This is a genomic window from Pseudomonas putida, assembly GCF_028682635.1.
GTDB lineage: Bacteria > Pseudomonadota > Gammaproteobacteria > Pseudomonadales > Pseudomonadaceae > Aquipseudomonas > Aquipseudomonas putida_AE.
In genome coordinates this window covers 223,212-280,882 of the sequence record NZ_JANHLK010000003.1, presented here as the reverse complement: position 1 = coordinate 280,882, position 57,671 = coordinate 223,212, and the positions used below count along the sequence as shown (strand labels likewise).

The 57,671-nt window shown below is 59.2% G+C and carries 51 protein-coding genes and 1 pseudogene (2 of these 52 cut by a window edge); 41 read left to right on the top strand and 11 right to left on the bottom strand.

From position 1 onward, the window contains the following. The 4 genes from fmt to NPS56_RS05550 form a co-directional block, all read left to right on the top strand. Positions 1–495: the 3' portion of a methionyl-tRNA formyltransferase gene (gene fmt / locus NPS56_RS05565; RefSeq protein WP_274073792.1), read on the top strand. 465 nt of this gene lie to the left of the window's left edge; the window shows 495 of its 960 coding nt (coding positions 466–960); its start codon lies beyond the left edge, outside the window; it ends in the stop codon at positions 493–495. Continuing rightward, a complete protein-coding gene (rsmB, locus tag NPS56_RS05560) occupies positions 492–1,802 on the top strand; it encodes a 16S rRNA (cytosine(967)-C(5))-methyltransferase RsmB (protein WP_274073791.1) in 1,311 nt (436 codons plus the stop codon). The genes fmt and rsmB overlap by 4 nt, the downstream gene beginning before the upstream one ends. Positions 1,803–1,824: 22 nt before the next feature. Further along, a complete protein-coding gene (gene trkA, locus NPS56_RS05555; protein WP_046818627.1) occupies positions 1,825–3,198 on the top strand; it encodes a Trk system potassium transporter TrkA in 1,374 nt (457 codons plus the stop codon). 160 nt (positions 3,199–3,358) lie between these two features. Beyond that, positions 3,359–3,673 carry a tetratricopeptide repeat protein gene (locus NPS56_RS05550; RefSeq protein WP_274073790.1) on the top strand — a complete coding sequence of 105 codons (315 nt, stop codon included), beginning with the start codon at positions 3,359–3,361 and terminating at the stop codon, positions 3,671–3,673. A gap of 68 nt (positions 3,674–3,741) precedes the next feature. Here NPS56_RS05550 and NPS56_RS05545 read toward each other — a convergent pair whose 3' ends face one another. Together NPS56_RS05545 and tag are read right to left on the bottom strand one after the other, a co-directional pair. Further along, positions 3,742–4,629: a lysophospholipid acyltransferase gene (locus NPS56_RS05545; protein WP_274073789.1), complete on the bottom strand. Its 888-nt coding sequence runs from the start codon at positions 4,627–4,629 to the stop codon at positions 3,742–3,744. Positions 4,630–4,669: 40 nt separating this feature from the next. Then, positions 4,670–5,227: a DNA-3-methyladenine glycosylase I gene (gene tag / locus NPS56_RS05540; protein WP_274073788.1), complete on the bottom strand. Its 558-nt coding sequence runs from the start codon at positions 5,225–5,227 to the stop codon at positions 4,670–4,672. A gap of 81 nt (positions 5,228–5,308) precedes the next feature. Here tag and glyQ point away from each other — a divergent pair, with 81 nt between their 5' ends. The 4 genes from glyQ to NPS56_RS05520 all read left to right on the top strand — a co-directional run bounded on the left by glyQ (position 5,309) and on the right by NPS56_RS05520 (position 9,700). Then, entirely contained in the window at positions 5,309–6,262 is a 954-nt protein-coding gene (glyQ, locus tag NPS56_RS05535) for a glycine--tRNA ligase subunit alpha (RefSeq protein ID WP_003213601.1), read from the top strand. Then, positions 6,259–8,313: a glycine--tRNA ligase subunit beta gene (gene glyS, locus NPS56_RS05530; protein ID WP_274073787.1), complete on the top strand. Its 2,055-nt coding sequence runs from the start codon at positions 6,259–6,261 to the stop codon at positions 8,311–8,313. The genes glyQ and glyS overlap by 4 nt, the downstream gene beginning before the upstream one ends. Positions 8,314–8,319: 6 nt before the next feature. Then, positions 8,320–8,853: a D-glycero-beta-D-manno-heptose 1,7-bisphosphate 7-phosphatase gene (gmhB, locus tag NPS56_RS05525; protein WP_274073786.1), complete on the top strand. Its 534-nt coding sequence runs from the start codon at positions 8,320–8,322 to the stop codon at positions 8,851–8,853. A 67-nt stretch (positions 8,854–8,920) separates the two neighbouring features. Then, complete coding sequence (locus NPS56_RS05520; protein WP_274073785.1) at positions 8,921–9,700, top strand: lysophospholipid acyltransferase family protein; 780 nt, start codon at positions 8,921–8,923, stop codon at positions 9,698–9,700. Positions 9,701–9,943: 243 nt separating this feature from the next. Here NPS56_RS05520 and gyrB read toward each other — a convergent pair whose 3' ends face one another. From gyrB to dnaA, 4 genes are read right to left on the bottom strand one after another with little or no spacing between them, the layout of a single operon-like run. Beyond that, complete coding sequence (gene gyrB / locus NPS56_RS05515) at positions 9,944–12,361, bottom strand: DNA topoisomerase (ATP-hydrolyzing) subunit B (RefSeq protein WP_077185067.1); 2,418 nt, start codon at positions 12,359–12,361, stop codon at positions 9,944–9,946. A gap of 5 nt (positions 12,362–12,366) precedes the next feature. Next, the gene (gene recF / locus NPS56_RS05510) at positions 12,367–13,470 is read right to left on the bottom strand and encodes a DNA replication/repair protein RecF (protein WP_008064628.1); all 1,104 of its coding nucleotides are present in this window, start codon (positions 13,468–13,470) and stop codon (positions 12,367–12,369) included. A gap of 20 nt (positions 13,471–13,490) precedes the next feature. Beyond that, on the bottom strand, positions 13,491–14,594 hold the full coding sequence (gene dnaN, locus NPS56_RS05505; protein ID WP_274073784.1) for a DNA polymerase III subunit beta: 1,104 nt from the start codon (positions 14,592–14,594) through the stop codon (positions 13,491–13,493). A 38-nt stretch (positions 14,595–14,632) separates the two neighbouring features. Continuing rightward, positions 14,633–16,153 carry a chromosomal replication initiator protein DnaA gene (gene dnaA, locus NPS56_RS05500; RefSeq protein WP_274073783.1) on the bottom strand — a complete coding sequence of 507 codons (1,521 nt, stop codon included), beginning with the start codon at positions 16,151–16,153 and terminating at the stop codon, positions 14,633–14,635. Between the two features lie 567 nt (positions 16,154–16,720). Between dnaA and rpmH the strand changes: the two genes are divergently transcribed. The 26 genes from rpmH to NPS56_RS05370 all read left to right on the top strand — a co-directional run bounded on the left by rpmH (position 16,721) and on the right by NPS56_RS05370 (position 44,313). Beyond that, complete coding sequence (gene rpmH / locus NPS56_RS05495; protein ID WP_003213577.1) at positions 16,721–16,855, top strand: 50S ribosomal protein L34; 135 nt, start codon at positions 16,721–16,723, stop codon at positions 16,853–16,855. Positions 16,856–16,871: 16 nt separating this feature from the next. Beyond that, entirely contained in the window at positions 16,872–17,273 is a 402-nt protein-coding gene (gene rnpA, locus NPS56_RS05490; RefSeq protein ID WP_274073874.1) for a ribonuclease P protein component, read from the top strand. Beyond that, positions 17,266–17,511 carry a membrane protein insertion efficiency factor YidD gene (gene yidD / locus NPS56_RS05485; RefSeq protein ID WP_080725322.1) on the top strand — a complete coding sequence of 82 codons (246 nt, stop codon included), beginning with the start codon at positions 17,266–17,268 and terminating at the stop codon, positions 17,509–17,511. The genes rnpA and yidD overlap by 8 nt, the downstream gene beginning before the upstream one ends. Positions 17,512–17,513: 2 nt before the next feature. Further along, positions 17,514–19,193 carry a membrane protein insertase YidC gene (gene yidC / locus NPS56_RS05480; RefSeq protein WP_274073782.1) on the top strand — a complete coding sequence of 560 codons (1,680 nt, stop codon included), beginning with the start codon at positions 17,514–17,516 and terminating at the stop codon, positions 19,191–19,193. 79 nt (positions 19,194–19,272) lie between these two features. Continuing rightward, positions 19,273–20,643, top strand: a complete 1,371-nt coding sequence (mnmE, locus tag NPS56_RS05475; RefSeq protein WP_274073781.1) for a tRNA uridine-5-carboxymethylaminomethyl(34) synthesis GTPase MnmE — start codon at positions 19,273–19,275, stop codon at positions 20,641–20,643. Between the two features lie 630 nt (positions 20,644–21,273). After that, a complete protein-coding gene (mnmG, locus tag NPS56_RS05470; RefSeq protein ID WP_110748358.1) occupies positions 21,274–23,172 on the top strand; it encodes a tRNA uridine-5-carboxymethylaminomethyl(34) synthesis enzyme MnmG in 1,899 nt (632 codons plus the stop codon). Beyond that, on the top strand, positions 23,169–23,813 hold the full coding sequence (gene rsmG, locus NPS56_RS05465) for a 16S rRNA (guanine(527)-N(7))-methyltransferase RsmG (protein WP_274073780.1): 645 nt from the start codon (positions 23,169–23,171) through the stop codon (positions 23,811–23,813). The genes mnmG and rsmG overlap by 4 nt, the downstream gene beginning before the upstream one ends. A gap of 18 nt (positions 23,814–23,831) precedes the next feature. Next, on the top strand, positions 23,832–24,629 hold the full coding sequence (locus tag NPS56_RS05460; protein WP_008064610.1) for a ParA family protein: 798 nt from the start codon (positions 23,832–23,834) through the stop codon (positions 24,627–24,629). A gap of 9 nt (positions 24,630–24,638) precedes the next feature. Continuing rightward, the gene (locus tag NPS56_RS05455; RefSeq protein ID WP_046818611.1) at positions 24,639–25,511 is read left to right on the top strand and encodes a ParB/RepB/Spo0J family partition protein; all 873 of its coding nucleotides are present in this window, start codon (positions 24,639–24,641) and stop codon (positions 25,509–25,511) included. Positions 25,512–25,659: 148 nt separating this feature from the next. Further along, positions 25,660–26,067: a F0F1 ATP synthase subunit I gene (locus NPS56_RS05450; protein ID WP_007969901.1), complete on the top strand. Its 408-nt coding sequence runs from the start codon at positions 25,660–25,662 to the stop codon at positions 26,065–26,067. A 16-nt stretch (positions 26,068–26,083) separates the two neighbouring features. Further along, positions 26,084–26,953 carry a F0F1 ATP synthase subunit A gene (atpB, locus tag NPS56_RS05445; protein WP_274073779.1) on the top strand — a complete coding sequence of 290 codons (870 nt, stop codon included), beginning with the start codon at positions 26,084–26,086 and terminating at the stop codon, positions 26,951–26,953. Positions 26,954–27,087: 134 nt separating this feature from the next. After that, entirely contained in the window at positions 27,088–27,345 is a 258-nt protein-coding gene (gene atpE / locus NPS56_RS05440; RefSeq protein ID WP_003097235.1) for a F0F1 ATP synthase subunit C, read from the top strand. A 58-nt stretch (positions 27,346–27,403) separates the two neighbouring features. Next, a complete protein-coding gene (locus tag NPS56_RS05435; protein ID WP_274073778.1) occupies positions 27,404–27,874 on the top strand; it encodes a F0F1 ATP synthase subunit B in 471 nt (156 codons plus the stop codon). 12 nt (positions 27,875–27,886) lie between these two features. After that, positions 27,887–28,423 carry a F0F1 ATP synthase subunit delta gene (locus tag NPS56_RS05430; RefSeq protein WP_274073777.1) on the top strand — a complete coding sequence of 179 codons (537 nt, stop codon included), beginning with the start codon at positions 27,887–27,889 and terminating at the stop codon, positions 28,421–28,423. A gap of 21 nt (positions 28,424–28,444) precedes the next feature. Continuing rightward, the gene (gene atpA / locus NPS56_RS05425) at positions 28,445–29,989 is read left to right on the top strand and encodes a F0F1 ATP synthase subunit alpha (RefSeq protein ID WP_274073776.1); all 1,545 of its coding nucleotides are present in this window, start codon (positions 28,445–28,447) and stop codon (positions 29,987–29,989) included. A gap of 50 nt (positions 29,990–30,039) precedes the next feature. After that, positions 30,040–30,900, top strand: a complete 861-nt coding sequence (atpG, locus tag NPS56_RS05420; protein ID WP_008064595.1) for a F0F1 ATP synthase subunit gamma — start codon at positions 30,040–30,042, stop codon at positions 30,898–30,900. 27 nt (positions 30,901–30,927) lie between these two features. Beyond that, positions 30,928–32,307: a F0F1 ATP synthase subunit beta gene (gene atpD / locus NPS56_RS05415; RefSeq protein WP_020797984.1), complete on the top strand. Its 1,380-nt coding sequence runs from the start codon at positions 30,928–30,930 to the stop codon at positions 32,305–32,307. A 45-nt stretch (positions 32,308–32,352) separates the two neighbouring features. Then, positions 32,353–32,778: a F0F1 ATP synthase subunit epsilon gene (locus tag NPS56_RS05410; RefSeq protein ID WP_007969909.1), complete on the top strand. Its 426-nt coding sequence runs from the start codon at positions 32,353–32,355 to the stop codon at positions 32,776–32,778. Between the two features lie 113 nt (positions 32,779–32,891). Continuing rightward, positions 32,892–34,259 carry a bifunctional UDP-N-acetylglucosamine diphosphorylase/glucosamine-1-phosphate N-acetyltransferase GlmU gene (gene glmU / locus NPS56_RS05405; RefSeq protein ID WP_274073775.1) on the top strand — a complete coding sequence of 456 codons (1,368 nt, stop codon included), beginning with the start codon at positions 32,892–32,894 and terminating at the stop codon, positions 34,257–34,259. 191 nt (positions 34,260–34,450) lie between these two features. Further along, positions 34,451–35,230: a DeoR/GlpR family DNA-binding transcription regulator gene (locus NPS56_RS05400; RefSeq protein ID WP_274073873.1), complete on the top strand. Its 780-nt coding sequence runs from the start codon at positions 34,451–34,453 to the stop codon at positions 35,228–35,230. Position 35,231: 1 nt separating this feature from the next. Beyond that, entirely contained in the window at positions 35,232–37,064 is a 1,833-nt protein-coding gene (gene glmS / locus NPS56_RS05395; protein ID WP_274073774.1) for a glutamine--fructose-6-phosphate transaminase (isomerizing), read from the top strand. A 78-nt stretch (positions 37,065–37,142) separates the two neighbouring features. Beyond that, a complete protein-coding gene (locus tag NPS56_RS05390; RefSeq protein WP_274073773.1) occupies positions 37,143–38,045 on the top strand; it encodes a LysR family transcriptional regulator in 903 nt (300 codons plus the stop codon). 128 nt (positions 38,046–38,173) lie between these two features. Then, positions 38,174–38,800 carry a glutathione S-transferase family protein gene (locus NPS56_RS05385; RefSeq protein WP_274073772.1) on the top strand — a complete coding sequence of 209 codons (627 nt, stop codon included), beginning with the start codon at positions 38,174–38,176 and terminating at the stop codon, positions 38,798–38,800. Between the two features lie 62 nt (positions 38,801–38,862). Beyond that, a complete protein-coding gene (locus tag NPS56_RS05380; RefSeq protein WP_274073771.1) occupies positions 38,863–40,893 on the top strand; it encodes a pyridoxamine 5'-phosphate oxidase family protein in 2,031 nt (676 codons plus the stop codon). A gap of 110 nt (positions 40,894–41,003) precedes the next feature. Continuing rightward, a complete protein-coding gene (locus NPS56_RS05375; protein WP_274073770.1) occupies positions 41,004–42,200 on the top strand; it encodes a DUF3142 domain-containing protein in 1,197 nt (398 codons plus the stop codon). After that, a complete protein-coding gene (locus NPS56_RS05370) occupies positions 42,187–44,313 on the top strand; it encodes a hypothetical protein (RefSeq protein ID WP_274073769.1) in 2,127 nt (708 codons plus the stop codon). The genes NPS56_RS05375 and NPS56_RS05370 overlap by 14 nt, the downstream gene beginning before the upstream one ends. A gap of 3 nt (positions 44,314–44,316) precedes the next feature. On the opposite strand, the gene NPS56_RS05365 is transcribed toward NPS56_RS05370, so the two are convergent. Next, positions 44,317–44,946 (bottom strand): LysE family translocator, encoded by a 630-nt coding sequence (locus NPS56_RS05365; protein ID WP_274073768.1) that lies wholly within the window; start codon positions 44,944–44,946, stop codon positions 44,317–44,319. Positions 44,947–45,092: 146 nt separating this feature from the next. On the opposite strand from NPS56_RS05365, the gene NPS56_RS05360 reads away from it, so the two are divergent. After that, the gene (locus NPS56_RS05360; RefSeq protein ID WP_274073767.1) at positions 45,093–45,566 is read left to right on the top strand and encodes an Lrp/AsnC family transcriptional regulator; all 474 of its coding nucleotides are present in this window, start codon (positions 45,093–45,095) and stop codon (positions 45,564–45,566) included. A gap of 135 nt (positions 45,567–45,701) precedes the next feature. Here NPS56_RS05360 and lpdA read toward each other — a convergent pair whose 3' ends face one another. Continuing rightward, positions 45,702–47,102 (bottom strand): dihydrolipoyl dehydrogenase, encoded by a 1,401-nt coding sequence (gene lpdA, locus NPS56_RS05355; RefSeq protein ID WP_274073766.1) that lies wholly within the window; start codon positions 47,100–47,102, stop codon positions 45,702–45,704. 213 nt (positions 47,103–47,315) lie between these two features. Here lpdA and hflK point away from each other — a divergent pair, with 213 nt between their 5' ends. The 5 genes and pseudogenes from hflK (at position 47,316) to cfaB (ending at position 54,107) form a co-directional block, all read left to right on the top strand. Further along, positions 47,316–49,280 (top strand): protease modulator HflK, encoded by a 1,965-nt coding sequence (hflK, locus tag NPS56_RS05350; protein ID WP_274073765.1) that lies wholly within the window; start codon positions 47,316–47,318, stop codon positions 49,278–49,280. Next, a complete protein-coding gene (gene hflC / locus NPS56_RS05345; RefSeq protein WP_274073764.1) occupies positions 49,277–50,314 on the top strand; it encodes a protease modulator HflC in 1,038 nt (345 codons plus the stop codon). Before hflK ends, hflC begins: the two co-directional genes overlap by 4 nt. Then, a pseudogene (locus NPS56_RS31285) lies at positions 50,311–50,845 on the top strand (hypothetical protein). Before hflC ends, NPS56_RS31285 begins: the two are co-directional and overlap by 4 nt. Beyond that, the gene (locus tag NPS56_RS05330; protein WP_274073762.1) at positions 50,842–52,752 is read left to right on the top strand and encodes a heavy metal translocating P-type ATPase; all 1,911 of its coding nucleotides are present in this window, start codon (positions 50,842–50,844) and stop codon (positions 52,750–52,752) included. Before NPS56_RS31285 ends, NPS56_RS05330 begins: the two are co-directional and overlap by 4 nt. A gap of 170 nt (positions 52,753–52,922) precedes the next feature. After that, complete coding sequence (gene cfaB, locus NPS56_RS05325; protein WP_274073761.1) at positions 52,923–54,107, top strand: C17 cyclopropane fatty acid synthase CfaB; 1,185 nt, start codon at positions 52,923–52,925, stop codon at positions 54,105–54,107. On the opposite strand, the gene cls is transcribed toward cfaB, so the two are convergent. Further along, a complete protein-coding gene (gene cls / locus NPS56_RS05320) occupies positions 54,104–55,543 on the bottom strand; it encodes a cardiolipin synthase (RefSeq protein ID WP_274073760.1) in 1,440 nt (479 codons plus the stop codon). The two genes, cfaB and cls, sit on opposite strands and share 4 nt — an antisense overlap. A gap of 132 nt (positions 55,544–55,675) precedes the next feature. On the opposite strand from cls, the gene NPS56_RS05315 reads away from it, so the two are divergent. After that, complete coding sequence (locus NPS56_RS05315; RefSeq protein ID WP_274073759.1) at positions 55,676–56,197, top strand: DUF3617 domain-containing protein; 522 nt, start codon at positions 55,676–55,678, stop codon at positions 56,195–56,197. A gap of 57 nt (positions 56,198–56,254) precedes the next feature. Here the strand turns inward: NPS56_RS05315 and NPS56_RS05310 are convergent, their stop codons facing one another. Both NPS56_RS05310 and folE2 read right to left on the bottom strand, forming a co-directional pair. Beyond that, a complete protein-coding gene (locus NPS56_RS05310) occupies positions 56,255–57,154 on the bottom strand; it encodes a His/Gly/Thr/Pro-type tRNA ligase C-terminal domain-containing protein (protein ID WP_274073758.1) in 900 nt (299 codons plus the stop codon). 193 nt (positions 57,155–57,347) lie between these two features. Next, positions 57,348–57,671, bottom strand: the 3' end of a protein-coding gene (folE2, locus tag NPS56_RS05305; protein ID WP_274073872.1) for a GTP cyclohydrolase FolE2. Its footprint extends 573 nt past the window's final position; the window shows 324 of its 897 coding nt (coding positions 574–897); its start codon lies beyond the right edge, outside the window — the gene reads right to left on this strand; the stop codon is at positions 57,348–57,350.

Here is a 57,671-nt window from a genome sequence, read left to right as displayed (position 1 = left end):
ATCACCCCGATCAGCGCCCAGGACACCGGCGGCAGTCTGCACGACCGCCTGGCCGAAATGGGTCCGCCTGCCGTGGTCCAGGCGATTGCCGGCCTCGCCGCCGGTACGCTCGAAGGTGAAGTGCAGGACGACAGCCTGGCCACCTATGCACACAAGTTGAACAAGGACGAGGCGCGCATCGACTGGACGCGTCCAGCGGTTGAGCTGGAGCGTCTGGTTCGCGCTTTCAACCCTTGGCCGATCACCCACAGCACACTCAACGGCGAAGCGTTGAAGGTGCTGGCGGCAAACCTGGCCGAAGGGCAGGGCGCAGCGGGTGAAATCCTCGGCGCCAGCAAGGACGGGCTGATCGTCGCCTGCGGTGAGCAGGCCCTGTGCCTGACTCGCCTGCAATTGCCCGGTGGCAAGGCGCTGAATTTCAGCGACCTGTTCAACAGCCGTCGTGAGAAATTCGCCATCGGTACCGTCCTCGGTCAAGCGGTGGACGCTCAATGAACCCGCGTCTGGCCGCCGCCAAGGCACTCGCCGCTGTCCTGAACGGAAAAGCCTCGCTCAACAGTTCACTGCCGACGCAACTGGACAAGGTCGAAGACCGTGACCGCGGCTTCACCCAGGACCTGGCGTTCGGCACCGCTCGCTGGCAGCCGCGTTTGTCGGCGCTGGCGGCCAAGCTGCTGCAGAAGCCGTTCAAGGCGGCCGACGCCGACGTCGAGGCACTGTTGCTGGTCGGTCTGTACCAACTGCTCTACACCCGCGTCCCGCCACACGCCGCGATCGGCGAAACCGTGGGTTGCGCCGACAAGCTGAAAAAGCCCTGGGCCAAGGCCTTGCTCAATGCCGTGCTGCGCCGCGCGCAGCGGGAAAGCGAAACCCTGCTGGCCGAGCTGGAACACGACCCGGTGGTGCGTACCGCTCACCCGCGCTGGCTGCAAAAGTCGCTCAAGGCCTTCTGGCCCGAGCAGTGGGAAGCCATTTGCACGGCGAACAATGCGCACCCGCCCATGATCCTGCGGGTCAACCGCCGCCATCACAGCCGTGACGCCTACCTCGGGCTGCTGAGTGAAGCAGGCATTGCCGCCAGTGCCTGCGTCTACAGCCGCGACGGCATCATCCTCGAGGCAGCCGCCGACGTGCGCAGCCTGCCAGGCTTCGCCGAAGGCTGGATCAGCGTGCAGGACGAAGCGGCCCAACTGGCAGCCGACTTGCTCGACCTGGCGCCGGGCCAGCGCGTGCTCGATGCGTGCTGCGCCCCGGGCGGCAAGACCTGCCATATCCTTGAAGCCGAACCGAAACTGGCCGGCGTCGTCGCCGTGGACCTCGAAGCCAAGCGCCTGGTACGGGTCCGCGAGAACCTCGAACGCCTGAAACTGAGCGCCGAACTGATCGCCGCCGACGGCCGCGACACCGCCACCTGGTGGGACGGCAAGCCTTTCCAGCGCATCCTCCTCGATGCCCCGTGCTCGGCCACCGGCGTCATTCGTCGTCACCCGGACATCAAGCTGACGCGCCAGCCCGATGACATCGTCGCGCTCGCAGTGCTGCAAGGCGAGTTGCTCGACGCCATGTGGCATACCCTGGAGGTGGGCGGCATCCTGCTGTACGCCACCTGTTCCACGCTGCCGACCGAAAACACCGAAGTGATCGAGGCCTTCCTCGCTCGCACACCGGGCGCCCGCGAACTGGACCTGGCCACAACGGCCGGGATCAAGCAACCCCATGGGCGGCAACTGCTGGCCCAGGAAGGCGGCCACGACGGGTTCTACTACGCCAAGCTGATCAAGATCGCCGCCGCACGCGGTTAAACGGATTCAACGGAGTGACTGGATGAAAATCATCATCCTCGGAGCAGGGCAGGTCGGCGGTTCGCTGGCGGAGCACCTGGCAAGCGAAGCGAATGACATCACCGTGGTCGACACCGACGGCGAACGCCTGCGTGACCTCGGTGACCGGCTGGACATCCGCACGGTGCAAGGGCGCGGTTCGCTGCCGAGCATCCTGCGCCAGGCTGGCGCCGACGACGCCGACATGCTGGTCGCCGTGACCAGCAGCGATGAAACCAACATGGTGGCCTGCCAGGTTGCCCACACCCTGTTCCACACGCCGACCAAGATCGCCCGCGTCCGTGAAGCGGCGTACCTGACCCGCACCGAACTGTTCGACAACGAAGCGATCCCGGTGGATGTGCTGATCAGCCCCGAGCAGGTAGTCACCAACTACATCAAGCGCCTGATCCAGCATCCGGGCGCCCTGCAGGTGATCGACTTCGCCGAAGGCAAGGCGCAATTGGTTGCGGTGCGGGCCTACTACGGCGGGCCGCTGGTGGGGCAGCAACTGCGCCAGCTGCGCGAGCACATGCCCAACGTCGAAACCCGCGTGGCGGCGATTTTCCGTCGCGACCGGCCGATCCTGCCCCAGGGCGATACGGTGATCGAAGCGGACGACGAAGTGTTTTTCATTGCCGCACGGGCGAACATTCGGGCGGTCATGAGCGAAATGCGCCGTCTCGACGAGACCTACAAGCGCATCGTCATCGCCGGTGGCGGGCAGATCGGCGAGCGTCTGGCCGAGGCCATCGAAAGCCGTTACCAGGTGAAGATCATCGAGATGAACCCGGCGCGCTGCCGTCATCTCTCGGACACCCTCGACAGCACGGTGGTATTGCAGGGCAGCGCCTCCGACCGTGACCTGCTGCTGGAAGAGAACATCGCCGACGCGGACATCTTCCTGGCCCTGACCAACGATGACGAGGCCAACATCATGTCCTCGCTGCTGGCCAAGCGCCTGGGGGCGAAGAAGGTGATGACCATCATCAACAACCCGGCCTACGTCGACCTGATCCAGGGCGGTGACATCGATATCGCCATCAGCCCGCAACTGGCGACCATCGGCACCTTGCTGGCTCATGTGCGTCGCGGCGATATCGTCAGCGTGCACTCACTGCGCCGCGGCGCGGCGGAAGCCATCGAGGCCATTGCCCATGGCGATGCGAAATCGAGCAAGGTGATCGGCAAGGCCATCGAAAACATAGGCTTGCCGCCGGGTACTACGATTGGCGCCATTATTCGCGATGAAGAGGTCATTATCGCGCACGATGACACCGTGATCGCAGCGGGCGACCATGTGATCCTGTTCCTTGTGGATAAAAAGCATATTCGCGATGTGGAGAAACTGTTCCACGTAGGGCTGAGCTTCTTCTGATCCGAGTTTTTTGCTGCCAGCAAGGGCCTCTTCGCGAGCAAGCCCGCTCCCACATTTGATCTTTGGTGAACAAAAAACCAATGTGGGAGCGGGCTTGCTCGCGAAGGCGGCCTCACTAATCCGGATGAACGCCTGACACCCCTAAGATAAGGAATCCACCATGCTCGAATCCCTGGAAAAAATGCTCGCCAAGGGTGTGGATAACTCGCTGCTGCGCTTCGGCCTGGGCAAGGGTTATCTGGATCTGGGGGAGAACGCCAAGGCGGCGGAGCATTTCCAGCGCTGCGTCGAATTCGATCCGAAATATTCGGCAGCCTGGAAATTGCTCGGCAAGGCCCATCTGGCCCTGACCGACTTTGCAGCCGCACGGCAGGCCTGGGAGCAAGGCATCGAGGCCGCCATCGCCCATGGCGACAAGCAAGCCGAGAAGGAAATGACGGTGTTTCTGAAAAAGCTCGACCGTCAGGCGCACTGATCAGAGATAACGCAAGCCAATGCCTTCGGCATACAGTTCACAGTTATCCACAGATCATGCCAATCGACTCAATACCAGCGCTCTTCGCCCGGTGGACGCTTCTTGAAGCGTTTCATGCTCCACATGTACTGGCTCGGATACGCCCCCACGTAACGCTCGACGACCTTGCTCATGGCAGCGCAGGAGGTGGCGGTATCGGTGCTGTACATCTCTTCGGGCGCGGCTTCCAGGATTACTTTGTAGCCTGAACCGTCCGGCAGCCGCAGGGCATGCAGGAACACGCCGACCGCCTTGCCGCCGGCGAGCATGTTCGGTACGAACTTGCTGGTCAGCGCCTGGGTGGCGAAAAACGGCACGAATATCCCGGCGGATTCGGCCGGTTCCGGGTCGGCGGGAATACCCACCGCACCACCTTTGCGCACTTCCTTGATGACGCTGAGGATGCCTTCCTTGGTCGAAGCGGCCACCTTGTTGCCCAGCTGCACCCGTTGCTTTTGCAACAATTCATCCACCGCCTTCAATTTCGGCGGGCGATAGAAAATGATCGGTTTGCACTGGCTGCAATAAAAGTGGTTGAGCACTTCCCAGTTGCCCAGGTGACTGGTGATGCCGACCACGCCCTTGCCGGAGGCGAGGGCGTCCTTCAATACATCGAGGCCTTCCACTTCGCGGACCAGGTCGATGGAACGCTGGGCCGGCCAGATCCAGGCGCAGGCGCTTTCGGTCAGGGACTTGCCGATGTCTTTGAGGCTCTGGCCCACCAGGCGCTCACGCTCGGCGGGGTCCATGTCGGGAAAACACTTGGACAGATTGATCCGTACCACATCGCGGGAACGGTTTGGGGTTTTCCACATGACCCAGCCTATCGCCGAGCCTACGGCCTGAACGGCCCGCCACGGGAGCAGGGCAAACAGCCGCAGAGCGCCTACCAGCAAGGCGCCTTTCAACTTATCCACAGGTCACTCCTGATCTTGTGCTGTGCGCGAGGCGGCTATTCTAACCGCCGTTCGCCAGCAGCGCGTAGCGATCGCAATCCCGGGTGTGGTCCATGACCATGCCCGAGGCCTGCATCAGCGCGTAGCAAATGGTCGGGCCAACGAAGGTGAAACCGGCTTTTTTCAAGCCCTTGCTCATCTCCACCGCCTCGGGCGTGATGGCCGGCACTTCGGAGCGGTCCTTGAAATGATTGATCTTCGGCACGCCGCCGACAAAGGACCAGAGAAACCCCACCGGGTCCTCCAGCGCCATCCAGGCCTGGGCATTGCGCCGGGCCGCGTTGAGCTTGAGGCGATTACGGATGATGCCCGGGTCGAGCATCAATTCATCGATTTCCGTGTCGCTCATCTGCGCCACGCGCTGCACGTCGAAGCCGTACAGCACCTGGCGATAGTGCTCGCGTTTGCGCAGCACAGTGATCCAGGAAAGGCCGGCCTGGAACCCTTCGAGCAAAAGCAACTCGAACAGTCCCTGCGCATCGCGTAGCGGCGTGCCCCACTCCTGATCGTGATAAGCCATGTACAGCGGATCTTCGGAACACCAAAAGCAGCGTGGCATAAGGCTCCAGGGGGCGTGCGCAGCAACGAATCGGGTATACTCCCGCTCTTTAAATCGCAGCCCAAGAAACAGGTGAATTTCGTGAGCCAGCCTACGCCAGCCGTGCGTACCTTCCAAGACTTGATCCTCGCCCTCCAGCAATACTGGGCCGAGCAAGGTTGTGTGGTACTTCAGCCCTACGATATGGAAGTAGGCGCCGGCACTTTCCACACTGCAACATTCCTGCGCGCCATTGGCCCGGAAACCTGGAACGCCGCTTATGTGCAGCCAAGTCGTCGCCCGACTGACGGCCGCTACGGCGAAAACCCGAACCGTCTGCAGCACTACTACCAGTTCCAGGTGGTGCTCAAGCCAAATCCGGACAACTTCCAGGAGCTGTACCTGGGTTCCCTCAAGCATGTCGGCCTGGACCCGTTGGTCCACGACATCCGCTTCGTCGAAGACAACTGGGAATCGCCGACCCTCGGCGCCTGGGGTCTGGGCTGGGAAGTCTGGCTCAACGGCATGGAAGTGACCCAGTTCACCTACTTCCAGCAAGCGGGCGGCATCGAGTGCTACCCGGTGACCGGCGAGATCACTTACGGCCTCGAACGTCTGGCCATGTACCTGCAAGGCGTGGACTCGGTCTACGACCTGGTCTGGGCTGACGGTCCGTTCGGCAAAGTCACCTACGGCGATGTGTTCCACCAGAACGAAGTGGAGCAGTCGACCTACAACTTCGAACACGCCAACGTCGAGAAGCTGTTCGAACTGTTCGATTTCTACGAAAGCGAAGCCAAGCGCCTGATCGAACTCGACCAGCCGCTGCCGTTGCCGAGCTACGAAATGGTGTTGAAGGCGTCCCATACCTTCAACCTGCTGGATGCGCGCCGGGCGATTTCCGTGACCGCGCGTCAGCAATACATCCTGCGTGTGCGCACCCTGGCGCGTTCCGTTGCGCAAGCCTACCTGCTGGCTCGCGCCAAGCTGGGCTTCCCGATGGCGACCCCGGACCTGCGTGACGAAGTACTGGCCAAGCTGGAGGCTGCACAATGAGTGCTCTGGATTTTCTGGTTGAACTGGGCACTGAAGAACTGCCACCCAAGGCCCTGAACACCTTGGCCGAGGCGTTTCTTGCCGGTATCGACAAGGGCCTGCAAGCTGCCGGCCTGAACTACGAGACCAAAACCGTTTATGCCGCGCCGCGCCGTCTGGCGGTGCTGATCACGTCGCTGGCTACCCAGCAGCCGGATCGCAGCATCAACCTCGATGGCCCGCCACGTCAGGCCGCGTTCGATGCTGAAGGCAACCCGACCCAAGCGGCGCTGGGCTTTGCCAAGAAGTGCGGCGTCGACCTGAGCGAAATCGATCAGAGCGGTCCGAAACTGCGCTACAGCCAGAGCATCGCCGGCAAGCCGACCGCGAGCCTGCTGCCGACCATCGTCGAAGACTCGCTGAACGACCTGCCGATCCCGAAACGCATGCGTTGGGGTGCGCGCAAGGAAGAGTTCGTGCGTCCGACCCAATGGCTGGTGATGCTGTTCGGTGACCAGGTCATCGACTGCACCATCCTCGCCCAGAAGTCTGGCCGCGATTCCCGTGGTCACCGCTTCCATCACCCGGAAAACGTGCGCATCGGTTCGCCGTCCAGCTACCTGGCCGACCTGCGTGCCGCCTACGTGCTGGCCGACGCCAACGAGCGTCGCGACATCATCAGCAAGCGCACCGAAGAGCTGGCCACTCGCCAGGAAGGCACGGCGATCGTTCCGCCAGCCCTGCTCGACGAAGTGACCGCGCTGGTCGAGTGGCCGGTACCGCTGGTGTGCTCGTTCGAGGAACGTTTCCTCGACGTGCCGCAAGAAGCACTGATCACCACCATGCAGGACAACCAGAAGTACTTCTGCCTGCTGGATGCCGAAGGCAAGTTGCTGCCACGTTTCATTACCGTGGCCAACATCGAAAGCAAAGACCCGCAGCAGATCATCGCCGGTAACGAGAAAGTGGTTCGCCCACGCCTGACCGACGCCGAGTTCTTCTTCAAGCAAGACAAGAAGCAGAAGCTCGAAGACTTCAACCAGCGCCTGCAAAACGTGGTGTTCCAGGAAAAACTCGGCAGTGTCTACGACAAGGCCGAACGCGTTTCCAGGCTCGCCGCCTACATCGCTGCGCGCATTGGCGGCAACGCCTCGTGGGCCGCTCGCGCAGGCTTGCTGTCCAAGTGCGACCTGGCGACCGAAATGGTCGGCGAGTTCCCGGAGATGCAAGGTGTCGCCGGTTACTACTACGCCCTCAATGATGGCGAGCCAGAAGACGTCGCCCTGGCCCTGAACGAGCAGTACATGCCGCGCGGTGCCGGTGCCGAACTGCCAGCCACCCTGACCGGTGCGGCCGTGGCCATCGCCGACAAGCTCGATACCCTCGTGGGGATCTTCGGTATCGGCATGCTGCCGACTGGTAGCAAAGACCCCTATGCCCTGCGCCGTGCTGCGTTGGGTGTGCTGCGTATCCTGATCGAGAAACAACTGGATCTGGACCTGAACGACGCCGTGGCCTTCGCCGTGAATGCGTTCGGTACCAAGGTCAAGGCTGTCGGTCTCAACGACGCCGTGCTGGAATTCATCTTCGACCGCCTGCGTGCGCGTTATGAGGATGAAGGCGTCGACGTGGCGACCTACCTGTCGGTGCGCGCACTGAACCCGGGCTCGGCCCTGGACTTCGACCAGCGCGTACAAGCGGTACAGGCCTTCCGCAAATTGCCGGAAGCCGCAGCCCTGGCGGCGGTGAACAAGCGCGTATCGAACTTGCTGAGCAAGGTCGAAGGCTCGGTGCCGACCGTGGTCGAAGCCAAGTATTTCGACAATGCCAACGAGTTCTCCCTGTACTCGGCGATCCAGCAGGCTGACCAGGCTGTCCAGCCTATGGCGGCGGCACGTCAGTACAGCGAATCGCTGGCACGCCTGGCCGCCTTGCGCGAGCCGGTCGACGCGTTCTTCGAAGCGGTGATGGTCAACGCGGAAGATGCCAATGTCCGCGCTAACCGTTATGCACTGCTGGCGCGCCTGCGTGGGCTGTTCCTCGGCGTCGCCGACATTTCGCTGCTGGGGTAAGACTGTTTGAAACTGCTGATTCTCGATCGGGACGGGGTGATCAATTACGACTCCGACGCTTACATCAAGTCGGTGGAGGAGTGGATCCCACTCCCCGGATCGATCGAAGCCATCGCGCAGTTGAGCAAGGCCGGCTGGACGGTGGCGGTCGCCACCAACCAGTCGGGCATCGCTCGCGGCTACTACGACCTCGCTATCCTGGACGCCATGCACGAGCGCTTGCGCTCGCTGGTGGCCGAGCAGGGTGGGGAAGTCGGGCTGATCGTCTACTGCCCGCACGGGCCGGACGAAGGCTGCGATTGCCGCAAGCCAAAACCCGGGATGCTGAAAAGCATCGCCGCACATTACAACGTATCGCTGACAAATCTATGGTTCGTCGGCGATAGTCTCGGTGACCTGGAAGCCGCCAAAGCCGTCGATTCTCAGCCAGTTTTGGTAAAGACCGGGAAAGGCGAAAAGACTTTGGGCAAGACCCTTCCGGTAGGCACATTGATTTTCGACGATCTGGCGGCGATTGCCGCAGAACTTATCCACAATTAGAGCTCTTTCGAAATCCTGACCAAGGAACGTTCGGGAGTGCGCTTGAACCGTTACGGTAAACGTCGCCATGTCGATACTGCAGGCCATCAGAACCTTCCTCTTTTACCTGCTGCTGGGCACCAGCTCCCTGCTGTGGTGCAGCCTGAGTTTTTTTATCGCGCCCTTTCTGCCATTCAAGGCGCGTTATCGCTTCATCAACGTCTATTGGTGCCGCTGCGCCTTGTGGCTGAGCAAGGTATTCCTGGGCATTCGCTACGAAGTGAAAGGTGCCGAGAACGTGCCGGCACAGCCCTGCGTGATCCAGTCGAACCACCAGAGCACCTGGGAGACCTTTTTTCTCTCGGCCTATTTCTCGCCATTGAGCCAGGTGCTCAAGCGCGAACTGCTGTACGTGCCGTTCTTCGGTTGGGCCATGGCCATGCTGCGTCCCATCGCCATCGACCGGGACAACCCGAAAGCGGCACTCAAGCACGTCGCCAAGAAAGGCGATGAATTGCTCAAGGACAACGTCTGGGTGCTGATCTTCCCTGAAGGCACGCGCGTTCCCTACGGCACCATCGGCAAATTCTCCCGCGGCGGTACTGCGCTGGCAGTGAATGCCGAGCTGCCGGTGCTGCCGATTGCGCATAACGCTGGCAAGTTCTGGCCAAAAACCGGTTGGAGGAAGAAGCAGGGTGTCATCACCGTGATCATCGGTGCACCGATGTATGCCGAAGGTAGCGGACCACGCGCTATCGCCGAATTGAACGACCGAGTCCAGGCTTGGAACGAGCAGATGCAGCGTGAAATGGGCTCTCTGCCACCGGCTCCGCAGGCGCCGGTTACCAACGATCAGGTGGTTGTCTGAGCTTCTGTGGATAAGCTGTGTACCGTTTGTGAGAAAAGCGTCGAAATCGTCTCCTAACTTAATGATTTATATAGATATTTCTTAAGCGCTTAAAAAACCAAAAAACGTGCATAAGTTTTTTTCGGGCGCAAAAAAACCGGCTGATATAGCCGGTTTTTTTATGCCTGTAATGTGGGTGTTTCACTGGACACAAAAAAGGCCAACGCAAGCGTTGGCCTTTTTGGTCCAGCGGGTTAACCGGGATCAGAAGTCCAGGTTGGAAACCGCCAGGGCATTGCTTTCGATGAAGTCACGACGAGGTTCAACCGCATCACCCATCAGGGTGTTGAAGATCTGGTCCGCGCCAATGGCGTCTTCGATGGTCACTTTCAGCATCCGGCGAACGCTCGGATCCATGGTGGTTTCCCACAGCTGATCCGGGTTCATTTCACCCAGACCTTTGTATCGCTGGATGGTGTGGCGCTTGGTGCTTTCCGCCATCAACCAGTCCAGGGCTTCCTTGAACTCAGTGACCGCTTTCTTGCGCTCGCCGCGCTGGATGTACGCGCCCTCGTCCAGCAGGGTGCTCAGCTGGGCGCCCAGGGAAACGACGGTCTTGTAGTCGTTGCTGCCGAAGAAGTCACGGTTGAAGGTGACGTAGTTCGACAGGCCGTGGGAGATCAGTTCGACCTCTGGCAGCCAGACATTACGTTCACGGTCTTCGCGCAGGCTGGCCTTGTAGACCAGGCCGGACTTCTCGACGGTGCGCAGGCGCACTTCGTACTGGGCCAGCCAATCCTGCATCGCAGCGTGATCGGACAGTTGCTCCAGGCTGACGGCCGGCAGGTAGATGAAGTGCTCGGTCAGTTCCTGTGGGTACAGGCGCGACAGACGCTTGAGGGTCTTCATCACCAGGCGGAAGTCATTCACCAGACGCTCAAGGGCTTCGCCAGAGATACCTGGTGCCTCTTCGTTCAGGTGCAGGCTCGCATCTTCCAGGGCCGACTGCGTCATGTACTCTTCCATGGCGTCATCGTCTTTGATGTATTGCTCTTGCTTGCCTTTCTTCACCTTGTACAGCGGCGGCTGGGCGATGTAGATGTAGCCACGCTCGATCAGCTCCGGCAGCTGACGGAAGAAGAAGGTCAGCAGCAGGGTACGAATGTGCGAACCGTCGACGTCAGCATCGGTCATGATGATGATGTTGTGATAACGCAACTTGTCGATGTTGTACTCTTCGCGACCGATGCCGCAGCCCAGCGCGGTGATCAAGGTGCCCACTTCCTGGGAAGAGATCATCTTGTCGAAACGCGCTTTCTCAACGTTCAGGATCTTGCCCTTGAGCGGGAGAATCGCCTGGGTCTTGCGGTTACGTCCCTGCTTGGCAGAGCCGCCCGCGGAGTCACCTTCCACGAGGTACAGTTCGGAGAGGGCAGGGTCCTTTTCCTGGCAGTCAGCCAGTTTGCCCGGCAGGCCAGCGATGTCCAGCGCGCCCTTACGGCGGGTCATCTCACGGGCCTTGCGCGCGGCTTCACGGGCACGAGCCGCGTCGATCATCTTGCCGACGACCAGCTTGGCTTCGTTCGGGTTTTCCAGCAGGAAGTCGGAGAAGTACTTGCCCATTTCCTGTTCGACCGCGGTCTTCACTTCGGAAGAGACCAGCTTGTCCTTGGTCTGGGAGCTGAACTTCGGATCCGGCACCTTCACCGAAATGATCGCGGTCAGGCCTTCACGGGCATCGTCACCAGTGGTGGCGACTTTGTGCTTCTTCGCCAGGCCTTCAGCTTCGATATAGGTGTTGAGGTTACGCGTAAGGGCCGAACGGAAGCCCACCAGGTGGGTACCGCCGTCGCGCTGCGGAATGTTGTTGGTGAAGCACAACAGGTTCTCGTTGAAGCTGTCGTTCCACTGCAGGGCGATTTCCACGCCGATGCCGTCTTCACGCTGGATGTTGAAGTGGAACACCTGGTTGACCGGGGTCTTGTTAGTGTTCAGGTATTCAACGAACGCACGCAGGCCGCCTTCGTACTTGAACAACTCTTCCTTGCCGCTGCGCTCATCCTTGAGGACGATGCCGACACCGGAGTTGAGGAAGGACAGTTCACGAATCCGCTTGGCCAGGATGTCCCAGCTGAAGTGGATATTCTTGAAAGTTTCGCTGGAAGCCTTGAAGTGGATCTGGGTACCCGTGGTTTCGCTATCGCCAACGATCTTCATCGGTTCCTGGGGAACACCGTGGACGTAGGTCTGTTCCCAGATCTTGCCGCTACGGCGCACAGTGAGAACCAGCTCTTCAGACAGGGCGTTCACTACCGACACGCCTACGCCGTGCAGGCCGCCAGATACCTTGTAGGAGTTGTCATCGAACTTACCGCCGGCGTGCAGAACGGTCATGATGACCTCGGCTGCCGAAACGCCTTCTTCCTTGTGCACGTCTACCGGGATGCCACGACCGTTGTCTTTAACGGTGATGGATTCGTCCGGGTGGATGATGATGCTGATGTCGTCGCAGTGGCCGGCGAGCGCTTCGTCGATCGAGTTATCGACCACCTCGAACACCATGTGGTGCAGACCGCTGCCATCGTCGGTGTCACCAATGTACATACCGGGACGTTTGCGTACGGCATCCAGGCCTTTCAGCACTTTAATGCTCGTTGAGTCGTACGTATTTTCTTCGCTCAATGCCTTCACTCCCGATGGTCGTGGGTCTGGGTGATACGGCCCTGTTCCACGTGGAACAGGGCGACTGGCGTTTCCGTCTGCCAGCCTTCCCTCAATAATTCGTGGTCTACACAGGTGATGAACACCTGGCAGCGTAAGTCTTCCAGCAAGCGGCAAAGCGCACGGCGGTGCTGCTCGTCCAGTTCGGACGGCAAGTCATCCACCAGATAAATACACTGACCGCGTCGGGCCTGGCTCACCAGGTGCCCTTGGGCAATCCGCAATGCACAGACCACAAGCTTTTGCTGACCCCGGGACAAAATGTCCGCGGCGTTGTGTGCGCCCAATCTAAGACGCAAATCAGCCCGTTGCGGTCCGGCCTGGGTATGACCCATTTGCTGATCCCGTTGCAGGGACCCGGCAAGTACGGCGCTCAATTCCCGGTCCTTGTCCCAGCCTCGGTAATAGCTGAGCGTCAAACCTTCGAGCTCAACCAGTTCGCTCAAGGTTTGTTCAAAGACTGGCTTCAAGGCTTTGATGTAAGCGCGGCGGTATTCATCGATTTCAGCGCTGGCCTGGCACAGTTCCCTGTCCCAAACCGCTTGCGAAACGGCGTCAAGTGTACCATGCCGCAGCCAAGAGTTTCTCTGGCGCAGGGCCTTCTGCAGGCGTTGCCAGGTGGACATGAATCGGGGTTCCACGTGGAACACGCCCCAGTCGAGGAACTGTCGGCGAATCTTCGGCGCACCTTCCAGCAAGCGGAAGCTGTCCGGGTTGATCAACTGCAGCGGCAGAATCTCGGCCAGTTGTGCGGCACTGCGCGCGTTTTGTCCGTCGATGCGGATCTGAAACTCCCCCTGGCGATCCCGGGAGATGCCAAGGGCGCTGTGTCCGCCTTCAGCCAACTCGACCTGGCCAAATACCGTGCACGCCAATTGCTCGTATTGAATAACGGGCAACAACCGGGTGCTACGAAACGAACGCGCAAGCCCCAGCAGATGAATGGCTTCCAGGACACTGGTTTTGCCGCTGCCGTTGGCGCCGTAAAGAATATTGATTCGGGGGGAGGGGGAGAAGGTCACCGGGTGCAGATTGCGCACCGCGGTGACCGAGACGCGACTGAGGGACATCTAGCTTCTGCTGAACATGATTACAGACGCATCGGCATGACGACGTAGGCCGAGTCGTCGTTGTCGGACTCTTGCACCAGCGCACTGCTGTTGGAGTCGGACAGGATGAGTCGCACCTGCTCTGTGGTCATCACGCCCAGTACGTCGAGCAAGTAGCTGACGTTGAAGCCGATTTCCAGGGAGCCGCCGTTGTACTCAACGCCAACCTCTTCTTCCGCTTCCTCCTGCTCCGGGTTGTTCGCCTGGATCTTCAGCTGGCCAGGAGCCAGTTGCAGACGGATGCCGCGGTACTTTTCGTTGGACAGAATCGCCGTACGGCTGAAAGCCTCACGCAACGCCTGACGATCACCGAGCACCAGCTTGTCGCCGCCTTTTGGCAGAACGCGCTCGTAGTCCGGGAATTTGCCGTCGACCAGTTTCGAGGTGAAGGTGAACTCACCGGTGGTCGCGCGAATGTGGTGCTGGCCCAGGACGATAGTGACGATGCCGTCTGGCTCGGTCAGCAAACGCGCCATTTCAAGGATACCCTTGCGCGGCACGATGACCTGGTGGCGATCCGGCTGGCCGATATCAGCCTGCATCGAGCACATTGCCAGACGGTGGCCGTCGGTGGCCACGGCACGAATGACGCCCGCCGAGACTTCCAGCAGCATGCCGTTGAGGTAGTAACGCACGTCCTGCTGGGCCATGGCGAAACTGGTGCGCTCTATCAGGCGACGCAGCTTGCTCTGTTCGAGACTGCAGGTCAGCGAGCCCGGGCCTTCTTCCACGGTGGGGAAATCGTTGGCCGGCAAGGTCGAGAGGGTGAAGCGGCTACGGCCAGCCTTCACCACCAGCTTCTGTTCATCGACCTTGATATCGATCAGCGCGTCGTTCGGCAGGCTTTTGCAGATGTCCATCAGTTTACGTGCAGGCACGGTGATGGAACCTGTTTCAGCAGGCTCTTCGAGTTGCACGCGACCGACCAGCTCGACTTCCAGGTCGGTACCGGTCAGCGACAACTGCTGGCCTTCGACAACCAGCAGCACGTTGGAGAGAACCGGCAAGGTCTGTCGGCGCTCGACGACGCCTGCGACCAGTTGCAGGGGTTTCAACAGGGCTTCGCGTTGAATGGTGAAATGCATGGTCTAGTCCCTTGCCTTAAAAGCTGCGCTGGTGTTCATCAAGTGGTCAGTGTACGCAGCAGGTTCTTGTAGTCCTCGCGGATGTCCGCGTCGGATTCCTTAAGTTCGTTGATCTTGCGGCAGGCGTGCAAAACAGTCGTGTGGTCACGCCCACCAAACACATCACCGATTTCCGGCAGGCTGTGGTTGGTGAGTTCCTTGGACAACGCCATGGCGACCTGACGTGGACGGGCAACCGAACGCGAACGACGTTTGGACAACAAATCGGAGATCTTGATCTTGTAGTACTCGGCGACCGTGCGCTGAATGTTATCCACAGAGACCAGTTTGTCTTGCAGCGCCAACAGGTCCTTCAGGGACTCGCGAATCAACTCGATGGTGATATCGCGCCCCATGAAGTGCGAATGGGCGATGACGCGCTTGAGCGCACCTTCCAGTTCACGGACGTTGGAGCGAATGCGTTGGGCAATGAAGAACGCGGCATCGTGTGGCAGTTCGACCTTGGCCTGGTCGGCCTTCTTCATCAGGATCGCGACACGGGTTTCCAGTTCCGGCGGCTCTACGGCCACCGTGAGGCCCCAGCCGAAGCGGGACTTCAGTCGTTCTTCAAGGCCTTCGATTTCTTTCGGATAGCGGTCACTGGTGAGAATGACCTGCTGGCCACCTTCAAGCAGGGCGTTGAAGGTGTGGAAAAACTCTTCCTGGGAGCGCTCCTTGCGAGCGAAAAACTGAATATCGTCGATCAGCAATGCATCCACCGAACGGTAGAAGCGCTTGAATTCGTTGATCGCGTTCAGTTGCAGCGCCTTGACCATGTCGGCCACGAAGCGCTCGGAATGCAGGTACACGACCTTGGCATTCGGGTTCTTCTTTAATAGGTGGTTACCCACAGCATGCATCAAGTGGGTTTTACCCAGACCTACACCACCATAAAGGAAGAGCGGGTTGTATCCGTGCTTGGGGTTGTCCGCCACTTGCCAGGCCGCAGCCCGGGCCAGTTGGTTGGACTTGCCCTCAACGAAGTTTTCGAAGGTAAAGGTGCGGTTCAGGTAGCTGGTGTGCTTGAGGGCGCCTTCAACCTGAACAGTGCGTTGCTCGGCGCGCACCGGTGCCTGTTGCGAACTGGCGCCGGCCATTGGGTCGAAGCTGTCACGCGAAGGCTCTTGCTCAGCCACTTCAGCGGTTTTTTGCGTCGCACGCTTGGCCGGTGATGGGGCGGGGGCCGCAGGCGCGGCAGCAGCTGCAGCCGCCTGAACCTGGGACGCCGCGGCGGCAGCCAGCGGCGCATTCGGTGCAGCACGCGGAGCTGAGCTGCGTTTGCTGCCTATTAATAAGGAAAGCGCAGGCGCCATGCCGTTGCCGTGCTCGTCGAGCAATTCCAGCACGCGGCTCAGGTATTTCTCGTTGACCCAGTCCAGGACAAAACGATTGGGTGCATAGACACGCAACTCGTCGCCTTCGGCTTCGACCTGTAGTGGACGGATCCAAGTGTTGAATTGTTGGGCAGGCAGCTCATCGCGCAAAAGCTCCACGCACTGCTGCCAAAGTTCCACTGACACGGATATCCCCTAAGTTGAAAGCCGGTGAGGCAAAAACAAGCGGCCATTGTAACGGCCAGACGCCGACTTATCCACACGTAGGTGGGTCATGAACCGAGAACAATCAGGGTTTTATACGCAAAAAAGACGACCAATGGTCTGTGCATAAGCCCTGTGGATAACCACCTCTAAGCTCATTGCACAAGTGGGGGCGAAACTCGGTGGATAACCTGCCTGTGGATAACAGCGCTTTCCACACACAGGTTATCCGACCGCGCAGCACAGCCTGAACACCGTTTTCCACTGTAGTTGTCATTCGCTGTACATGCGATGAAACAAGGGCTCTAGGCACTTATCCACAGATACCCGCGCCCTAAGCTTTTATAAGCTTTACAGAAAAGCTTTAAATACTTTCCTTTCTTATTTTTATATTTGCCTGAGGATCCTGACCAGGCAAAACCTCCGGAGATCTATTTATAAGGAAACGTTGGTTGGAAATTGACCTAGAGGCTTGCTTTCTCTAGAATCCCCGGTCTCTTAAAACGGGGGCCATTCCGGCCCGTTGTGGACGAACCAGGTAACACGACAATGAAACGTACTTTCCAACCAAGCACTATCAAACGCGCTCGTACCCACGGTTTCCGTGCTCGCATGGCTACCAAGAACGGTCGTGCCGTCCTGTCGCGTCGTCGCGCCAAAGGTCGTGCGCGTCTGGCAGTTTGATAATCCGGCACTGGAGGTGAGTCAGGACTTCAGTCGGGAAAAGCGTCTGCTTACCCCCCGGCATTTCAAGGCGGTCTTTGACTCCCCTACCGGCAAGGTTCCGGGGAAAAATCTCCTGCTCCTTGCGCGCAAAAACGATCTTGATCACCCCCGTCTCGGGCTGGTTATCGGGAAAAAGAGCGTAAAGCTCTCCGTCGAGCGCAATCGCCTCAAACGTCTGATGCGCGAATCGTTTCGCCTGAACCAGGATTCACTGGCAGGCTGGGACATCGTTATCGTCGCGCGCAAAGGTTTGGGTGACGTAGAAAACCCCGAATTGATTCAGCATTTCGGCAAACTCTGGAAGCGTCTGGCACGCAGCACGCCAGTACCAGCAGTCAAAACCGAAACTGTAGGGGTAGACAGTCCCGATGCGTAAACTGGCACTCGTTCCGATCCAGTTTTATCGCTACGCCATTAGTCCCCTGATGGCCAGTCACTGTCGTTTCTACCCCAGTTGTTCCTGCTACGCGTTAGAAGCCATTGAAAATCATGGCCTTCTTCGCGGTGGCTGGCTGACCTTTCGTCGTTTAGGTCGCTGTCATCCGTGGAATCCCGGTGGTTATGACCCGGTTCCATCTATCCCTACCTCCCGTTCTTCTTCGATGGCCGAGTAATCATGGATATCAAACGCACGATCCTGATCGTCGCCCTGGCAATCGTGTCCTACGTTATGGTTCTTAAATGGAACCAGGACTATGGCCAGGCTGCCTTGCCGACTCAGAATGTTGCTTCCAGTACGACCGCACCGGGCCTCCCGGATACGGCCACTGGCAATAAAGCGTCCGTCAGTGACGACATTCCGCACGCCGCAAACGATACCAGCGCACCTGCCGAAACTCCGGTAGCGGCGAGCACCGACCTCATCCAGATCAAAACGGATGTGCTCGATCTGGCCATCGATCCACAGGGTGGTGATGTTGCCCAACTGAAATTGCCGCTGTATCCACGTCGTCAGGACCATCCGGAAATTCCATTCCAGCTGTTCGACAACGGCAACGAACGGACTTATCTGGCGCAAAGTGGCCTGATTGGCAGCAACGGCCCGGATGCAAGTCCTGCCGGTCGTCCGATTTACTCGGCAGAGAAGAAGGTTTACCAGCTGGCTGACGGTCAGGACCAATTGGTCGTGGACCTGAAGTTCAGCAAGGACGGCGTCAACTACATCAAGCGTTTCACTCTGAAACGCGGCCTGTATGACGTAACCGTGTCCTACCTGATCGACAACCAGAGCGCACAGCCCTGGTCCGGTGCAATGTTCGCGCAATTGAAGCGTGACGCCAGCTCCGATCCGTCTTCCAGCACCGCCACCGGTACCGCGACTTACCTGGGCGCCGCCCTGTGGACAAGTTCGGAGCCGTACAAGAAAGTGTCCATGAAGGACATGGACAAGGCGCAGCTGAAAGAAACCGTTACCGGCGGTTGGGTTGCCTGGTTGCAACACTACTTCGTGACCGCGTGGATTCCGGCGAAGGGCGAAAACAACGTCGTCCAGACCCGTAAAGACAGCAAAGGCAACTACATCATCGGTTACACCGGTCCTTCGTTGACCGTTGCTCCCGGTGCCAAGGCTGAAACCAGCGCTACTCTGTACGCCGGTCCGAAAAGCCAGGCTGTGCTCAAAGAGTTGTCCCCAGGTCTGGAACTGACTGTCGACTACGGCATCCTGTGGTTCATCGCTCAACCGATCTTCTGGTTGCTGCAACACATCCACGCCATTGTGGGTAACTGGGGCTGGTCGATTATCTTCCTGACCATGCTGATCAAGGGGATCTTCTTCCCGTTGTCGGCCGCCAGCTACAAATCCATGGCGCGCATGCGTGCAGTGGCTCCGAAACTGGCTGCGCTGAAAGAGCAACATGGCGATGACCGGCAGAAAATGTCGCAAGCCATGATGGAGCTGTACAAGAAAGAGAAGATCAATCCGCTGGGTGGTTGCTTGCCAATCCTCGTGCAGATGCCGGTATTCCTTTCGTTGTACTGGGTTCTGCTGGAAAGCGTTGAAATGCGCCAAGCGCCGTTCATGCTGTGGATTACCGACCTGTCGATCAAGGATCCGTTCTTCATCCTGCCGATCATCATGGGTGCAACCATGTTCATCCAGCAGCAGTTGAACCCGACTCCACCGGATCCGATGCAGGCCAAGGTGATGAAGCTGATGCCAATCATCTTCACCTTCTTCTTCCTGTGGTTCCCGGCTGGTCTGGTGCTGTACTGGGTAGTGAACAACTGCCTGTCGATCGCCCAACAGTGGTACATCACTCGTAAGATCGAAGCAGCTGCCAAAGCGACTGCCTGACTTACACTGTGGGTAACCACTCAAAACGCCCCCTAGTGGGGCGTTTTGCTATCTGTCACTTTTGTCTGGATACCGGTTTATGAGCGCTCCTCGTGAAACCATTGCCGCCGTCGCCACTGCCCAGGGTCGTGGCGGTGTCGGCATCGTGCGTATTTCCGGGCCTTTGGCCAGCATTGCGGCCAAGGCCTTCAGCGGTCGTGAACTCAAGCCGCGGTTCGCTCATTACGGACCGTTCCTGGGTGAAAACAACGAGGTGCTCGATCAGGGCATCACGCTGTATTTTCCCGGACCGAACTCGTTCACCGGCGAAGATGTACTGGAATTACAGGGGCACGGTGGCCCGGTCGTCCTGGATATGCTGCTGCAGCGCTGCCTTGAACTGGGTTGCCGCCTGGCCCGGCCGGGTGAATTCAGTGAACGGGCATTTTTGAACGACAAACTCGACCTGGCCCAGGCCGAAGCCATCGCCGACCTGATCGAAGCCAGTTCTGCACAAGCAGCTCGCAACGCATTGCGCTCCTTGCAAGGCGCCTTTTCGGCGCGTGTGCATAACCTCACGGAACAACTGATCGGCCTGCGGATTTATGTCGAAGCGGCGATCGACTTTCCGGAGGAAGAAATCGACTTCCTGGCCGATGGCCACGTATTGAGCATGCTCGACAAAGTTCGCGACGAGTTATCCACCGTCATGCGCGAAGCCGGGCAGGGTGCCTTGCTGCGCGATGGCATGACGGTGGTCATCGCCGGTCGTCCGAATGCTGGAAAATCCAGCCTGCTCAATGCACTGGCCGGTCGCGAAGCGGCCATCGTCACCGAGATCGCCGGCACCACGCGGGACGTCCTGCGCGAACATATCCACATCGATGGCATGCCCCTGCATGTGGTGGATACCGCCGGACTGCGCGATACCGATGACCATGTGGAAAAGATTGGTGTGGAGCGGGCGTTGAAAGCCATTGGCGAGGCCGATCGGGTCCTGCTGGTGGTCGATGCGACCGCGCCGGAAGCCCTCGATCCTTTTGCGCTATGGCCTGAGTTCCTCGAAACCCGCCCTGATCCGGCGAAAGTCACGCTGATCCGTAACAAGGCCGACCTTACGGGCGAGGCCATGGCCCTGGAAATCAGCGATGATGGGCATGTCACCATCAGCCTCAGCGCCAAGTCTGCAGGGGTTGGCCTTGAGCTGCTGCGCGACCACTTGAAGGCTTGCATGGGTTATGAACAGACCTCGGAAAGCAGCTTCAGTGCGCGCAGGCGCCACCTGGACGCATTGCGTCATGCCAGTGCTTCCCTCGAGCACGGCCGGGCGCAACTGACCTTGGCGGGTGCCGGTGAGTTGCTGGCCGAGGATTTGCGCCAAGCTCAGCAGTCCCTGGGCGAAATCACCGGTGCGTTCAGCTCCGATGACCTGTTGGGGCGAATCTTCTCCAGCTTCTGCATCGGTAAGTAGGAGCAAGCTTGCTCGCGATGGACGTTAACGATGACGCGTGTATTGCTGGTTAAACGTGTCGCCCTTAGCTCCATCGCGAGCGAGCTCGCTCCTACAAGGGCCTGCTTTCAAGCCTGTCTGTTTCTTCCTTTCTCTTGATTTCGTCCAGTGCCGAGCAGATTTCCCCCTGCTTGAGCGGATTTTCTGTGCCCAGGATCTGACTGATCCGCGTTTTCCTGTGGATTAAGCCCTGTGAATAACCGCAGCTAAGGCCAGTTGATAACAGGGCCTCAAAACTGAAGATAACCACCCCTGTGGATAAGCACCCCATTCATCCACAGGCTTAAACCGGTTATCCAAGGGCCTCATAGGCACATGACCACAGGGTTTTGAATCTCTGTACACATTGAATTTAAAGGCCTGTAACAATCTATCCACAGAAAGGCATGTCAGTAGAAATAAACATAAAAACAAAGATTTAATAAATTTCTCTCTTTTTAATTTCTATAACCGCCACTTCTCCACAGCTGGTTAAATTTTGTGCAAAGGGTTCTTTAGGAAGGGCGAAGTCCCTATACTTGTCGACCAGGTCCAAAAACCTGAGCTCAAACTATTCCTGAATTACCTACTTAAGCAGGCACGAGGTGCGTGGTGGATTTCCCTTCCCGTTTTGAAGTGATCGTCATCGGCGGCGGTCATGCCGGTACCGAGGCAGCACTGGCCTCAGCACGTATGGGGGTCAAGACCCTGTTGCTGACGCATAACGTGGAAACCCTCGGTGCCATGAGTTGCAACCCGGCCATTGGCGGGATCGGCAAAAGTCATCTGGTCAAGGAAATCGACGCCCTGGGCGGCGCGATGGCCATTGCTACCGATAAAGGCGGCATCCAGTTTCGCGTGTTGAACAGCCGCAAAGGCCCAGCCGTACGGGCGACTCGTGCGCAAGCCGACCGGGTTCTATACAAGGCCGCTGTCCGCGAAATTCTGGAAAACCAGCCGAACCTGTGGATATTTCAACAGGCTGCAGACGACCTGATCGTCGAGCAGGAACAAGTGCGCGGTGTTGTCACCCAAATGGGCCTGCGTTTCCTCGCCGATTCCGTGGTGTTGACCACCGGTACCTTCCTCGGTGGACTTATCCACATCGGTTTGCAGAATTTTTCCGGCGGGCGCGCCGGTGATCCGCCGTCGATCGCCCTGGCTCAACGCCTTCGTGAATTGCCGCTGCGGGTCGGTCGCCTGAAAACCGGAACGCCGCCGCGTATCGACGCCCGGTCTGTGGATTTCTCGGTGATGACCGAGCAGGCCGGCGATACGCCGATTCCAGTGATGTCGTTCATGGGCTCCAAGGAGCAGCACCCACGACAGGTCAGCTGCTGGATCACCCACACCAACGCGCGCACTCACGAAATCATTGCCGCGAACCTCGACCGTTCGCCGATGTATTCGGCTGCGGGTGAAATCGAAGGCATCGGCCCGCGTTACTGCCCGTCGATCGAAGACAAGATCCATCGTTTTGCCGACAAGCAAAGCCACCAGGTTTTCATCGAACCGGAAGGCTTGACCACCAACGAGCTGTACCCGAACGGAATTTCCACCTCCTTGCCGTTCGACGTGCAATTGCAGATCGTGCAGTCGATCCGCGGCATGGAAAACGCACACATCGTGCGCCCGGGCTACGCCATCGAATACGACTACTTCGACCCGCGTGACCTGAAGTACAGCCTGGAAACCAAAGTCATCGGCGGCCTGTTCTTTGCCGGGCAAATCAACGGCACCACCGGTTACGAAGAAGCCGGCGCCCAGGGTTTGCTGGCCGGAACCAACGCCGCGCTGCGTGCTCAAGGCAAAGATGCCTGGTGTCCGCGTCGCGACGAAGCCTACATCGGCGTTCTGGTTGACGACCTGATTACCCTCGGCACCCAGGAGCCGTACCGGATGTTCACATCCCGTGCCGAATACCGCCTGATCCTGCGCGAAGACAACGCCGACCTGCGCTTGACCGAAAAAGGTCGCGAATTGGGTCTGGTCGATGACGCGCGCTGGGCAGCGTTCTGCAAAAAGCGCGAAAGCATCGAACTGGAAGAGCAGCGTCTGAAAAGTACCTGGGTACGCCCGGGCACCGAGCAGGGCGATGCGATCGCGGAAAAATTCGGCACGCCGCTGACTCACGAATACAACCTGCTCAATCTGCTGAGCCGTCCGGAAATCGACTACGCTGGTCTGATCGCCGTCACCGGTGGTGGCGCGGAAGATCCACAGGTGGCCGAACAGGTCGAAATCAAGACCAAATACGCCGGCTACATCGATCGTCAACAGGATGAAATCGCGCGTCTGCGGGCCAGCGAAGACACCAAACTGCCTGTGGATATCGATTACACGAACATTTCCGGTCTCTCCAAAGAGATCCAGAGCAAGCTCGGCGCGACCCGTCCAGAGACATTGGGTCAGGCATCACGTATCCCGGGCGTGACACCGGCAGCCATTTCCCTGTTGATGATTCATTTGAAAAAACGCGGCGCGGGCCGTCAGTTGGAGCAAAGCGCTTGAGTTCGTTGGTCACCCCGCAACACGCAGAAGAGTTATCCACAGGTGCTCGCGAGCTCGGTGTGGCTTTGAGTGAAACCCAGCAGGCACAACTGCTGGGTTATCTGGCCCTGTTGATAAAATGGAACAAGGCCTACAACCTCACGGCCGTGCGCGATCCCGATGAAATGGTGTCGCGTCATTTGCTCGATAGCCTGAGCGTGATGTCGTTCGTCGAAAACGGTCGCTGGCTCGATGTTGGCAGCGGTGGCGGCATGCCGGGCATTCCCCTGGCCATCCTGTTTCCCGAGTCGCAAGTGACCTGTCTGGACAGCAACGGCAAGAAGACCCGCTTCCTGACCCAGGTCAAACTCGAGCTGAAACTGGACAACCTGCAAGTTATCCACAGTCGCGTCGAAGCGTTCCAGCCTGCACAGCCCTTCAACGGGATCATTTCCCGGGCCTTCAGCAGCATGGAGAACTTCAGCAACTGGACGCGCCACCTTGGTGACACCGATACGCGCTGGCTGGCAATGAAGGGCGTTCATCCCGCCGATGAGCTGGTAGCATTGCCGACAGACTTCCACCTCGATAGCGAACACGCCCTGGCCGTACCTGGTTGCCAAGGCCAACGCCATCTGCTGATACTGCGCCGCACGGCATGATTGGGAACACAAGCAAGAATGGCTAAGGTATTCGCAATAGCGAACCAAAAGGGTGGTGTGGGCAAGACCACCACCTGTATCAACCTCGCAGCATCCCTGGTCGCGACCAAGCGTCGGGTATTGCTGATCGATCTCGATCCACAGGGCAACGCCACCATGGGTAGCGGTGTGGACAAACACGGCCTGGAAAACTCGGTCTATGACCTGCTGATCGGGGAGTGCGACCTGGCCCAGGCCATGCATTTCTCCGAGCACGGCGGTTACCAGCTGTTGCCGGCCAACCGTGACCTGACCGCGGCCGAAGTGGTTCTGCTGGAAATGCAGATGAAGGAAAGCCGCCTGCGCAGTGCGCTGGCGCCGATCCGTGAAAACTACGACTACATCCTGATCGACTGCCCGCCATCGCTGTCGATGCTGACCTTGAACGCACTGGTTGCCGCCGACGGGGTGATTATCCCCATGCAGTGCGAGTACTTCGCACTCGAAGGCTTGAGCGACCTTGTGGATAACATCAAGCGCATCGCCGAGCTGCTCAATCCGAACCTCAAGGTCGAAGGCCTTTTGCGCACGATGTACGACCCGCGCCTGAGCCTGATGAACGACGTATCGGCCCAGCTCAAGGAACACTTCGGCGACCAGCTGTACGACACGGTCATTCCGCGCAACATTCGCCTGGCCGAAGCGCCGAGCTACGGCATGCCGGCGCTGGCGTACGACAAATCATCGCGCGGTGCCGTGGCCTATCTGGCCCTGGCGGGCGAGATGGTCCGTCGTCAACGCAAAAACTCACGCATCGCCGCTGCTCAGGCAACTTAAGGAATCCCCATGGCCGTCAAGAAACGAGGTCTCGGACGTGGACTGGATGCACTGCTGAGTGGTCCGAGTGTCAGCGCGCTGGAAGAACAGGCGGTGCAAGCCGATTCGCGCGAGCTGCAACACCTGCCGCTGGACCTGCTGCAGCGCGGCAAGTACCAGCCGCGTCGCGACATGGATCCCCAGGCGCTCGAAGAGCTGGCGCAATCGATCAAGGCCCAGGGCGTGATGCAGCCGATCGTGGTGCGGCCGATCGGTAGCGGGCGCTACGAAATCATTGCCGGCGAACGCCGCTGGCGCGCCAGCCAGCAAGCTGGCCAGGAAACCATCCCGGCGATGGTGCGCGATGTCCCGGATGAAACTGCGATCGCCATCGCGCTGATCGAGAACATCCAGCGCGAAGACCTCAATCCGATCGAAGAAGCGGTGGCCTTGCAGCGCCTGCAAACGGAATTCCAGCTGACCCAGCAACAAGTCGCCGAAGCCGTGGGCAAGTCCCGGGTCACCGTGGCCAACCTGCTGCGCCTGATTTCCCTGCCGGAAGTCATCAAGACCATGCTTTCCCATGGCGACCTGGAAATGGGGCATGCCCGTGCATTGCTCGGTTTGCCGGAAAATCAACAGGTTGAAGGGGCGCGACATGTTGTCGCACGCGGACTGACCGTGCGCCAGACTGAAGCACTGGTTCGCCAGTGGTTGAGTGGCAAACCGGAGCCTGTGGAAACCCCAAAACCGGACCCGGATATTGCCCGCCTGGAACAGCGCCTGGCCGAGCGCCTAGGCTCTGCGGTGCAGATTCGCCATGGAAAGAAGGGTAAAGGGCAACTGGTCATTGGTTACAACTCCCTGGATGAACTTCAGGGTGTGCTCGCACACATTCGCTGAAACATTTCCTCATGTAGCGCGCAGTCGGAAATCACTACCTGACAGTTGAATAGGGGCTGAACCGCCCCTATACTCTGCGCGCATTTTGTCGGCACAAATTATGCCAAGTTATTGAATTCTGGCAGCCGACCATTGGAGAGCAAAAGTGATGGAAACCCGCACGCCAAACCGCTTGCCCTTCCATCGCCTGGCAGTTTTTCCGGTGTTAATGGCTCAATTTGTCGTTTTGCTGATCGCTGCTTTGGCGCTCTGGCAATGGCGGGGAGTCGTTGCCGGGTACTCGGGACTTTGCGGAGGCCTGATAGCCTTGCTGCCCAATGTTTATTTCGCTCACAGGGCATTTCGGTTTTCCGGCGCCCGAGCAGCCCAGTCCATCGTCCGGTCTTTTTATGCCGGCGAGGCAGGCAAACTGATTTTGACGGCAGTGCTGTTTGCACTGGTGTTTGCAGGTGTGAAGCCATTGGCACCGATTGCAGTATTCGGTGTCTTCGTGCTGACTCAGTCAGTCAGCTGGTTCGCTCCCCTGCTGATGAGAACAAGACTTTCGAGACCTTAGGGCGTTTGAGGCAACCATGGCAGAAACAACCGCTTCGGGCTATATCCAGCACCACTTGCAGAACCTGACCTTCGGTCAGCACCCTACCGGCGGCTGGGGCTTTGCCCACACCGCAGCAGAAGCCAAGGAAATGGGCTTCTGGGCTTTCCACGTCGATACTCTCGGCTGGTCGGTCGCATTGGGTCTGATCTTCGTTCTTCTTTTCCGCATGGCGGCGAAGAAAGCGACTTCCGGTCAACCAGGTGCTTTGCAGAACTTCGTTGAAGTATTGGTCGAATTCGTCGATGGCAGCGTGAAAGACAGCTTCCATGGCCGTAGCCCGGTGATTGCACCGCTGGCACTGACCATCTTCGTCTGGGTGTTCCTGATGAACGCCGTCGACCTGGTACCGGTCGACTGGATTCCTCAGCTGGCCATCCTGATTTCCGGTGACCCTCACATCCCGTTCCGCGCCGTGTCGACCACCGACCCGAACGCGACCCTGGGCATGGCGTTGTCGGTTTTCGCACTGATCATTTTCTACAGCATCAAGGTCAAGGGTATCGGCGGCTTCATCGGCGAACTGACCCTGCACCCGTTCGGCAGCAAGAACATCTTCGTTCAGGCCCTGCTGATCCCGGTGAACTTCCTGCTGGAATTCGTGACCCTGATCGCCAAGCCGATTTCCCTGGCTCTGCGTCTGTTCGGCAACATGTATGCCGGCGAGCTGGTCTTCATTCTGATTGCTGTGATGTTCGGCAGCGGTCTGCTCTGGCTTAGTGGCCTGGGCGTTGTTCTGCAGTGGGCGTGGGCTGTGTTCCACATCCTGATCATCACCCTGCAGGCGTTCATCTTCATGATGCTGACCATCGTCTACCTGTCGATGGCGCACGAAGAAAACCATTAAGACCAGTCTCGACTAGTCTGATGTCCCTCCCGGTCAAACGGGAGGGTGCTCCTCACGGGGCATCTGAAACGATTTGTTTTACCGCTTTAAATTAAAAAAACCTAAACCATACGACGTAAAAGTCGGGAGGAAAGATGGAAACTGTAGTTGGTCTAACCGCTATCGCTGTTGCACTGTTGATCGGCCTGGGCGCACTGGGTACCGCAATTGGTTTCGGCCTGTTGGGCGGCAAGTTCCTGGAAGGCGCAGCGCGTCAGCCAGAAATGGTTCCAATGCTGCAAGTCAAAATGTTCATCGTTGCCGGTCTGCTCGACGCCGTAACCATGATCGGTGTTGGTATCGCTCTGTTCTTCACCTTTGCGAACCCGTTCGTTGGTCAGATCGCTGGCTGATTACTCGGATATTCCGGGTAATTTGGTGTGATGGACAACGTAACTGCGAGGTGTTGGCGTGAACATTAATGCGACCCTGATTGGCCAGTCCGTTGCGTTCCTGATTTTTGTACTGTTCTGCATGAAGTTCGTATGGCCTCCGGTCATCGCGGCTCTGCACGAACGTCAAAAGAAGATCGCTGATGGTCTGGACGCTGCCAGCCGTGCAGCTCGCGACCTGGAGTTGGCCCAAGAGAAAGCGGGTCAGCAACTGCGCGAAGCGAAAGCTCAGGCAGCTGAAATCATCGAGCAAGCCAAGAAACGCGGTAACCAGATCGTTGAAGAGGCTGTTGAAAAAGCCCGTATCGACGCTGACCGTGTGAAGGTTCAGGCTCAGGCCGAGATCGAACAGGAACTGAACAGTGTCAAAGACGCGCTGCGTGCCCAAGTGGGTACTCTGGCCGTTGATGGTGCTTCGAAGATCCTGGGCAAAGCAATCGATCAAAACGCGCACGCAGAGCTGGTTAACCAACTGGCTGCTGAAATCTAAGCGAGGGCGATCATGGCAGAACTGACCACGTTGGCCCGACCTTACGCTAAGGCGGCCTTCGAGCACGCTCAGGCCCACCAGCAACTGGCCAATTGGTCAGCCATGCTCGGCCTGGCAGCAGCGGTGTCGCAAGACGACACCATGCTGCGCGTGCTCAAGGCCCCGCGACTGACGAGCGCAGAAAAGGCCGCCACGTTCATTGACGTGTGCGGCGACAAGTTCGATGCCAAGGCACAGAATTTCATCAATGTCGTTGCCGAAAACGACCGTCTCCCGCTGTTGCCGGAGATCTCCGCTCTGTTCGACCTGTACAAGGCCGAGCAAGAGAAGTCGGTAGACGTTGAAGTGACCAGTGCTTTTGCATTGAACCAAGAACAGCAAGACAAACTCGCCAAGGTTCTCAGTGCACGACTCAACCGGGAAGTGCGCCTGCAAGTTGCGGAGGATGCTGCCCTGATAGGTGGTGTCGTAATCCGCGCCGGCGACCTGGTTATCGATGGCTCGATTCGCGGCAAAATCGCGAAACTTGCCGAAGCATTGAAATCTTGAGTTTGAAGGGGCAGCAGAGCAATGCAGCAACTCAATCCTTCCGAAATAAGTGAAATTATCAAGGGCCGCATCGACAAGCTCGATGTGACCTCCCAAGCCCGTAACGAAGGCACTGTCGTCAGCGTATCTGACGGTATCGTGCGGATTCACGGTCTGGCCGACGTAATGTACGGCGAGATGATCGAGTTTCCGGGCGGCGTCTTCGGTATGGCTCTCAACCTGGAGCAAGACTCCGTAGGTGCCGTAGTACTGGGCGCTTACCAGTCTCTGGCTGAAGGCATGAGCGCCAAGTGCACCGGCCGCATCCTCGAAGTTCCGGTTGGTAAGGAACTGCTGGGTCGCGTAGTCGACGCACTGGGTAACCCTGTTGACGGCAAAGGTCCACTGGGCAACACCGAGACCGACGCGGTCGAGAAAGTTGCTCCAGGCGTGATCTGGCGTAAGTCGGTAGACCAGCCTGTACAGACTGGCTACAAGGCTGTCGATGCCATGATCCCTGTCGGCCGTGGCCAGCGTGAGCTGATCATCGGTGACCGTCAGATCGGTAAAACCGCTCTGGCGATCGACGCGATCATCAACCAGAAAGACAGCGGCATTTTCTGCGTCTACGTAGCCATCGGTCAGAAACAATCGACCATCGCCAACGTGGTTCGCAAGCTGGAAGAAAACGGCGCCCTGGCCAACACGATCATCGTGGCTGCCAGTGCTTCGGAATCTCCTGCACTGCAATTCCTGGCACCGTACTCCGGTTGCACCATGGGCGAATACTTCCGCGACCGCGGTGAAGACGCGCTGATCGTTTATGACGATCTGTCCAAGCAAGCAGTGGCTTACCGCCAGATTTCCCTGCTGCTGCGCCGTCCACCAGGCCGTGAAGCTTACCCAGGCGACGTGTTCTATCTCCACTCCCGTCTGCTGGAGCGCGCATCCCGCGTTTCGGAAGAGTACGTAGAGAAGTTCACCAACGGCGCAGTGACCGGCAAAACCGGTTCCCTGACCGCACTGCCGATCATCGAAACCCAGGCTGGCGACGTTTCCGCGTTCGTTCCGACCAACGTGATTTCCATCACCGACGGTCAGATCTTCCTGGAATCGGCCATGTTCAACTCGGGCATCCGTCCTGCAGTGAACGCCGGTGTTTCGGTATCCCGTGTGGGTGGTGCCGCTCAGACCAAGATCATCAAGAAGCTGTCCGGTGGTATCCGTACCGCTCTGGCTCAGTACCGTGAACTGGCGGCATTCGCCCAGTTCGCTTCTGACCTGGACGAAGCGACCCGTAAGCAACTTGAGCATGGTCAGCGCGTTACCGAGCTGATGAAGCAGAAGCAATACGCCCCAATGTCGATCGCTGACATGGCGTTGTCGCTGTATGCCGCTGAGCGTGGGTTCCTGACTGACGTCGAAATCACCAAGGTCGGCAGCTTTGAACAAGCGCTGATTGCTTACTTCAACCGCGATCACGCCGATTTGATGGCGAAGATCAACGTTAAAGGTGACTTCAATGACGAAATCGACGCTGGCATGAAAGCCGGTATCGAGAAGTTCAAGGCCACCCAAACCTGGTAAGCCGCAGCGGGAGCCGCAAGGCTCCCGCTTGCTAACCTGATAGGTGTTACATGGCAGGCGCAAAAGAGATTCGCAGTAAGATTGCGAGCATCAAAAGCACGCAAAAAATTACCAGCGCCATGGAAAAAGTGGCGGTCAGCAAAATGCGCAAGGCACAAATGCGCATGGCAGCTAGCCGTCCTTATGCGGAGCGCATCCGCCAGGTTATTGGGCATCTGGCCAACGCCAACCCGGAATACCGCCACCCGTTCATGATCGACCGCGAAATCAAGCGTGTTGGTTATGTCGTAGTGAGCAGTGACCGTGGTCTGTGCGGTGGCTTGAACACCAACCTGTTCAAGGCCCTGGTCAAGGACATGGCGGTAAACCGCGAGAAAGGCGTCGAGATTGATCTGTGTGTAGTGGGTAGCAAGGGTGCGGCCTTTTTCCGCAACTTCGGCGGCAACGTCGTAGCAGCTATCAGCCACCTGGGTGAAGAGCCGTCGATCAACGACTTGATCGGTAGCGTCAAAGTGATGCTGGATGCTTACCTGGACGGCCGTATTGACCGCCTGTCCGTGGTGTCCAACAAGTTCATCAACACCATGACGCAACAGCCTACCGTGGAGCAATTGATTCCACTGGTGGCAACCCCGGATCAGGACCTCAAGCACCACTGGGACTATCTCTACGAACCGGATGCCAAAGAGCTGCTTGACGGCTTGATGGTCCGCTACGTTGAGTCGCAGGTCTACCAGGCGGTGGTCGAGAACAACGCGGCTGAACAAGCTGCGCGGATGATCGCGATGAAGAACGCTACCGACAACGCCGGTGATTTGATCAGCGATTTGCAGCTGGTCTACAACAAGGCGCGTCAGGCTGCGATCACCCAAGAGATCTCGGAAATCGTCGGCGGCGCTGCCGCGGTTTAACGGTTCAAATATTCAGAGGATCCAGCTATGAGTAGCGGACGTATCGTTCAAATCATCGGCGCCGTTATCGACGTGGAATTTCCACGCGACAGCGTACCGAGCATCTACAACGCGCTGAAAGTAGTGAGCGCGGCCGAAACCACCCTGGAAGTTCAGCAGCAGCTGGGCGACGGCGTGGTTCGCACCATTGCGATGGGTTCCACCGAGGGCTTGAAGCGCGGTCTGGAAGTTACCGATTCTGGCGCAGCCATCTCCGTACCAGTCGGTAAAGCGACCCTGGGCCGGATCATGGACGTACTGGGCAACCCGATCGACGAAGCTGGCCCAATCGCCACCGACGAGCGTTGGGGCATCCACCGTGCAGCGCCTTCGTTCGCTGAACAAGCGGGCGGCAACGACCTGCTGGAAACCGGCATCAAGGTTATCGACCTGGTTTGCCCGTTCGCCAAGGGTGGTAAAGTTGGTCTGTTCGGTGGTGCCGGTGTAGGCAAAACCGTAAACATGATGGAACTGATCCGTAACATCGCCATCGAGCACAGCGGTTATTCCGTGTTCGCCGGTGTGGGTGAGCGTACTCGTGAGGGTAACGACTTCTACCACGAGATGAAGGATTCCAACGTTCTGGACAAAGTGGCACTGGTTTACGGTCAGATGAACGAGCCGCCGGGTAACCGTCTGCGCGTAGCACTGACCGGCCTGACCATGGCCGAGAAGTTCCGTGACGAAGGTAACGACGTTCTGCTGTTCGTCGACAACATCTATCGTTACACCCTGGCCGGTACTGAAGTATCCGCACTGCTGGGCCGTATGCCTTCGGCAGTAGGTTACCAGCCGACCCTGGCTGAAGAGATGGGCGTTCTGCAAGAACGTATCACTTCGACCAAGGAAGGTTCGATCACCTCGATCCAAGCGGTATACGTACCTGCGGACGACTTGACCGACCCGTCGCCAGCGACCACCTTCGCCCACTTGGACGCCACCGTCGTTCTGTCCCGTGACATCGCTTCCCTGGGTATCTACCCAGCGGTAGACCCACTGGACTCGACTTCGCGCCAGCTGGACCCGAACGTAATCGGCCAGGATCACTACGACACCGCTCGCGGCGTCCAGTACGTTCTGCAGCGTTACAAAGAACTGAAGGACATCATTGCGATCCTGGGTATGGACGAGCTGTCGGAAGCCGACAAGCAGTTGGTAAACCGTGCTCGTAAGATCCAGCGTTTCTTGTCGCAGCCGTTCTTCGTGGCTGAAGTCTTCACCGGTGCATCGGGTAAATACGTTTCCCTGAAAGACACCATTGCTGGCTTCAAAGGCATCCTCAACGGTGACTACGACCACCTGCCAGAACAAGCGTTCTACATGGTTGGCGGCATCGAAGAAGCGATCGAGAAAGCCAAGAAACTGTAATCCCGGCGCCCGGAAACGGGCGCTAATTTAGGTTGAGGCAATCAGATGGCTATGACAGTCCATTGCGATATCGTCAGCGCGGAAGGGGAAATCTTTTCCGGTCTGGTCGAGATGGTGATTGCGCACGGTGCACTGGGTGATCTTGGTATCGCTCTGGGTCACGCGCCGCTGATCACTAATCTCAAGCCAGGTCCGATCCGCCTGGTCAAGCAGGGCGGGGAAGAGGAGGTGTATTACATCTCCGGTGGTTTCCTCGAGGTTCAGCCGAACATGGTCAAGGTTCTTGCCGATACCGTGCAACGTGCTGCCGACCTGGATGAAGCCTCTGCTCAGGAAGCCGTCAAGGCTGCCGAGAAGGCCTTGCATGAACGTGGCGCGGAATTCGATTACGGCTCCGCTGCCGCACGCCTGGCCGAGGCCGCAGCTCAGCTGCGCACCGTCCAGCAGATCCGCAAGAAGTTCGGCCACTAAGGCTGCGCTTGTTGTGTGATTGATTAAAAAGGGTAGCCTCGGCTACCCTTTTTTCTTTCCGAAATTCATCACGTTGGTCGCAGCCGCTGACCACCCAGGATTGGTAGCCAGTCATGTCTCTTGAAATCGTTATCCTCGCTGCTGGCCAAGGCACCCGCATGCGTTCGGCCCTGCCGAAAGTCTTGCACCCGATTGCCGGCAATTCGATGCTTGGCCATGTTATCCACAGCGCCCGACAACTTGATCCACAGCGCATCCACGTGGTGATCGGCCATGGTGCCGATGTAGTCCGCGAGCGCCTGGCCGCTGACGATCTGAACTTCGTCCTCCAGGACAAACAATTGGGCACCGGCCATGCCGTGGCCCAGGCGGTACCCTTCATCAAGGCCGACACCGTGCTGGTGCTTTACGGTGATGTGCCGTTGATTGAAATCGAAACCCTGCAGCGCTTGCTCAAGCTGGTAGTTCCAGGGCAGATGGGCCTGCTCACCGTCGAGCTGGATGACGCAACCGGTTACGGCCGAATCGTTCGCGACGCTGACGGAAAGGTCTGCGCCATCGTCGAGCACAAGGACGCCACTGAAGCTCAGCGCGCCATCAACGAAGGCAACACCGGCATTCTTGCGGTACCCGCCGATCGCCTGGCCGACTGGACCGGTCGTCTGTCGAACAACAACGCCCAGGGCGAGTATTACCTGACCGACGTCATCGAAATGGCGGTTAACGATGGTCTGGTGGTGGCCACCGAACAACCCCACGACGCCATGGAAGTGCAGGGCGCCAACGACCGCAAGCAGCTTTCCGATCTTGAGCGTCATTATCAGCTGCGCGCCGGCCGTCGCTTGATGGCTCAAGGCGTAACCCTGCGCGACCCGGCCCGATTTGATGTTCGCGGTGAAGTCAGCGTGGGTCGCGATGTGCTGATCGATATCAACGTGATCCTCGAAGGCAACGTCGTCATCGAAGATGACGTGGTGATCGGCCCGAACTGCGTGATCAAGGACAGCACCCTGCGTAAAGGCGTGGTGATCAAGGCCAACAGCCATATCGAAGGCGCTATTCTCGGCGAAGGCAGCGATGCTGGTCCGTTCGCACGTTTGCGTCCAGGCACCGTGCTCGAACCGCGGGCGCATGTGGGTAACTTTGTCGAATTGAAAAATGCTCACCTGGGCGAAGGTGCCAAGGCCGGCCACCTGACCTATCTGGGTGATGCCGAAGTGGGTGCGCGCACCAACATCGGCGCTGGCACCATCACCTGCAACTACGATGGCGCCAACAAGTGGAAAACCGTGCTGGGAGAAGACGTATTTATCGGTTCCAACAACTCTTTGGTTGCACCTGTGGATATCCTGGACGGTGCGACCACCGCGGCCGGCTCGACTATTACTTCAACTGTGGATAAAGCGCAGTTGGCGGTTGGTCGGGCTCGCCAGAAGAATATCGATGGCTGGAAGCGCCCGGTAAAGATCAAGAAGAGCTAAGTTATCCACACCTGAATGATGGGTAGCAGTTATTCACAGGCTGTCAATTATATTAATCGGCAAGTCTCGCTAGCTCAGGAGGCTTGCCGTTAATGTTTTTATCCACAGGTCTTTTTATTGTTAGTCGCTTGACGAAGTTTCCCTGATAGGGTTTGATTGCTTTCGTTATCTTTCGAATCGAAACTTACCAAATCATGTCGAAGCGCAACACGCCCCAGAGACGCCACAACATTCTTGCCTTGCTCAATGAGCAGGGTGAAGTCAGTGTGGATGAGCTTGCCAAGCGTTTCGAAACCTCTGAAGTTACGATTCGCAAGGATCTGGCGGCCCTTGAGAGCAACGGCCTGCTGCTGCGTCGTTATGGCGGTGCGATCACCCTGCCTCAGGAGTTGGTTGCCGACCTGAGTCAACCCATCTCCAGCTACAAACAGGCCATCGCCCGCGCAGCCGTCACTCGCATTCGCGAACATGCACGTATCATCATAGACAGTGGCAGCACGACTGCCTCGATGATTCCGCAATTGGGCCAGCAACCGGGCCTGGTGGTGATGACCAACTCCCTGCACGTCGCCAACGCCTTGAGCGAACTCGAGCATGAGCCGGTGCTGTTGATGACCGGCGGCACCTGGGACCCGCATTCTGAATCCTTTCAGGGGCAGGTCGCCGAGCAGGTCCTACGCTCCTACGACTTCGATCAATTGTTCATCGGTGCCGATGGTATTGATCTGGTCCGCGGTACAACCACCTTCAACGAATTGCTGGGACTGAGCCGGGTCATGGCCGAAGTCGCCCGTGAAGTGGTCGTGATGGTGGAGGCCGACAAGATCGGTCGCAAGATTCCCAACCTGGAGCTGCCCTGGAGCAGCGTCCATACCCTTATTACCGATGATCGCCTGTCGCTCGAAGCGCGGGATCAGATTCAAGCCCGCGGTATCACTTTGATTTGCGCGGCTGTCAGTCAGGAGAAATAACATGTGTGGAATTGTTGGCGCAGTCGCAGAACGTAACATCACCGCCATCCTGGTCGAAGGCCTCAAGCGTCTGGAATACCGTGGGTATGACAGCGCGGGCGTGGCGGTGTACACCAACGATCAGAAGCTCGAGCGCGTGCGTCGCCCGGGCAAGGTCAGCGAACTTGAGCAGGCATTGGCCGAAGAAGCACTGGTTGGTCGACTGGGCATTGCCCACACGCGCTGGGCCACTCACGGTGCACCCTGCGAGCGCAACGCGCACCCGCACTTCTCCGGCGACCTGGCCGTGGTGCACAACGGCATCATCGAAAACCATGAAGCCCTGCGTGAACAACTGAAAGCCTTGGGTTACGTGTTCACCTCGGACACTGACACCGAAGTCATCGCTCACCTGCTGAACCATAAACTCAAGGATATCGCCGACCTGACCGAGGCCCTCAAGGCAACGGTGAAGGAGCTGCACGGTGCTTACGGCCTGGCGGTGATCAGCGCGCAGCAACCGGATCGCCTGGTAGCGGCCCGCAGTGGCAGCCCTCTGGTGATCGGCCTGGGCCTGGGTGAGAATTTCCTGGCGTCCGACCAATTGGCGCTGCGTCAGGTGACTGACCGTTTCATGTACCTGGAAGAGGGCGACATCGCCGAAATTCGCCGCGACAGCGTGCAGATCTGGGATGTCAGCGGCAAGGCTGTCGAGCGTGAGAGCGTGCAGTATCGCGACGGCGCCGAAGCGGCGGAAAAAGGCGAATTCCGCCATTTCATGCTCAAGGAAATCCACGAGCAACCGTCCGTGGTGCAGCGCACCCTGGAAGGTCGCTTGAGCCCGAACGGCGTGCTGGTCCAGGCTTTCGGCCCACAGGCCGCTGAGCTGTTCGCCAAAGTGCGCAATGTGCAGATCGTCGCCTGCGGCACCAGCTACCACGCCGGCATGGTTGCCCGTTACTGGCTGGAAGAACTGGCCGGCATCCCGTGCCAGGTCGAAGTCGCCAGCGAGTTCCGCTATCGCAAAGTCGTAGTGCAACCTGACACGCTGTTCGTGACCATCTCCCAGTCCGGCGAAACCGCCGACACCTTGGCGGCGCTGCGCAATGCCAAGGAACTGGGTTTTCTCGCCAGCCTGGCCATCTGCAACGTCGGCATCAGCTCGCTGGTGCGTGAATCAGACCTGACCCTGCTGACCCAGGCCGGTCGCGAAATCGGCGTGGCGTCTACCAAAGCCTTCACCACGCAATTGGTCGGTCTGTTGTTGCTGACCCTGTCCCTGGGCCAGGTTCACGGCTCGTTGGCCAAAGGCGTTGAAGCAACGCTGGTCGAAGAGCTGCGTCGCTTGCCAACCCGTCTGGGTGAAGCCCTTGCGATGGACAGCACTGTGGAAAAAATCGCGGAGCTGTTCGCCGAGAAGAATCACACCCTGTTCCTGGGCCGTGGCGCACAATTCCCGGTCGCGATGGAAGGGGCGCTCAAGCTCAAGGAAATCTCCTACATCCACGCCGAAGCCTACCCTGCAGGCGAGTTGAAACACGGCCCGTTGGCGCTTGTGGATAACGACATGCCAGTGGTGACAGTGGCGCCGAACAACGAACTGCTGGAGAAACTGAAGTCCAACCTCCAGGAAGTTCGTGCGCGTGGTGGCGAACTTATCGTCTTCGCTGACGAGAAGGCCGGCATGACCAATGGTGAAGGCACGCACGTGGTGCAGATGCCGCACATCCACGACATCCTGTCGCCGATCCTCTACACCATCCCGCTGCAGTTGCTGTCGTACTACGTGGCCGTGCTGAAAGGCACCGACGTCGACCAGCCGCGCAACCTGGCGAAATCGGTGACTGTGGAATAAGTTATCCACAGCTGATCGAACCTTAAAAATCGCAGCCATCTGGTTGCGATTTTTTTTATCTGAATCGAGGACTCGCCCATGGACCGCTTCCAGGAAATGCAGGTCTTCGCCGCCGTCGCCCAGGACCAGGGCTTTTCGGCGGCGGCCCGGCGTTTGGGCATGTCCGCCGCCAGTGTCACCCGGGCAGTGGCGGCGCTGGAGAAGCGAATCGGCACGCAGCTGTTCACGCGCACTACGCGCACTGTGTACTTGACCGAGGCGGGTCAGCGTTATCTGGAGGACTGTCGGAGAATTCTCGCGGAGGTGCAGGAAGCTGAGGACTCGGCGGCGGGCAGTCACGCCCAGCCCCGTGGGCAACTGACGATCACGGCGCCGGTTTTGTTTGGTGAGTTGTTTGTCACACCGCTGATGGTGAGTTTTCTCACGCAATTTCCTGACGTTACGATCAATGCACTGCTGGTAGACCGGATAGTGAGTGTGGTGGAGGAGGGCGTCGATGTGGCCATCCGCATTGGTGAGTTGCCTGACAGCAACCAGCACGCGATTCGAGTGGGCGAAGTGCGGCGGGTGATTTGTGCATCACCGCAATTTCTGGCCGTGCATGGTCGGCCAACACACCCGCAAGAGCTGGCTCAGGCGCCGATTATTGCGACTTCCGCCATTGGCCAGTTAAAACACTGGCCGTTTCTCGAGCGGGGTGAGCCATTGAGTGTCCGAGCAGAACCGCGCCTGACAGTGACGGCGAATCAGGCGGCCATTAATGCCGCCGCGCTCGGGCTGGGCTTCACCAGGGTGCTGTCCTATCAGTCGGCGAGTAAAGTGGCGGCCGGGGAGCTTGAGATCGTTCTGGCGGAGTTCGAAATGCCGCCATTGCCCATTCATGTGCTCTACCAGGGTGGGCGCAAGGCCGCGGCGCGAGTTCGCAGTTTTGTCGACTTTACGGTGAAGACACTTCGAGAGCATCCGGCACTGCAGGAGTGATGTTTGTTTCAGTGGGTGAAATAATGGATTGCGTTCGCTGGTTATTCTGTTGTTTTGGTGGCTAGTGGAAGATGACCGCCATCGGTGCTGATCTCTCCTGACAGCGCCACTGACCTGCGGAGTCGACCATGCAAGCAATCAAGCTCTACAACTTCCCACGTTCCGGCCACGCTCATCGTGTGGAACTGATGCTGTCGCTGCTGCAACTGCCGACTGAGCTGATCTTCGTCGACCTGGCCAAGGGCGAGCACAAAAAACCGGAGTACCTGGCGCTCAACGCCTTTGGACAGGTTCCGGTGCTGGACGATCAGGGTGTGGTGCTGGCGGACTCCAATGCCATCCTGGTCTACCTGGCGCAAAAATACGGTAACGGTCGCTGGCTGCCAGCCGATCCGGTCGGTGCCGCCAAAGTGCAGCGCTGGTTGTCGGTCGCTGCCGGGCCCATTGCTTTTGGCCCCGCCCGGGCTCGACTGATCACGGTGTTTGGGGCGCCGTACAACCCCGATGAAGTGATTCCATACGCCCACAGCGTGCTCAAGGTGATCGATCACGAACTGGCCAACACGCCTTTCCTGACCGGCAGCGAGCCGACCATCGCCGACGTTGCGGCCTACAGCTACATCGCCCATGCACCGGAGGGCAATGTGTCGCTGGACGACTACGCCAACATCCGCGCCTGGCTGGCACGGGTCGAAGCCTTGCCCGGTTTTGTCGGCATGCCACGCACTGTCGCCGGCCTGCAAAAAACTGCCTGATATTTTTCGCCCGACCTTGTCGGGCCTTCACGCTGTGCCGATGGCGCAGGGGAGACGCCGCAATGGACCATTCACCTTGGCATGCTGGCGAAAAAGAGTTGCAGGCGCATATTGGCGTCAGCGAGCGAATGGACGTTCTCGGTCGCAGGGTGATTCGCGACCATATGCCGGATCAACATCGCAGCTTCTATCAGCAGCTTCCGTTCATGGTGTACGGCGCGGTCGATGCCCACGGTCATCCCTGGGCCAGCGTGCTTGAAGGTGAACCGGGCTTCGCCCATTCACCTGAACCGGGATTGTTGCAGTTCAGCAGCTTGCCGGCTGGTGATGATCCTGCGCAGTTGAGCGCGGGTGCGGCGATCGGTCTGCTGGGCATTGAGCTGCATACCCGCCGGCGCAATCGCATCAATGGGCATATCGGCGCGATGACCGCGAGCGGATTTGCCGTGACAGTGGATCAGTCCTATGGCAACTGCCCGCAATACATCCAACTGAGGCAGTATCAAACGGTCCCCCTGGAGGATCCTGCAACACGTCCGGCCCAGCTCTTCAATGAACTGGATGATGCGGCCAAGGCCATGATCGCCGAGGCGGACACCTTCTTTGTCGCCAGTTATGTGGATGTCGATGGCGTGCGTTCGGTGGACGTTTCCCACCGTGGCGGCCAGTCGGGTTTCGTCCAGGTGGAAGGCAATCGCCTGACCATCCCCGACTTCGCCGGTAACCTTTTTTTCAATACTTTGGGCAACCTGCTGGTCAATCCCAAGGCCGGTTTGTTGTTCATTGATTTTAATTCCGGTGAGCTGTTGCACCTCAGCGGGCGCACCGAAATCATTCTTGAAGGCCCACAGGTTGAAGCGTTTCAGGGTGCCGAACGTTTGTGGATGTTCCACGTGGAACAGGTTGTTCGTCGTCCCGCCGCCCTTGCTTTACGCTGGCGCTTTGAAGGTGTTTCACCCACCAGCCTGCTGACGGGAACTTGGGCCCAAGCCGCGGCACGCCTGCAAGCCAAGGCTCTGGGTGATCAATGGCGACCGCTGCGGGTGGTGCGGATCGAGGCGGAAAGCCAGCACATCCGCTCGATCTACATGGAGCCAGCCGACGGCGCCGGATTGCCGTTGTTCCACGCCGGGCAGCATTTACCGTTGCGCTTCAACATCGATGGCGAAACGCATATCCGCACCTACAGCCTGTCGAGTGCACCTTCGGATGACTTTTTCCGTATCAGTGTGAAGCGTGACGGTCGGGTGTCTTCGCACCTGCATGAACAGGTTAGCGTCGGTGACGTTTTGGAGGCCCGGGCGCCCCAGGGGCATTTCACCGTTGAACCCCATGAACGTCGGCCGTTGGTGTTGTTGGCTGCGGGCGTGGGAATTACGCCGCTGCTGTCGATGTTGCGTGAGGTGGTCTACCAAGGCTTGCGCACCCGCCGTATCCGCCCGACCTGGTTCTTCCAGAGTTCGCGCACGCTGGCCGATCAACCGTTTCGTCCAGAGGTGAACCGCTTGCTCGAGGATGCCGGCGACGCGGTCAGGGTAGTGCGCCTGCTCAGTCAACCGGAGCCGGAGGCTCGGGAGGGCGAAGATTTCGATTTGACGGGACGTATCGATGTTCCACGGCTCTCGGAATTGCTTGAGGTCGAGGACTACGATCAGCTGGATTTTGTCCTCTGCGGCCCCGGCAGTTTTACCCAGGCGATGTATGACGCCCTGCGCGAACTGGATATTCGCGACGCCAGAATTCATGCCGAAACCTTCGGTCCCTCAACGTTACGCCGTCGGCCCGACCCTGACGCCGTAGTCATCGAACAACCGCCAGCGGCCACGACCTCGGTGCCGGTGGTGTTCCAGCGCTCGGCCAAGGAGGCTCGCTGGCAACCGGACGGTGGCAGTCTGCTGGAGCTGGCGGAAAGCCGCGGATTGCATCCGGAATTCAGTTGCCGTGGCGGCTCTTGCGGGACCTGCAAGACCCGGTTGATCAGTGGCCAGGTCAACTATCCACAGCCCCCAGCGGAGGTCCCGGATGAAGGTGAGGTGCTGATCTGTTGCGCAGTGCCGGCTCAGGGCACGCAGCCTTTGGTCCTGGACCTCTGAGGGATCATCACGGAAACCATTGCCTGCAGATCGATGGCTGAGTAGGGTAGGGGCAGAACGAAAAAGGGCCGAGAAGGCCCTTTGTGCATTTCAGGGACAGGCGTTTTCTCATGGTTTTCCTCACTCGCGTGATCGTCTCACTGATGACGCTGGCGCTGCTCGGTGGTTGCGAACAGCAGGACGCACCGCCACTTGATCAACAACTCTATGTCTGGCAACGACAATGGACCCCCGCGCACGAAGCGGCGTTGCAGGACAGTCGCGCCGATTTTTCCACCTTGCGAGTGCTGGCATTACAGGCATTCCCTCAGGCAGGCTGGAGTCGGGCGCGGATCGATCCGGCACTGCTCAAGCGTGATGGCCGGTCGTTGATTGCAGTAATTCGCCTTGATGGCCAGCTCCAGTCGCTGAACCAGAACGAGGTCACGCAACAGATCCAGCAACTGATCAGCGATTGGCAGGAGCAGGGGTTGGCCCTCGCCGGCGTGGAAATCGACCACGATGCGGGTAATGCCCGGCTAGCTGACTATCGTGAATTTCTTGTGCACCTGCATTCTGTTCTACCGCCGTCCATGGCCTTGAGCATCACTGCATTGCCAGCGTGGCTCGACAGTCCAGAGTTGCCGGCCTTGTTATCCACCGTCGATAGCAGTGTGTTGCAGGTACATGCCGTGACCGATCCCCGCCGCGGCTTGTTTGATCCCGACCGCGCTCGACAATGGGCAATGGCCTGGAGCCGCATCACCTCGAAACCTTTTTTTCTGGCCCTGCCGGCTTACGGGGTAGCGTTGTTGCCGAGTGTGGATGGTGCGCCCGTCGTGGAAAGCGAAGTAACAATTGAAAGCAACGGCCAGCGTCAGGAGTTGTTGGCTGATCCACTGCAATTGAGCAAACTTGCTGCCCTGTTGCGCGCGGATCCGCCGGCGCATCTGGCCGGTCTGATCTGGTTCCGCCTGCCTTTGGCCAACGACCGTCGAGCCTGGAGCCTGACAACCTTGCGCGCGGTGTCCCGTGGCGAGGTCCTTAGCAGTCATCTGGCGCTCAACCTCACGCAGCACGAACGCCTCTTTGATATCGCTATCAGCAGTGAGGGCAACCTCGACAGCGCCTGGCCCGGGCGCGTGACCCTGGCGGTAGAGGGTTGCGAGGGGGCCGATGCGCTAGCCGGGTATACGTTGCAACAAGACCCGAATCTGCTTACCTTCACCCGCCTGCGCGAAGGTCGGATTGCGGCTGGCGGACAGCGCGCCATTGGTTGGGCACGCTGCGAAAAAATTGATCAAGGAGCTTCGAATGTTCACCCGTAACTGGCCCCGTCATCTGCTCAGTCTGAGCCTCAGCCTGCCATTGGCGGCCATGGCGTGCGGGCCGGATTTCCCCATGCGGCTGCTGGACAATCGAGGTCAATCCCTGGCGGAGTTGCCGGAAGGCAATTTCCGTTTCGAGGTGAGTCGCCTCGGTCATGCGATTGCCGGTCTCAAGCCTGTCACGGTAGCCACCCTTGTCCCGGGCCAATCATATGGTGAAGTCTCCGAACATGCCGAGCAGCGGGATCAGGCCGAGCAGACGGGTTTGACGAATGAACAGCAGGCGCTGGTGAAACAATTGCGTGGTCTGGCCGATACCCGTCAGGTTGAAGCACAGGGCGCGAGCCTGCCCGCCGAGCTCAAGTTCTATCTGGCGGGCGCGGTGGCCTTCAATGCCGGCGATCAAACGCTGGCCGCCGAATACTTCCGTCAGGTGCTGGCGCTGCCCGCAGATCAACGGGCCTTGCGCAGTACCTGGGCTGCCTACTCACTGGGTCGCGCGTTGTTTGCCATGAGTTCGCAGGCTGATGCTGCTCCGGACCTGCTGGATCAATCCCGAAAAGCCTTTGAGCAAACGCGTCAGCTGAGCATCGATGGCTTCAGCGACCCGCTGGAACTGGGCGTCGCCAGCCTCGGCGAAGAGGCCCGAGTGGCTCGCACGGTCGGTGACTGGAATCGCGCCATCGAACTCTATGCCACGCAAAACCTTCTGGGTTCGGCAGTGGGTTACACCTCGTTGAAGCTGTTGATGGCCGATCTGGCGGCGATGCCGGAGGATCAACTGGTCGGATTGCTCAAGGGCAAACCGGTGCAACAGCTGGTGACGGCGTCGTTGATCAGCCGACTCGGATGGTCATTCGGTGATCAACCGCCGAACGAGCTGAAACTGATCAAACTGCTGCAAAACAGCACGCGCGGTAGCCTCGATAACGCCGATCGCCTGGCGGCAATGAACTATCAACAAGGTGATTACGCCAGCGCCCAGGCCTTCCTTGAACATGCCGGGGAGGGCGGGCTGGCTTGGTGGCTGCGGGCAAAACTGGCGGTGCGCGCAGGCGATAAAGCCGCTGCAGCCGCTGCCTATGCCAAGGCCGCCCAGGCCTTCCCGCAGAATGAAACCTGGGGCGATCGCAGAACGCCGGACTACGATTACGAAACACTCCAGCCCAAGTGCCGCGTCGAGGGCGAAAGCGCGATTCTTGCGCTGCAACGCGGGGATTATCTGCAAGCGTTCGATCAGTTGTATCGCAGCCAGGACATCTATTGGCTGGACGCGGCCACCGTTGCCGAGCGAGTGCTGACGGTGGATGAGCTCAAGCAATACGTCGACACCCAGGTACCGGCGCCGCCAGCGCTGAGCCAGCAGGACCGCGATAACTATGTGCCATTGCCGGTGGCGGCGAAGCTGCGCAATTTGCTTGGGCGGCGATTGTTGCGCGAAGAGCGATACGACGAAGCAGCGCCTTACTTCGACAGCGTCGAGTTACAACAAAAGGCCACGTGGTACGGGCAGCTACGCAACGATGCCGAATCCAAATGGTGGCCGAGTAAAAGGGCGTTCGCCTACTTCCACGCAGCAACAGTGGCTCGCTACGATGGCATGGCGCTGCTGGGCTACGAGATGGCGCCTGATTATGCGACCTTCGACGGCAACTACAGTCTTGCCGTTAGTGAGCTGAAGGTTGGCCCTGTGGTGACCGAGGATGAAGTCCGTCGCCAGCAAGCGAGCGCTGCACAGCCCGATCAACGCTACCACTATCGATTTGTTGCCACCGCATTGGCCAGTCGCGCCGCCGACCACCTGCCTCATACCAGCCAGGCTTTTGCAGCCGTGCTGTGTGCTGCATCGTCGTGGAACTCCAGCCCTGAAGAGCAGAGGGCTTTGTATCAACGCTATGTGAAGGAAGGTCCCTATGTGAGCTGGGCGGCTGGCTTTGGACATCATTGCCCTTATCCCGACTTCCCGAACGCTGACAAGCGCTATGTCACCCAAGCGACAGATTCCGTGCGTGCGGTGCTGCGTCCCTACAAAAAACCTTTGCAATACGGTGGCGTAATTGGGGTAACGGCAGTGGCGCTGCTGCTGATCATCCGCCGTCGCAAGGCGCAATAAGGTTCAAGCCTGTTGAACAAAGGTCAGCCGCACGGCGAAACCGATCAGCAGGCTACCGAACAGCCATTGTTGCAGGCGCTGGGCGCCGGGGCTGCGTTGCAGCCAACGACCCAGCGCGGCACCGGTCAATGCGTAGGCACTGTCGAACAGCAAACCGACACCGACCAACACCAGACCCAGTACCGCAAATTGTGCGAGCACCGGCCCCTTGAGTGGATCGATGAACTGCGGCAGCAACACCGAGCAGAACAGCAGCGCCTTGGGGTTGAGCAGATTGGTCAGCAGGCCGCGACGGATCGCTTCGCCCCAGCGTGGTTTTTCATCCGTCGCACCTGGACCGTTCAGGCTAGGCAGCATCGTCGTGCGCAGACATTGGATACCGATCCATAGCAGGTAGGCCGCACCGAGCAGGCGCACCAGGTCAAAGGTCCAGGGAGCCGCCTTGAACAATGCCGCCAACCCCAACGCCGCGAGCACCACATGACAACCGCGGGCGATACCCAGGCCGACCGCCGTGGCCAACGCGGCACGTTTGCCCTGACGGGCACCTGTTTGCAGCAGCAGGATCATGTCCGGGCCCGGTAACAGATAGACCACTGCCAGCGCCATGAAAAACAGCCACAGTCCCGCCATGTTGCACCCCTGTTCGTTGTCGATTCAGTAGCGCCAGTCTAGGGGCGGAGGGCAGGGCATGTGCTTGCGTAGTTTGCTTCTAACGCGGCCAGTTTTGGCATAACCTGCCAATAAATCACAGCTCAACCAGCGGGATCTGCCAAACGATGAAACTGGACGCCTACGACCGCAAGATTCTCGCCGCGCTGCAACGGGACGGTCGCCTGAGCAATGTGCAACTGGCTGAAGAAATCGGTCTGTCTGCCTCACCCTGTTTGCGACGGGTGCGGATGCTGGAAGAGGCCGGCGTGATTCGTGGCTATCAGGCCAGTCTGGATCGGGATGAAGTCGGGCTCGGGCTGACCGTGTTCGTCGGGGTGAAAGTCGAGCGCCATAACGACGAGCAGGCCGAAGCCTTTCGCCTTGCGGTGACCGCGTTGCCGGAAGTTGTTTCGGCGTTTCTGGTGTCGGGGGAATCGGATTTTCTTCTGCAGGTGGTGGTACCGGATCTACGCGCCTACGACCGATTTCTCACCGGGTGTTTGTTGACGCTGCCGGGTGTGAGCGATATTCGCAGCAACTTTGCGATCCATACGGTTAAAACACCGGGGGCGCTGCCGTTAGGACATTTACCGCTTTAGATCGGAGCGACCTCTTCGCGAGCAAGCCCGCTCCCACGTTGGATCTGTGGCGATCACAAATCCCCTGTAGGAGTGAACTTGCTCCGGGCGGCGTTCCGACGATGGTGATAGATCGATCGCCGCCAATCTCCAGGCTTACATCTGCGTCGCCATCCCCTCTACATTCATCGCCGCCTGACGCAAGGCTTCGGACCGGGTTGGGTGTGGATGACAGGTCAGGGCAATGTCTTCGGCGGACGCGCTGAACTCCATGGCCACACAATATTCGCCAATCATTTCACTGACGCTCGGCCCCACAAGGTGCACACCGAGCACTTCGTCGGTACGCTCATCGGCCAACACTTTGGCGAAGCCTTCGGTTTCGTGATTGATCTTCGCCCGGCTATTGGCGGTAAAGGGAAACTTGCCGACCTTGAAGGCACGGCCTTCGGCCTTCAGTTGCTCTTCGGTCTTGCCGACGCTGGCCAGCTCGGGTTTGGTGTAGATCACGTTGGGAATCAAGTCGTAATTGACCTCGCCGGCCTTGCCGACGATCTGCTCGATGCAGGCCATGGCTTCGTCTTCGGCCTTGTGCGCGAGCATCGGGCCGGACGTCACGTCGCCAATTACCCAGACACCCGCGGCTTCGGTGCGATGCCCCTTGTTGGCGAGCATGCCGCGTTTGTCCGTGGCGAGACCGACGTTCTCCAGCCCCAGGCCTTGTGTATAAGGCCGGCGTCCGATCGCCACCAGTACGTAATCGGCTTCCAGCGATTCGGCGGTACCGCCCGCGGCGGGCTCGATGCTGAGCTGAACACCGGTGACAGAGGTTGTGGCGCTGGTCACTTTTGAACTCAACTTGAAACTTATGCCTTGCTTGCTCAATGAACGTTGCAGGGTCTTGCCTGCTTCGCCGTCCACCCCCGGGCAGATCCGATCAAGGTATTCGACCACGGTCACTTGCGCCCCCAGGCGCCGCCAGACCGAACCCAGCTCCAGGCCGATCACCCCGGCGCCGATCACCACCAGGTGTTTCGGTACTTGCGTCAGTGACAGTGCGCCGGTGGAATCGAGGATGCGTTGGTTATCGATGTCCACGCCGGGCAGGGGAGTGGGTTCGGAGCCGGTGGCGATGATGATGTCTTTGCAGCTCAGTTCGGTCTTGCCCCCGGCGCTGTCCGTCACGGTGACTTTGCCCGGCCCGTCGATGTGCCCCCAGCCCTTGATCCAGTCGACCTTGTTTTTGCGAAAGAGAAACTCGATGCCCTTGGTCAGCCCGGTCACGCTTTCATCTTTCTGTTTCATCATCTGGGCGAGATTGAGCGTGGGTTTGACCTCGATACCCAGGTTGGCGAATTCCGCACCCATGGCCGCATCGTAGAGTTCAGACGCGTGCAGCAAAGCCTTGGAGGGCATGCAACCGACGTTCAGGCAGGTGCCGCCGAGCGTGGCGCGTCCTTCTACGCAGGCCGCCTTCAATCCCAGTTGGCCCGCACGGATCGCTGCGTTGTAGCCACCGGGGCCACCACCGAGTATCACGACGTCATAAGTGCTCATGGATGTACTCCTGGATTAAAAGCGGTTTGGGGAGGGATAAAAGTAGTCTTTGAATAATATTACGAGCGTAATATGAGCCTTCCGATGCATTTCGGTCAAGGCTTCAGCCTAGCGACAGGTAATGCATCTTTAGATAGGGCGACTTGAGTACGAAAATTTCACCAGTACTGTTATATCGTAACTAGATGGGGCAAAGATAAACACTGGGGTGGTATGCAAGTCGATCTCGAAGAGGGTGATGATGGAGCGCAGGTAGCCAGGCTGCCGCGCTTTCAGCAGGCGGTTTTTCAAGGGCAACGATTGCGCCGATTCGCCATCGGCCTGGGTGCGATCGCGGCTCTGGGCCTGGTGCTGGGGTTTTTTATCGGGTTGTTTGCGCCGTTATCCCTTTGGCCTGCTCTGTTGTTCAATCAGTGCGCCGCGTTGCTGGTGTTAGTCGCTGGCTTGCAATCCGCCTGGTGGGTAACGCAATGGCGTGCGCGCGCGATGAATCCCTTGGCACCGGTGGCCGACGCTGACGAGGCTGAAGTTCCTGAGGGCTGGTACGAACGGCTGCTGGAGGATTTCAGTCAGCGTTGGCTGATGCTACTCAGGAAAATCGGTGCCCCGACGCTGTGGCTGGGTGGTTGGGCGTTGCTGGCATTGCTGTGCGTCGAACAGGCATGGAACCTTGATTTGCCGCCCGCGGCGCTGGGAGTGTCGGCCACTATCGGTGCGACCGTGGCGTTAACGCTGGCCTTTGGTTTGCTGGTTCTGGAGCGTCAGCTGGCTCAGGAAAACGGCGCTCAATGGCCCGAGGCAGGCACCTTGGCGCAACTGACTCGCATGGTCATCATCAGCCTGGTACTGGGCGCGGCATGCCTGTTCTTCGTCAAGGAAACGTCGGTTTGGCCGGTGCGCCTGGTGGTACTGACCGGCCTGCTGCCGGGGTTCGTTGCCTTCGAGTTACTGCTGCGTGCCGTGCTGTCACTGTTCAGCCCTCACCGCGAACAATTGGAACCTCCTTTGCTGGCGCGTAGTTTTGGCACCGACTTGTTGCGCTGGCCGCCGCAGCCGTTGCTGGCGCTGCAACGCGAATTGCACAATCGCTTCGGCATCGACCTTCGGCAGGTCTGGGCTTTCACTTACATGCGCCGGGCATTTATGCCTGTGCTGGGCGTCGTGGCCTTCGTCGGTTGGTCACTGACCGGTGTCCACGAAATACCGCTGCAAGGGCGGGGTATCTACGAGCGCTTCGGCAAACCGGTAACCGTGTTGGGGCCAGGTTTGCACGCAGGTATACCGTGGCCGTTGGGCCGGGTGTTGGCTGTCGAAAACGGAGTGGTTCACGAGTTGGCCACCAGTGTCGGCGAAACGTCGGTACCGGTGCAGGCAGACCCCGCCGACGGCCCGGCACCAATGACCGCCAACCGGTTGTGGGACGCCAGCCATGTGAATGACAAATCCCAGGTGATTGCCAGCAGCCGTGCCGACAAGCAGAGCTTCCAGATCGTCAACATGGACGTGCGTTTTGTTTATCGCATCGGTTTGAGCGATCAGGCGGCATTGGCGGCGACCTACAACAGCGCCGATGTGCCGACCCTGATTCGCAGTACCGCCAGCCGCATTCTGGTCCACGACTTTGCCTCACGAACCCTCGACGGTTTGCTCGGTGAGGATCGGGTAGGGCTGGCCGAAGAGATTGGCCGTGCCGTTCAGGCCGACCTGGAAAAACTCGACAGCGGTGTGGAAATTCTCGCCACGGTAGTCGAAGCCATTCATCCCCCTGCGGGGGCCGCCAATGCCTATCACGGTGTGCAAGCAGCGCAGATCGGCGCGCAGGCCTTGATCGCCCGTGAACGTGGAGCTGCCGCTGAGGCCACCCACCAGGCGCAGTTGCAAGCGAGCATTGCCCGAGACCAGGCCATGGCGACTGCCCATGAAATCAACGCGACGGCCAAAGCCACCGACCTGAAATTTACCGCCGAACAAAAGGCCTATGCGAATGCCGGCCAGGCCTTCGTGCTGGAGCAATACCTCAGTCAACTTTCCCAGGGCCTGACCAATGCCAGGCTGTTGGTCCTCGATCATCGCCTGGGCGGCAACAACAATGCGCCGACCATCGATCTCCGTACGTTCACGTTGCCGGCAGACCCTGCGCTGTCGCGTAAAACTGCTCAGCCAGGAGCCGCCCATTGAGCCAGCTACCTACTCATGATCACGACCACAGTGGCCACGATCACGGCCATGGCGGACATCACCACGGTCATCACCATCACCACCACGGCGATCCACAGGAAGCCGGCCCATTCCCTTGGCGACGCATGGGCTGGGCAGTTTTATTGGTGGCGTTTGCCGTGGCGGCCGCGAGCCTGGTGCAGGTACGATCGGGGGAAGCCACGGTCATAACGCGTTTCGGCAACCCCTCGCGAGTGTTGTTGGAACCGGGCCTTGGCTGGCGCTGGCCGGCGCCGTTCGAAGCAGCGATCCCTGTGGATCTTCGGTTGCGCACGACATCCAGTGGTTTACAGGATGTGGGTACGCGCGATGGTTTGCGCATCATCGTTCAGGCTTATGTGGCCTGGCAGGTGCAGGGTGATCCGGACAATGTGCAGCGCTTCATGCGTGCGGTGCAAAACCAGCCGGACGAAGCGGCACGGCAGATTCGCACCTTCGTTGGCTCGGCCCTGGAAACGACGGCCAGCAGTTTCGATCTGGCTAACCTTGTGAACACCGACGCCAATCAGGTGCACATCGCCGATTTCGAAGCGCAGTTGCGTAAGCAGATTGATCAGCAGTTGCTGGCCACCTATGGCGTGCGAGTGCTGCAAGTGGGCATCGAGCGCTTGACCTTGCCGTCGGTCACGCTCACGGCGACGGTCGATCGCATGCGTGCCGAGCGTGAAACCATCGCCACTGAACGCACCGCCATCGGCAAGCGCGAAGCGGCGCAAATTCGCTCTGCCGCTGAACGTGATGCGCGAATCATCCAGGCCGATGCCACGGTCAAGGCGGCTGACATCGAGGCGCAATCCCGGGTCGAAGCTGCGCAGATTTATGGTCGCGCCTACGCCAGCTCACCAGAGCTTTACAACCTGCTGCGCTCGCTCGACACCCTCGGCACCGTGGTCAAGCCGGGGACGAAATTGATCCTGCGTACCGATGCCGCGCCTTTCCGCGCGTTGGTTGAAGGTCCTCCTACGCTCGAAAACAGACCCGGACCGAAGCCATGAATTTGGTTCCACGTGGAACAATTGAGGTGAGCAGCCCGTGGATTCAGGCCGGACGCTTGGCGTTTCTCGCCCTGTATGCGGTAACGGTGTTGGCCGCTTTGGTGTGGGCGTTTTCCAATGTGCGGCAGATTGATCCACAGAATCGCGCGGTGGTTTTGCACTTCGGCGCGCTGGATCGCATCCAGAATGCCGGTTTGCTTTTGGCTTGGCCGCAACCGTTTGAACAGGTGGTTTTGTGCCGTGGCCAACGCGCGCACTGAAGCCGAGAAGCTGATCCAGGCCGCCAACGAACAAGCCGATCGCACACTGCAAGTCGCCCACGCCCAGGCGAGTGAACGGCTGGCGAAAGCGTCTGCCGATACCGCCACGGTGACGAGTCTGGCCAGCACGCAACAAACGGGTGTGGACCCGCAAATGTTGCTGCGAATCTACCGCGAGCGGATGCCGAAAATTCTCGGTCAGGCCGGCTCAGTCACCACGGTTGATCCGAAAGACGATTCCCGCCTGATCATCCAGGGAGCTGCACAATGACCGCTCAATCCGCCGCTGCACCGAGCCTGTTGTCCTCTGCAGAACAACGTAGCGCCGCGCGCCAACTGACCCTGGCCATGCTCGCACTCGGCTTGCTCACGCTGGGCCTCGTATGGCGCTGGCTGTCGCCGGAACAGACCGGGGTCAGTCAATTGCTGCTGGGTTTTGCTTCCGTGCTGGTGGCCGTGCCCGTGATGCGTTCGGCCTGGTACAGCTTGCGGTATCCGAGTCTGCACGGCATCACCGATCAATTGATCGCCTTGGCCATGCTCGGCGCGTGGGCGACAGGCGATTTGCTGACTGCAGCATTGCTGCCGATCATCATGATCTTCGGCCATGTGCTGGAAGAGCGCAGCGTGATCGGTTCCCAGGAAGCCATTCATGCCCTCGGCAAACTGACACGCAGCCACGCGCGCAAGGTTCAGGCTGACGGCTCCGTCGTCGAGGTCGACAACGCTACGCTGAGGGCGGGCGATCGGGTGGAAGTCCGAGCGGGTGATCGGGTACCGGCGGATGGCCGGGTGTTGTCCGGCCAGGCGAGCCTGGACACCGCATCCATTACCGGCGAGTCAGTGCCGATGGAGGCGGGCATCGGCATGGCCGTATTTGGTGGGGCGATCAATCTCGACGGCCTGCTGCGCATTGAAGTGACTCGAACCGGCGACGAATCGACCCTCGGCAAAGTGATCGCGCTGATGCAGAACGCCGAGCGATCAAAGCCGCCGATCACCCGGTTGCTGGAGCGTTACGCTGGCAGCTATCTGGTGCTGGTGTTGCTGTTGGCCGCTGTTACCTGGTTCATCACCAACGATGCCCAGGCCATGCTCGCAGTGTTGGTGGCTGCCTGTCCTTGTGCGTTGGTGTTGTCGGCACCCGCAACGGCCATTGCCGGGGTAGCGGTGGCAGCGCGACACGGCATTCTGATTCGCAGCTCGGCGTTTCTCGAGGAGCTGGCAGATCTGACATCGCTGGTGGTCGACAAGACCGGAACACTGACCTTTGGCACCTTGCGCCTGCAATCCATCGACAGCCCGTTGGCGGATCGCAACCACGTCCTGAAACTCGCCGCCAGCCTCGGTTCCGCCAGCAGTCACCCGGTCAGCCGGGCGCTGTCCGGGCTGGTGACACCAGAGCATTTTCTGCCGCTGGCGGATATTCACGAGCGTCAGGGGCTGGGGGTGGTGGCCATGACGGTGCAGGGCGAGGCCGCGCTTGGGCGGCCGGAGTTGTTCGCCCAGTTGGGTATAACGACCTCAGACGTCCCTGGGCACGACGGCCCCATTGCCGGGCTGGCGCTCAACGGTGAGTTTCTCGCCTGGCTGTTGTTGGCCGACAGCGTCAAACCCGAAGCGAAGTTTGCCTTGGGCGAGCTCAGGGACCTTGGCTTGGGTCGCCAGCTGTTACTCACCGGCGACCGGCACAGCGTTGCTCACGCGCTCGCCCGGGATGTCGGCATCAGTGAAGTCGAGGCGCAGGCCATGCCCGAGGACAAACTGAATCGCGTGCTGAAAGAAATCAGTAACGGTTTTCGTCCCATGGTGGTGGGCGATGGCATCAACGATTCCCTGGCGCTCAAGGCTGGCGTTGTTGGTGTGGCGATGGGCGCGGGCGGGGCAGACATCGCGCTGGCTTCCGCAGATATCGTGTTGATAGGCAGCGACCTGCGTCGCCTCGGCACCTGCGTGCGCTTGAGTCGTCAGTGTCGTCAGACCTTGCAAGTCAACGTGATCATCGGTCTGGGCTGGACCTTGGCAATCGTGGCTTTCGCGGCGTTTGGCTGGCTCGGGGCAGCCGGTGCGATGATCGCGGCGTTGCTGCATAACCTCAGTACGTTGTTGGTGTTGGGTAATGCCGGGCGTTTACTGCGCTTTCAGGAGCCTTTGCTCAAGCTCAAGGACGGGTTCTGAGAAATTCAGAACTGTACGCCGGATTTGCAGTCACTTTAGGTGAGAGCGGTCATTTCTGTGAATTCAGGCCAGTCTTGGACTCATAGGGGACCGCTATCCAATCGATAGCCAGCTATTTTTCAAGGATGGACTAATCTCACAGCAGACGTCTGAAACAAGGGGGATTTTCCATGCTCGCGCAACTTCCACCGGCCTTACAGAATCTGCAGTTACCGTTACGCCTGCGACTCTGGGACGGCCACGAATTCAATCTGGGGCCGACGCCCAGTGTCACAATTGTGGTCAAGGACCCACAAATGGTGTCCCAGTTCACCCACCCTAGCCTGGACGCGCTCGGGGCGGCGTTCGTCGAGGGCAAACTCGAGCTGGAAGGTTCCATCAGTGACGTGATCCGCGTCTGTGATGAGTGGAGTCATGCATTGCTCGGTGATCTCGACAGCCAGCCTGTGCGCACCGCCCACGACAAGGAGACGGATGCCAAGGCGATTTCCTACCACTACGACCTGTCCAACGCGTTTTATCAGCTGTGGCTCGACAGCGACATGGCCTATTCCTGCGCCTATTTCGAGACCGGCAGCGAAACCCTTGAGCAAGCCCAGCAAGCAAAATTCCGCCACCTGTGTCGCAAGTTGCGGCTGCAACCTGGCGAGTATTTGCTGGATGTCGGTTGCGGGTGGGGCGGGTTGGCGCGGTATGCGGCTCGTGAATTCGGTGCGAAAGTTTTCGGGATTACCCTCAGTAAAGCGCAACTGGACCTGGCACGTGAGCGTGTTAAAGAGGAAGGCCTGGAGGACCTGGTCGAGCTGCAGTTACTCGACTACCGCGACCTGCCTCAGGACGGGCGCTTCGACAAGGTGGTCAGCGTCGGCATGTTCGAACACGTCGGTCATGCGAACTTGGCCGAGTACTGCAAAACCCTGTTCGGCGCGGTGAAAGAGGGCGGCCTGGTGATGAACCACGGGATCACCGCCAAGCACACCGATGGGCGTCCCGTTGGGCGCGGTGCGGGTGAGTTCATCGAGAAATACGTGTTCCCCAACGGCGAGCTGCCGCACCTGTCGATGATCTCTGCCGAGATCAGTGAAGCAGGGCTGGAAATCGTCGACGTCGAGAGTTTGCGCCTGCATTACGCGCGGACCCTGGATCACTGGAGCGAACACCTGGAAGACAACCTTGAGGCCGCTTCGAAACTGGTGCCTGATCAAGCCTTGCGTATCTGGCGCCTGTACCTGGCCGGCTGTGCCTACGCCTTCGCCCGTGGCTGGATCAACCTGCACCAGATTCTCGCGGTGAAGGCCCACGCCGATGGCAGCCATGAGCTGCCGTGGACGCGAGACGATATCTACAATCCCTAGAGGATGGGTGAAATAAGCCGGGCGACCCGCATGCCGACCTGCTGCAAGCGGCGGGTCTCCCGGCCTTCATCCTTGGCGATTTCGTGTGCCAGGTCGAAGTCGTCATTGAGCATCTGCTCCACCTGTGCGGCAAACGCCCTGTCGACCGTCAGCAGCATCACTTCGAAATTCAAGCGAAACGAACGGTTGTCCATGTTGGCGCTGCCAATGGCGCTGATTTCACTGTCGATCAGCACCACTTTCTGATGCAGGAACCCGGGTTCGTAGCGGAACACCCGCACACCCGCGCGCACGGCTTCGAAGGCATAGAGGCTGGAAGCGGCGTAGACGATGCGGTGGTCGGGCCGCGACGGCAGCAGGAGCCGCACATCGACGCCGCGCAAGACCGCCAGGCGCAACGCCGCGAGGACCGCTTCGTCGGGGATGAAATAAGGGCTGGTGATCCACACGCGTTCGGTCGCTGCATGGATCGCTTCGACGAAGAACAGCGAGCAGGTTTCGTAGGCGTCCGCCGGGCCGCTGGCGAGCATTTGGCAAAGCACTCCGTCGTCCGGATACACCTCCGGGAGAATCAGCTGTGGTAATTCCCGGGCCGCCCAGAACCAGTCTTCGGCGAAGGACTCCTGCATGCAGGCCACCACCGGCCCCCGTACCTGCACATGGGTATCGCGCCACGGTGCCAGGGGTGGTTTCTCGCCCATGTATTCGTCGCCTACGTTGTGGCCACCGACAAAGCCAAGAATGCCGTCGACGACCACGATCTTGCGGTGGTTGCGAAAGTTGACCTGGAAGCGATTGAGCCAGCCGCTGCGGGTGGCGAAGGCTTTGACCGCAACGCCGCCATCGCGCAGCGACTGGACATAACCATGGGGCAGGGAGTGGCTGCCGATACGGTCGTAGAGCAGGTAAATCGACACGCCTTCGCTGGCTTTTTGCAGCAGCAGGTCGCGCAGGCGTCGGCCCAGGCGGTCATCGTGGATGATGAAGAACTGGACCAACACAGCTTCTCTGGCCTGGCTGATGGCGTGGAAAATCGCCTCGAAGGTCGCCTGGCCATTGATCAGCAAGTGCACTTCATTGTTTGCCAGGCAGGGCATGCGTCCCAGCTTCGGCATCGCCCTTAGCGATGCGTAGGCGCTGGAAGCGCGGGCGGTGAGGGCTTCCTCCACCCATGGCCGCCAGTTGAGTTCAGAGACAGCCTTGCGCATCTCCTCGTTGGCTTGGCGCCGTGCCTTGATATAAGCGTCGAAGGAGCTGCGGCCGAATACCAGATAGGGGATGAGTGTCAGGTAGGGCATGAACAACAATGACAAAGCCCAGGCAATCGAGCCTTGGGCGGTGCGGACGGTCAATACGGCGTGGATTGCCGCAATCAAGCCCAATGAGTGCAACAGGGCGATGACGTAGCCAAAAACATGCGGTCCAAAATAATCCATGGGGGCAGCCTTGCTCCTGAAGATTCAATGCTTAACAGACCATGTTCCGTGCAGAATGTCGCTATTTAATTGGCCCATGAACCGAAGCCCGCCGGCGACGTCTAACGGCCACTACTGATCAGGAGTTACTCGATGAACGTTCGTCTGCTGGGTTTGGCCATGGCATTTGGTTTGGTACTTCCTGTGGCGGCTCTGGCGCAGATGCTGCAGCCAGGTTTGTGGGAATTGACCTCGAGCAACATGAAAGTCGATGACCAGAACCTGCCGGATTTGCAACTGATCCTTGGCCAGATTCAAAGCCAGATGACCCCTGAACAGCGCGCGCAGCTGGAGAAACAGGGCATCACCATGGGCGGCAAAGGGATTCGGGCGTGCCTGACGCCAGAGCAGGTCAAGAGCGACAACATTCCCCTGACCGACCCGCAATCGGGCTGCACCCAGCAAATCACCGAGCGCACCGGTAACCAGTGGAAGTTCCGTTTCAGCTGCCCGAAAGCCCAGGGCACGGGTGTTGCCACGTTCCTCAGCGATCGCGAGTTCACCACCAAGGTCAATGGTACGTTCAACGCCACCGGCATCCAGCAGAAGGGTAGCCTCGATACCCGCGCGGTCTGGTTGGGTCAGGACTGCGGGACTGTGAAGCCACGGGCCTAAACGTTATCGGGCAAGCCTGGCCTTGTAGGAGCGAGGCTTGCCCGCGAAGACGTTCGTTCAGGCACCAGCAATTCCCGGCTGACCCAGCCACTCACACACTGCCTCAACCTTCATCCTGCCAAAATCCTCCCCGTTGCGATTGCGCACGCTGACATACCCGCCAGCCCTTTCCTTTTCACCGACCACCACCAGGTACGGCACCGTCTGACTGTGATGGCGAATCTTGTGGCGCACCTTTTCGTTACGCAGATCCGCCAGGGCACGCACGCCACTGCGGCGCAAACGTTCGGTCACTGCGTGGGCATAGCTTGTCTGACGGTCATCCATGCTGACCACCACCACATGGGCCGGCAGGCGCCAATGCTGCAACTCCTGGTGACTGGACCAACAGGTGCCATAGATGCGTTGCTGCAAGGTGCCGTTGATGTGATCGAGGGCAAAGGCCTGCAGGACCCTGGTGGTCGGGACATGCGGGCCGCTGGTCAAATAGTCGGAGTCGCCGAGGCGGTACAGCGACAGATTGGGGGAAGACGGGGAGTGGCTCTGACTGCGGCGGATCGAATGGTTGGTCGCTGCCAATGATTGCATGCGCGCTTCGATCAGCGGCAGATCAGTGCTCATCATTGGGCGCTCGACACTGAACTCGCAAAAGAACCCGTCACCCAGCGCCGAGCCGGTGCGCAATTGAGCATGGGCGTGCAGTTGCTTGACCGCCATTGCCAGCATCAGCGAACAGGAGCGCCGGAGGATCTCCAGTCCATCGGGTTCCTGCGGCGTCACGATGCTGACCCGGGCACTGGCCCGGATCATGAATTCACAGTCCACCAACAGTCCGTCCACCCGGCCCGCTACCGCAGCGTTGGCCAGCCCGGGGCCAATACTTGCGGCAACCTCATGCACGGACAGCGGTTGATCGTATTCACGCATTGAACCATCGGGCAAGGTGATCTGGATCATGATTGTTGTTCTCGAATGCTTCGATCACATGCGTAGCGGATAAACCTTAGATCCATCCCCGGTCGCTGTCATCTAGACGTTTGTCGTGTCCATTCGAAACTCGTGCTGCAGGGCCCTTGTAGTCGCGTACCAGACCGATATGGGTATACACCACGTTCACGGTAAATACCTTAAAGAAACGCCCCTGAACGCATCAGGCGGCCTCCCAGTTCCAGCGGCTTTCGGCGACGGCATCGTGGGCATGCAGACTTTCAGCGTGGATGACCCGTATCTGGAAGCCGCGGATGCCGGGTGAGCGTTTCAGGGCCAGGTTCAAGCGCCGAGCGGCATCTTCGCAGAACATCAGGTTCTGTCCGTTTGCCAAGGCGAATGCCTGTTCATCAGCGCGTTTGACGGCGGTTTGCACGGCGGTGCCGAGGGCTGCTTCGGCGTCGTTGATGACTGCGATCAGTGGCAGCTCATCCAGATACTCGTTCAGACGCAGACTCAATTGCGCCGTGCTGCGTTGGCTGTGGGG

Excerpts from the sequence above, each read along its gene's own strand:
- rsmB (WP_274073791.1), top strand. The coding sequence starts at position 492 with ATGAACCCGCGTCTGGCCGCCGCCAAGGCACTCGCCGCTGTCCTGAAC.
- trkA (WP_046818627.1), top strand. The coding sequence starts at position 1,825 with ATGAAAATCATCATCCTCGGAGCAGGGCAGGTCGGCGGTTCGCTGGCG.
- NPS56_RS05550 (WP_274073790.1), top strand. The coding sequence starts at position 3,359 with ATGCTCGAATCCCTGGAAAAAATGCTCGCCAAGGGTGTGGATAACTCG.
- tag (WP_274073788.1), bottom strand. The coding sequence starts at position 5,227 with ATGCCACGCTGCTTTTGGTGTTCCGAAGATCCGCTGTACATGGCTTAT.
- glyS (WP_274073787.1), top strand. The coding sequence starts at position 6,259 with ATGAGTGCTCTGGATTTTCTGGTTGAACTGGGCACTGAAGAACTGCCA.
- NPS56_RS05520 (WP_274073785.1), top strand. The coding sequence starts at position 8,921 with ATGTCGATACTGCAGGCCATCAGAACCTTCCTCTTTTACCTGCTGCTG.
- recF (WP_008064628.1), bottom strand. The coding sequence starts at position 13,470 with ATGTCCCTCAGTCGCGTCTCGGTCACCGCGGTGCGCAATCTGCACCCG.
- dnaN (WP_274073784.1), bottom strand. The coding sequence starts at position 14,594 with ATGCATTTCACCATTCAACGCGAAGCCCTGTTGAAACCCCTGCAACTG.
- rpmH (WP_003213577.1), top strand. The coding sequence starts at position 16,721 with ATGAAACGTACTTTCCAACCAAGCACTATCAAACGCGCTCGTACCCAC.
- yidD (WP_080725322.1), top strand. The coding sequence starts at position 17,266 with ATGCGTAAACTGGCACTCGTTCCGATCCAGTTTTATCGCTACGCCATT.
- yidC (WP_274073782.1), top strand. The coding sequence starts at position 17,514 with ATGGATATCAAACGCACGATCCTGATCGTCGCCCTGGCAATCGTGTCC.
- mnmE (WP_274073781.1), top strand. The coding sequence starts at position 19,273 with ATGAGCGCTCCTCGTGAAACCATTGCCGCCGTCGCCACTGCCCAGGGT.
- NPS56_RS05460 (WP_008064610.1), top strand. The coding sequence starts at position 23,832 with ATGGCTAAGGTATTCGCAATAGCGAACCAAAAGGGTGGTGTGGGCAAG.
- NPS56_RS05455 (WP_046818611.1), top strand. The coding sequence starts at position 24,639 with ATGGCCGTCAAGAAACGAGGTCTCGGACGTGGACTGGATGCACTGCTG.
- NPS56_RS05450 (WP_007969901.1), top strand. The coding sequence starts at position 25,660 with ATGGAAACCCGCACGCCAAACCGCTTGCCCTTCCATCGCCTGGCAGTT.
- atpB (WP_274073779.1), top strand. The coding sequence starts at position 26,084 with ATGGCAGAAACAACCGCTTCGGGCTATATCCAGCACCACTTGCAGAAC.
- atpE (WP_003097235.1), top strand. The coding sequence starts at position 27,088 with ATGGAAACTGTAGTTGGTCTAACCGCTATCGCTGTTGCACTGTTGATC.
- NPS56_RS05430 (WP_274073777.1), top strand. The coding sequence starts at position 27,887 with ATGGCAGAACTGACCACGTTGGCCCGACCTTACGCTAAGGCGGCCTTC.
- atpA (WP_274073776.1), top strand. The coding sequence starts at position 28,445 with ATGCAGCAACTCAATCCTTCCGAAATAAGTGAAATTATCAAGGGCCGC.
- atpG (WP_008064595.1), top strand. The coding sequence starts at position 30,040 with ATGGCAGGCGCAAAAGAGATTCGCAGTAAGATTGCGAGCATCAAAAGC.
- atpD (WP_020797984.1), top strand. The coding sequence starts at position 30,928 with ATGAGTAGCGGACGTATCGTTCAAATCATCGGCGCCGTTATCGACGTG.
- NPS56_RS05410 (WP_007969909.1), top strand. The coding sequence starts at position 32,353 with ATGGCTATGACAGTCCATTGCGATATCGTCAGCGCGGAAGGGGAAATC.
- glmU (WP_274073775.1), top strand. The coding sequence starts at position 32,892 with ATGTCTCTTGAAATCGTTATCCTCGCTGCTGGCCAAGGCACCCGCATG.
- glmS (WP_274073774.1), top strand. The coding sequence starts at position 35,232 with ATGTGTGGAATTGTTGGCGCAGTCGCAGAACGTAACATCACCGCCATC.
- NPS56_RS05390 (WP_274073773.1), top strand. The coding sequence starts at position 37,143 with ATGGACCGCTTCCAGGAAATGCAGGTCTTCGCCGCCGTCGCCCAGGAC.
- NPS56_RS05385 (WP_274073772.1), top strand. The coding sequence starts at position 38,174 with ATGCAAGCAATCAAGCTCTACAACTTCCCACGTTCCGGCCACGCTCAT.
- NPS56_RS05380 (WP_274073771.1), top strand. The coding sequence starts at position 38,863 with ATGGACCATTCACCTTGGCATGCTGGCGAAAAAGAGTTGCAGGCGCAT.
- NPS56_RS05375 (WP_274073770.1), top strand. The coding sequence starts at position 41,004 with ATGGTTTTCCTCACTCGCGTGATCGTCTCACTGATGACGCTGGCGCTG.
- NPS56_RS05370 (WP_274073769.1), top strand. The coding sequence starts at position 42,187 with ATGTTCACCCGTAACTGGCCCCGTCATCTGCTCAGTCTGAGCCTCAGC.
- NPS56_RS05365 (WP_274073768.1), bottom strand. The coding sequence starts at position 44,946 with ATGGCGGGACTGTGGCTGTTTTTCATGGCGCTGGCAGTGGTCTATCTG.
- NPS56_RS05360 (WP_274073767.1), top strand. The coding sequence starts at position 45,093 with ATGAAACTGGACGCCTACGACCGCAAGATTCTCGCCGCGCTGCAACGG.
- lpdA (WP_274073766.1), bottom strand. The coding sequence starts at position 47,102 with ATGAGCACTTATGACGTCGTGATACTCGGTGGTGGCCCCGGTGGCTAC.
- hflK (WP_274073765.1), top strand. The coding sequence starts at position 47,316 with ATGCAAGTCGATCTCGAAGAGGGTGATGATGGAGCGCAGGTAGCCAGG.
- NPS56_RS05330 (WP_274073762.1), top strand. The coding sequence starts at position 50,842 with ATGACCGCTCAATCCGCCGCTGCACCGAGCCTGTTGTCCTCTGCAGAA.
- cfaB (WP_274073761.1), top strand. The coding sequence starts at position 52,923 with ATGCTCGCGCAACTTCCACCGGCCTTACAGAATCTGCAGTTACCGTTA.
- cls (WP_274073760.1), bottom strand. The coding sequence starts at position 55,543 with ATGGATTATTTTGGACCGCATGTTTTTGGCTACGTCATCGCCCTGTTG.
- NPS56_RS05315 (WP_274073759.1), top strand. The coding sequence starts at position 55,676 with ATGAACGTTCGTCTGCTGGGTTTGGCCATGGCATTTGGTTTGGTACTT.
- NPS56_RS05310 (WP_274073758.1), bottom strand. The coding sequence starts at position 57,154 with ATGATCCAGATCACCTTGCCCGATGGTTCAATGCGTGAATACGATCAA.